Source organism: Phenylobacterium sp., assembly GCF_037189685.1.
Classification (GTDB): domain Bacteria; phylum Pseudomonadota; class Alphaproteobacteria; order Caulobacterales; family Caulobacteraceae; genus Phenylobacterium.
The window spans coordinates 110,131-152,644 of record NZ_JBBCIT010000011.1 but is presented as its reverse complement, the minus strand read 5'-3'; the positions used below and the strand labels follow the sequence as shown (position 1 = coordinate 152,644).

The 42,514-nt window shown below is 70.5% G+C and carries 60 protein-coding genes (1 of these 60 cut by a window edge); 41 read left to right on the top strand and 19 right to left on the bottom strand.

Going from position 1 to position 42,514, the window contains the following annotated elements; all coding sequences use genetic code 11:
• From WG212_RS08285 to WG212_RS08260, 6 genes are all read right to left on the bottom strand, one after another.
• Positions 1-307, bottom strand: a 307-nt coding sequence (locus tag WG212_RS08285) for a hypothetical protein (protein WP_337186610.1), incomplete at its 3' end; no start/stop codon positions are given.
• Positions 295-558 (bottom strand): hypothetical protein, encoded by a 264-nt coding sequence (locus WG212_RS08280; protein WP_337186609.1) that lies wholly within the window; start codon positions 556-558, stop codon positions 295-297. The genes WG212_RS08285 and WG212_RS08280, both read right to left, overlap by 13 nt.
• A gap of 67 nt (positions 559-625) precedes the next feature.
• Positions 626-1,123: a hypothetical protein gene (locus WG212_RS08275; RefSeq protein ID WP_337186608.1), complete on the bottom strand. Its 498-nt coding sequence runs from the start codon at positions 1,121-1,123 to the stop codon at positions 626-628.
• Complete coding sequence (locus WG212_RS08270; protein WP_337186607.1) at positions 1,120-1,719, bottom strand: 3'-5' exonuclease; 600 nt, start codon at positions 1,717-1,719, stop codon at positions 1,120-1,122. The genes WG212_RS08275 and WG212_RS08270 overlap by 4 nt, the downstream gene beginning before the upstream one ends.
• Positions 1,716-1,898 carry a hypothetical protein gene (locus WG212_RS08265; RefSeq protein ID WP_337186606.1) on the bottom strand — a complete coding sequence of 61 codons (183 nt, stop codon included), beginning with the start codon at positions 1,896-1,898 and terminating at the stop codon, positions 1,716-1,718. The genes WG212_RS08270 and WG212_RS08265 overlap by 4 nt, the downstream gene beginning before the upstream one ends.
• A 2-nt stretch (positions 1,899-1,900) precedes the next feature.
• Positions 1,901-2,272 (bottom strand): hypothetical protein, encoded by a 372-nt coding sequence (locus WG212_RS08260; RefSeq protein WP_337186605.1) that lies wholly within the window; start codon positions 2,270-2,272, stop codon positions 1,901-1,903.
• A 348-nt stretch (positions 2,273-2,620) separates the two neighbouring features.
• On the opposite strand from WG212_RS08260, the gene WG212_RS08255 reads away from it, so the two are divergent.
• Positions 2,621-2,908 carry a hypothetical protein gene (locus tag WG212_RS08255; protein WP_337186604.1) on the top strand — a complete coding sequence of 96 codons (288 nt, stop codon included), beginning with the start codon at positions 2,621-2,623 and terminating at the stop codon, positions 2,906-2,908.
• A gap of 7 nt (positions 2,909-2,915) precedes the next feature.
• Positions 2,916-3,458 (top strand): hypothetical protein, encoded by a 543-nt coding sequence (locus WG212_RS08250; protein WP_337186603.1) that lies wholly within the window; start codon positions 2,916-2,918, stop codon positions 3,456-3,458.
• Here WG212_RS08250 and WG212_RS08245 read toward each other — a convergent pair.
• Positions 3,455-4,204 (bottom strand): hypothetical protein, encoded by a 750-nt coding sequence (locus WG212_RS08245; RefSeq protein WP_337186602.1) that lies wholly within the window; start codon positions 4,202-4,204, stop codon positions 3,455-3,457. The genes WG212_RS08250 and WG212_RS08245 overlap by 4 nt on opposite strands.
• Between WG212_RS08245 and WG212_RS08240 the strand changes: the two genes are divergently transcribed.
• Positions 4,194-4,436, top strand: a complete 243-nt coding sequence (locus tag WG212_RS08240) for a hypothetical protein (protein ID WP_337186601.1) — start codon at positions 4,194-4,196, stop codon at positions 4,434-4,436. The genes WG212_RS08245 and WG212_RS08240 overlap by 11 nt on opposite strands.
• Positions 4,437-4,513: 77 nt before the next feature.
• Here the strand turns inward: WG212_RS08240 and WG212_RS08235 are convergent, their stop codons facing one another.
• Entirely contained in the window at positions 4,514-4,741 is a 228-nt protein-coding gene (locus tag WG212_RS08235) for a hypothetical protein (protein WP_337186600.1), read from the bottom strand.
• 92 nt (positions 4,742-4,833) lie between these two features.
• Here WG212_RS08235 and WG212_RS08230 point away from each other — a divergent pair, with 92 nt between their 5' ends.
• From WG212_RS08230 to WG212_RS08085, 30 genes are all read left to right on the top strand, one after another.
• The gene (locus WG212_RS08230; protein WP_337186599.1) at positions 4,834-5,184 is read left to right on the top strand and encodes a hypothetical protein; all 351 of its coding nucleotides are present in this window, start codon (positions 4,834-4,836) and stop codon (positions 5,182-5,184) included.
• Between the two features lie 4 nt (positions 5,185-5,188).
• On the top strand, positions 5,189-5,389 hold the full coding sequence (locus tag WG212_RS08225) for a hypothetical protein (RefSeq protein WP_337186598.1): 201 nt from the start codon (positions 5,189-5,191) through the stop codon (positions 5,387-5,389).
• Positions 5,386-6,255 carry a hypothetical protein gene (locus WG212_RS08220; protein ID WP_337186597.1) on the top strand — a complete coding sequence of 290 codons (870 nt, stop codon included), beginning with the start codon at positions 5,386-5,388 and terminating at the stop codon, positions 6,253-6,255. Before WG212_RS08225 ends, WG212_RS08220 begins: the two co-directional genes overlap by 4 nt.
• Positions 6,252-7,454, top strand: a complete 1,203-nt coding sequence (locus WG212_RS08215) for a CHC2 zinc finger domain-containing protein (RefSeq protein ID WP_337186596.1) — start codon at positions 6,252-6,254, stop codon at positions 7,452-7,454. Before WG212_RS08220 ends, WG212_RS08215 begins: the two co-directional genes overlap by 4 nt.
• Positions 7,451-9,349 carry a hypothetical protein gene (locus tag WG212_RS08210; RefSeq protein ID WP_337186595.1) on the top strand — a complete coding sequence of 633 codons (1,899 nt, stop codon included), beginning with the start codon at positions 7,451-7,453 and terminating at the stop codon, positions 9,347-9,349. The genes WG212_RS08215 and WG212_RS08210 overlap by 4 nt, the downstream gene beginning before the upstream one ends.
• A gap of 198 nt (positions 9,350-9,547) precedes the next feature.
• Positions 9,548-10,084 (top strand): hypothetical protein, encoded by a 537-nt coding sequence (locus tag WG212_RS08205; RefSeq protein WP_337186594.1) that lies wholly within the window; start codon positions 9,548-9,550, stop codon positions 10,082-10,084.
• Between the two features lie 83 nt (positions 10,085-10,167).
• Positions 10,168-10,554, top strand: coding sequence for a hypothetical protein (locus tag WG212_RS08200; protein ID WP_337186593.1), 387 nt, complete (start codon positions 10,168-10,170; stop codon positions 10,552-10,554).
• A 97-nt stretch (positions 10,555-10,651) separates the two neighbouring features.
• Entirely contained in the window at positions 10,652-11,188 is a 537-nt protein-coding gene (locus WG212_RS08195) for a phage terminase small subunit P27 family (protein ID WP_337186592.1), read from the top strand.
• Positions 11,189-11,191: 3 nt separating this feature from the next.
• The gene (locus WG212_RS08190) at positions 11,192-12,970 is read left to right on the top strand and encodes a terminase large subunit (protein ID WP_337186591.1); all 1,779 of its coding nucleotides are present in this window, start codon (positions 11,192-11,194) and stop codon (positions 12,968-12,970) included.
• A complete protein-coding gene (locus WG212_RS08185; protein WP_337186590.1) occupies positions 12,967-14,277 on the top strand; it encodes a phage portal protein in 1,311 nt (436 codons plus the stop codon). The genes WG212_RS08190 and WG212_RS08185 overlap by 4 nt, the downstream gene beginning before the upstream one ends.
• Position 14,278: 1 nt before the next feature.
• The gene (locus tag WG212_RS08180) at positions 14,279-15,040 is read left to right on the top strand and encodes a head maturation protease, ClpP-related (RefSeq protein WP_337186589.1); all 762 of its coding nucleotides are present in this window, start codon (positions 14,279-14,281) and stop codon (positions 15,038-15,040) included.
• 73 nt (positions 15,041-15,113) lie between these two features.
• The gene (locus tag WG212_RS08175) at positions 15,114-16,565 is read left to right on the top strand and encodes a phage major capsid protein (protein ID WP_337186588.1); all 1,452 of its coding nucleotides are present in this window, start codon (positions 15,114-15,116) and stop codon (positions 16,563-16,565) included.
• Between the two features lie 95 nt (positions 16,566-16,660).
• A complete protein-coding gene (locus WG212_RS08170) occupies positions 16,661-17,167 on the top strand; it encodes a hypothetical protein (RefSeq protein ID WP_337186587.1) in 507 nt (168 codons plus the stop codon).
• A gap of 107 nt (positions 17,168-17,274) precedes the next feature.
• Positions 17,275-17,535, top strand: a complete 261-nt coding sequence (locus tag WG212_RS08165) for a hypothetical protein (RefSeq protein ID WP_337186586.1) — start codon at positions 17,275-17,277, stop codon at positions 17,533-17,535.
• A gap of 3 nt (positions 17,536-17,538) precedes the next feature.
• Entirely contained in the window at positions 17,539-18,108 is a 570-nt protein-coding gene (locus WG212_RS08160) for a hypothetical protein (protein WP_337186585.1), read from the top strand.
• 55 nt (positions 18,109-18,163) lie between these two features.
• A complete protein-coding gene (locus WG212_RS08155; RefSeq protein ID WP_337186584.1) occupies positions 18,164-18,574 on the top strand; it encodes a hypothetical protein in 411 nt (136 codons plus the stop codon).
• An 8-nt stretch (positions 18,575-18,582) separates the two neighbouring features.
• Positions 18,583-18,939 carry a head-tail adaptor protein gene (locus tag WG212_RS08150; protein WP_337186583.1) on the top strand — a complete coding sequence of 119 codons (357 nt, stop codon included), beginning with the start codon at positions 18,583-18,585 and terminating at the stop codon, positions 18,937-18,939.
• A complete protein-coding gene (locus WG212_RS08145) occupies positions 18,936-19,421 on the top strand; it encodes an HK97-gp10 family putative phage morphogenesis protein (RefSeq protein ID WP_337186582.1) in 486 nt (161 codons plus the stop codon). Before WG212_RS08150 ends, WG212_RS08145 begins: the two co-directional genes overlap by 4 nt.
• A 2-nt stretch (positions 19,422-19,423) precedes the next feature.
• Entirely contained in the window at positions 19,424-19,825 is a 402-nt protein-coding gene (locus WG212_RS08140) for a DUF3168 domain-containing protein (protein WP_337186581.1), read from the top strand.
• A 15-nt stretch (positions 19,826-19,840) separates the two neighbouring features.
• A complete protein-coding gene (locus WG212_RS08135) occupies positions 19,841-20,266 on the top strand; it encodes a phage tail tube protein (RefSeq protein ID WP_337186580.1) in 426 nt (141 codons plus the stop codon).
• 5 nt (positions 20,267-20,271) lie between these two features.
• A complete protein-coding gene (locus WG212_RS08130) occupies positions 20,272-20,631 on the top strand; it encodes a hypothetical protein (protein ID WP_337186579.1) in 360 nt (119 codons plus the stop codon).
• A gap of 355 nt (positions 20,632-20,986) precedes the next feature.
• A complete protein-coding gene (locus WG212_RS08125; RefSeq protein ID WP_337186578.1) occupies positions 20,987-24,019 on the top strand; it encodes a hypothetical protein in 3,033 nt (1,010 codons plus the stop codon).
• Between the two features lie 2 nt (positions 24,020-24,021).
• Positions 24,022-24,930: a hypothetical protein gene (locus tag WG212_RS08120; RefSeq protein ID WP_337186577.1), complete on the top strand. Its 909-nt coding sequence runs from the start codon at positions 24,022-24,024 to the stop codon at positions 24,928-24,930.
• A 1-nt stretch (position 24,931) separates the two neighbouring features.
• Positions 24,932-25,801 (top strand): hypothetical protein, encoded by an 870-nt coding sequence (locus tag WG212_RS08115; RefSeq protein ID WP_337186576.1) that lies wholly within the window; start codon positions 24,932-24,934, stop codon positions 25,799-25,801.
• Positions 25,801-26,490 (top strand): glycine-rich domain-containing protein, encoded by a 690-nt coding sequence (locus WG212_RS08110; protein WP_337186575.1) that lies wholly within the window; start codon positions 25,801-25,803, stop codon positions 26,488-26,490. The genes WG212_RS08115 and WG212_RS08110 overlap by 1 nt, the downstream gene beginning before the upstream one ends.
• 4 nt (positions 26,491-26,494) lie before the next feature.
• Entirely contained in the window at positions 26,495-26,980 is a 486-nt protein-coding gene (locus WG212_RS08105) for a hypothetical protein (RefSeq protein ID WP_337186574.1), read from the top strand.
• A gap of 77 nt (positions 26,981-27,057) precedes the next feature.
• A complete protein-coding gene (locus WG212_RS08100; RefSeq protein WP_337186573.1) occupies positions 27,058-27,180 on the top strand; it encodes a hypothetical protein in 123 nt (40 codons plus the stop codon).
• Between the two features lies 1 nt (position 27,181).
• The gene (locus WG212_RS08095; RefSeq protein ID WP_337186572.1) at positions 27,182-27,799 is read left to right on the top strand and encodes a hypothetical protein; all 618 of its coding nucleotides are present in this window, start codon (positions 27,182-27,184) and stop codon (positions 27,797-27,799) included.
• Positions 27,796-28,983 (top strand): hypothetical protein, encoded by a 1,188-nt coding sequence (locus WG212_RS08090; protein ID WP_337186571.1) that lies wholly within the window; start codon positions 27,796-27,798, stop codon positions 28,981-28,983. The genes WG212_RS08095 and WG212_RS08090 overlap by 4 nt, the downstream gene beginning before the upstream one ends.
• Positions 28,983-31,985, top strand: a complete 3,003-nt coding sequence (locus tag WG212_RS08085) for a hypothetical protein (protein WP_337186570.1) — start codon at positions 28,983-28,985, stop codon at positions 31,983-31,985. The genes WG212_RS08090 and WG212_RS08085 overlap by 1 nt, the downstream gene beginning before the upstream one ends.
• Here the strand turns inward: WG212_RS08085 and WG212_RS08080 are convergent.
• Complete coding sequence (locus WG212_RS08080) at positions 31,982-32,644, bottom strand: PEPxxWA-CTERM sorting domain-containing protein (protein WP_337186569.1); 663 nt, start codon at positions 32,642-32,644, stop codon at positions 31,982-31,984. The two genes, WG212_RS08085 and WG212_RS08080, sit on opposite strands and share 4 nt — an antisense overlap.
• Before the next feature lie 117 nt (positions 32,645-32,761).
• Here WG212_RS08080 and WG212_RS08075 point away from each other — a divergent pair, with 117 nt between their 5' ends.
• Genes WG212_RS08075 through WG212_RS08055 form a run of 5 tightly spaced genes read left to right on the top strand, consistent with a single transcriptional unit; the run spans position 32,762 to position 34,883 of the window.
• Complete coding sequence (locus WG212_RS08075; RefSeq protein ID WP_337186568.1) at positions 32,762-33,187, top strand: hypothetical protein; 426 nt, start codon at positions 32,762-32,764, stop codon at positions 33,185-33,187.
• Positions 33,184-33,498 carry a hypothetical protein gene (locus WG212_RS08070; protein ID WP_337186567.1) on the top strand — a complete coding sequence of 105 codons (315 nt, stop codon included), beginning with the start codon at positions 33,184-33,186 and terminating at the stop codon, positions 33,496-33,498. Before WG212_RS08075 ends, WG212_RS08070 begins: the two co-directional genes overlap by 4 nt.
• A complete protein-coding gene (locus WG212_RS08065; protein ID WP_337186566.1) occupies positions 33,495-34,214 on the top strand; it encodes an N-acetylmuramidase family protein in 720 nt (239 codons plus the stop codon). Before WG212_RS08070 ends, WG212_RS08065 begins: the two co-directional genes overlap by 4 nt.
• A complete protein-coding gene (locus tag WG212_RS08060; protein ID WP_337186565.1) occupies positions 34,211-34,702 on the top strand; it encodes a hypothetical protein in 492 nt (163 codons plus the stop codon). Before WG212_RS08065 ends, WG212_RS08060 begins: the two co-directional genes overlap by 4 nt.
• A gap of 40 nt (positions 34,703-34,742) precedes the next feature.
• Positions 34,743-34,883, top strand: coding sequence for a hypothetical protein (locus WG212_RS08055; RefSeq protein WP_337186564.1), 141 nt, complete (start codon positions 34,743-34,745; stop codon positions 34,881-34,883).
• 166 nt (positions 34,884-35,049) lie between these two features.
• Here the strand turns inward: WG212_RS08055 and WG212_RS08050 are convergent, their stop codons facing one another.
• The 6 genes from WG212_RS08050 to WG212_RS08025 form a co-directional block, all read right to left on the bottom strand.
• On the bottom strand, positions 35,050-36,279 hold the full coding sequence (locus WG212_RS08050) for a MucR family transcriptional regulator (RefSeq protein WP_337186563.1): 1,230 nt from the start codon (positions 36,277-36,279) through the stop codon (positions 35,050-35,052).
• A gap of 4 nt (positions 36,280-36,283) precedes the next feature.
• Complete coding sequence (locus WG212_RS08045; protein ID WP_337186562.1) at positions 36,284-36,667, bottom strand: hypothetical protein; 384 nt, start codon at positions 36,665-36,667, stop codon at positions 36,284-36,286.
• A complete protein-coding gene (locus WG212_RS08040; RefSeq protein ID WP_337186561.1) occupies positions 36,664-36,894 on the bottom strand; it encodes a hypothetical protein in 231 nt (76 codons plus the stop codon). Before WG212_RS08040 ends, WG212_RS08045 begins: the two co-directional genes overlap by 4 nt.
• A 4-nt stretch (positions 36,895-36,898) precedes the next feature.
• Positions 36,899-37,108, bottom strand: a complete 210-nt coding sequence (locus WG212_RS08035) for a hypothetical protein (RefSeq protein WP_337186560.1) — start codon at positions 37,106-37,108, stop codon at positions 36,899-36,901.
• 126 nt (positions 37,109-37,234) lie between these two features.
• Positions 37,235-37,498, bottom strand: a complete 264-nt coding sequence (locus WG212_RS08030; protein WP_337186559.1) for a hypothetical protein — start codon at positions 37,496-37,498, stop codon at positions 37,235-37,237.
• Between the two features lie 92 nt (positions 37,499-37,590).
• The gene (locus WG212_RS08025; RefSeq protein WP_337186558.1) at positions 37,591-37,896 is read right to left on the bottom strand and encodes a hypothetical protein; all 306 of its coding nucleotides are present in this window, start codon (positions 37,894-37,896) and stop codon (positions 37,591-37,593) included.
• Between the two features lie 130 nt (positions 37,897-38,026).
• On the opposite strand from WG212_RS08025, the gene WG212_RS08020 reads away from it, so the two are divergent.
• Both WG212_RS08020 and WG212_RS08015 read left to right on the top strand, forming a co-directional pair.
• The gene (locus WG212_RS08020; RefSeq protein WP_337186557.1) at positions 38,027-38,287 is read left to right on the top strand and encodes a helix-turn-helix transcriptional regulator; all 261 of its coding nucleotides are present in this window, start codon (positions 38,027-38,029) and stop codon (positions 38,285-38,287) included.
• A gap of 243 nt (positions 38,288-38,530) precedes the next feature.
• Positions 38,531-39,142 (top strand): HD domain-containing protein, encoded by a 612-nt coding sequence (locus WG212_RS08015; protein ID WP_337186556.1) that lies wholly within the window; start codon positions 38,531-38,533, stop codon positions 39,140-39,142.
• Positions 39,143-39,160: 18 nt separating this feature from the next.
• Here WG212_RS08015 and WG212_RS08010 read toward each other — a convergent pair whose 3' ends face one another.
• From WG212_RS08010 to WG212_RS08000, 3 genes are all read right to left on the bottom strand, one after another.
• The gene (locus WG212_RS08010; protein WP_337186555.1) at positions 39,161-39,358 is read right to left on the bottom strand and encodes a helix-turn-helix transcriptional regulator; all 198 of its coding nucleotides are present in this window, start codon (positions 39,356-39,358) and stop codon (positions 39,161-39,163) included.
• Between the two features lie 88 nt (positions 39,359-39,446).
• Positions 39,447-39,860: a hypothetical protein gene (locus WG212_RS08005; protein WP_337186554.1), complete on the bottom strand. Its 414-nt coding sequence runs from the start codon at positions 39,858-39,860 to the stop codon at positions 39,447-39,449.
• A 94-nt stretch (positions 39,861-39,954) separates the two neighbouring features.
• The gene (locus tag WG212_RS08000) at positions 39,955-40,977 is read right to left on the bottom strand and encodes a 2'-deoxycytidine 5'-triphosphate deaminase (RefSeq protein ID WP_337186553.1); all 1,023 of its coding nucleotides are present in this window, start codon (positions 40,975-40,977) and stop codon (positions 39,955-39,957) included.
• Between the two features lie 285 nt (positions 40,978-41,262).
• Here WG212_RS08000 and metZ point away from each other — a divergent pair, with 285 nt between their 5' ends.
• Positions 41,263-42,447, top strand: a complete 1,185-nt coding sequence (gene metZ / locus WG212_RS07995) for an O-succinylhomoserine sulfhydrylase (RefSeq protein ID WP_337186552.1) — start codon at positions 41,263-41,265, stop codon at positions 42,445-42,447.
• A 36-nt stretch (positions 42,448-42,483) separates the two neighbouring features.
• On the opposite strand, the gene WG212_RS07990 is transcribed toward metZ, so the two are convergent.
• Positions 42,484-42,514: the final stretch of a VIT family protein gene (locus WG212_RS07990; protein WP_337186551.1), read on the bottom strand. The gene runs 665 nt beyond the window's last position; only the last 31 of its 696 coding nucleotides appear in the window; its start codon lies beyond the right edge, outside the window — the gene reads right to left on this strand; its stop codon occupies positions 42,484-42,486.

The window sequence follows — 42,514 nt, the reverse complement described above, 5'->3', positions numbered from 1 at the left end:
CGTCGCCGGCGCCGTCGCCGTAGCCGTAGCCGGCGCCGGCGCCGTCGCCGTCGCCGTCGCCGTCGCCGTCGCCGTAGCCGTCGCCGTCGCCGTCGCCGTAGCCGTCGCCGTAGCCGTAGCCGTCGCCGTCGCCGTCGCCGTAGCCGTAGCCGTAGCCGTCGCCGTAGCCGTAGCCGTCGCCGTAGCCGTAGCCGTCGCCGTCGCCGTAGCCGTAGCCGGAGCCGGAGCCGGAGCCGGAGCCGGAGCCGGAGCCGGACAGGCGTCCGGTCCCGCTCCCTTGGCCGTCAAGGGTCGTCAGGCGCTCCATGCGGCTTGCTCGCAGGGCACGATGGCGATGACGGCCCGGGCGGCGATCTTGGTGTCGGCCGCCTCGTCGAGCACGGTGTTCGGGCGCGGACCGAGCTTGGCCAGCTCGCCCAGGCCCTTGCTTGTGCCCCAGCGCCGCACGCAGCGAGCGCCTTCGATGTGGGTGTAATCGGCGTCGGAGGTGACCTTGCCGACGAACACCCAGCCCCGATCGGCGATGACGATCGAGAGGCCGTGGTCTTGGGTGATCATGAGGATCGAGTCCTTCGTGGTGGGCGCCCGGTCTCGACCCCGCCGGGCTTGGGGATCTCGTTTTTTGCTAGGCCGCGGTCGTCGGCCCTTCGGGACCTCCCGACCCGACGCGGCCCGGGGGCTCCCAGCCGGCGGCGATCAGGGCGGCCTGGGCCTCGGTCAGCTCGGCCTCGGTGAGGCCGTCCCAGACCGTGGCGAAGGGCACGAGGGCGTCGGGCCCGGCCCGGCCCATCGCCTGGACCGTCGGTTCGGCCAGGACGTCGACGTCGCCGAGGGCCGGCCCCGGCGCGAACCGCACCGCCCGGGGCGCGCGGGCCAGCCGCTTCAGGAGCGCCCGCAGCGCCCGCTCGGGCGAGACGCCGTAGAGCGTCGCCCAGCGCCTGGGGTTGTCGATGGCCAGGCCCTCGCACCGCGGCGCGAAGCCGGTCAGGTGGATGGCGACGGTGCGGATGCGCGCGCCGCGCGCATCGACGCAGACGGCCCCGGCGGCCGCCGTGGCCGCGACGGCCGCCGCCTCGGCCCGGGCGGCCTGGCGGTTGGCGGCGGTCTTCGCCGAGGGGGTCACGGCCTGCCCGCCTCCGCCGGAGCCGGGTCTGGAGCCGGAGCGGCATCGGTGGCGTCGGCCAGTCCAAGCGCGCGGTAGGCGGCGATCGCCGCGTGGGCCTGGGCCAGGGCGTCGTCCAGCGCGTTGTGGTGGGTCCCGGCCGCGCGGTCGGGCTTGACCTTCGCCATGGCGAAGAGGGTCCGCGTGCAGCGGGCGTCCCAATAGGACCACGGGATCGCGACGCCAACCGCGCGGAAGGCTGCGCTCAGGATCGGCTCGTCGAAGTTGGCGCCGTGACCCCAGATCGGCCGCCCGCGGCAATTCTGGATGTAGAACATCCGGAACCAGCCGAGGGCGTGACCAAGCTCACAGGCCTGGGCTTCCGTGAGCGCCTCCCGAGCGGCCTCGCTCTGGCGCAGCCACCAGGTGATCGTGGAGGGCTCGAAGGTGAGGCCCGCGGCGGCGCAGCTGCCCAGGTCGACAACCCGATAGAAGGTCGGCCCGATCACGCCCGTCCGGGGATCGAAGGCGACGGCGCCGATGGAAGCGATCGCGGCGCCCGGTGTCGTACCGAACGTCTCCAGATCGACCATGATGTGCAGGGGATCGTGGCTCACGCGCCCATCCCCTCGGCCAGGGCCACGACGTGGCCGGCGACCACGCCCAGGTTGGCGAGGGACACCAGGGCCGCGCCCGCGGCGGCGAGACGCCAGCCGATCCAGTCGGCGACCACCGCGGTCATGGCAGAGAGGCCGGCGAGGCCCAGGCCCATGAGAATCCAGGGAAGGTGCGCCATGCTCAGGCCCACCCGCCCGCGCCGGCGCCCAGCAGCACCGCGCTGGCCTGGCGCTCGGCCGCCTCGGCGGCGTCGTCCAGGCTGTCGGCCCAGGCGTGGAGCTGGCCCTGAACGCCCAGCGCATCCCGAAGCGCCACCGCCAGCACCCGCGCGTCGGACGGGCTGAACGCCTCGCGCGCCCCGTCCGACAGGATGCACACCACCCAGGGCGTCACCCCGCCCCGGCCGCGCACGACCCAGGTGGTGACGGCCAGCGCGGGCGCGGCATCGTCCTCCAGCCGAAGGACCAGGTCGGCGATCCGATCGGGCACGCCGCCCTCGGACCGAGCGGCGGGGCCTCGGCGCGTAAGCGGCAGGGCGATGGGTAGGGGCATGGGCGTCCTCCTCCGGTCGTGATCGACGCGATCTCCGCGAGCGGAGTTCAGCGCCTCATCAACAGAGGAAGCCGAGTGTTTGCAATTTTCGTCAAGACCGATTTTGCATTTTCTGCAAAACCGCAAGACGCCTTACACCGCACCTGAGCTTGACCGTGACCCGCATACCATTGGAACCTCACGCGAAAAGTGCGCGGCTGGGGCTCGCGTCTGGAGCGAGAGGATACGATGAGGAATGCGGTCTTGGGTCTGACCCTCTTGGGCCTACTGGGCCTCGCAGGATGCGCGACGCCAGCGCCTGGCCCGGTGGATCAGCGAAACAGTACGCTGACGAGTGGGAATGTCTCTATGAACGTCACTCCCGGGACCACCACGCAGGCGCAGATCCTGGAGACGTTCGGCGCGCCGAACATCGTGACGTTGGACGGCCAGAGAAACGAGGTTTGGTCGTACCAGCGTCACGCTACCGTTTCCCAAGCATCGGGCGGGTCGAGCTACTTCACAGTCGTGCTGTTTGGCTCCGGACAGTACGCGGAAGGGTTTCAGCAGTCCCAACGCACCATCACGCTGATCATCAAGTTCGACCCCAAGACTAAGGTGGTGTCAGACTTCCACAGCCGCACCAGCGACTTCTGAGGGCCACATGAAGAAGATCGCAGTCGTTGCCGCCGTACTGGCCGTGTTGAGTGTTCCCGATGTAGCTGCCGCCCAAAAGAAGGGGCAGCTCACACCCATGCAGTTGCAAGCAATGCAGCAGAAAGAATTCGACGCTCCGAAGCCGACGGTGTTCAGCAGCGTCATGGATGTATTTCAGGACCTCGGCTACTCGGTGGGAAGCGCAGACATGAACACCGGGTTCATCACGGCCGAGAGCGCGACAACGAATAGAACCAGTTTTTGGGAAGCTCTGGGTGATATGTCCAGCTCCGGAAACACGCGCGCCACAGCTTTCATTGAACAGATGCCAAGCGGGATGAGCCGAGTTCGGCTGAACTTCGTCTCTACAAAATCTATGTCCGGAGCCTACGGCTGGAATACTCGCCGCGATCAACCGATCCAGGACCCGGCGGTATATCAGCGCGCCTTCGAGAAGGTCGATGAAGCCCTGTTCGTCCGCCGTGCGGTCGCGGCTCCGGCCCCGGCCGCCCCATCACCGCCAGCGCCGGCTGAGGTTGAAGCGAACTAGCCGAAGCTCACACCGACCACGGCGTGGATGGCGACCACGTCCCTCAGGGCGTAGGTCAGTTCCTTCTTGGGATTAAGTTGGTCGGCAAACAGCGTGCGCTCGTCGGTGCGATTGAAGAGTTTGACGTGTGTCTCCCCGTCTCGCAGTTCAATCAGACAGGGCTGTCCTTTCCTCGGGGGCCGATTCCGGATCGCGTAACCGACGTCGCCATGATTGAGCATGGGCGCGACGCTGTCGCCGAAGACCACAAAGGCGAAAGCTGATCTTGACCCTCGCTGTGAAGGATGGATCGGAACGACGCCGATCCGAGCATCGTCGTTCAGCCTGAGCACCGAGCCGGCGGCGTTGGCGTAGCCGAACAGCGGCACATCCTCACCGCTTTCCGTAAGGGCGCTCACGTGCTGGGCCGGCGCCGGCGCATCCTCGCGGTCGACTAGGCTCCGCATGGCGTCCATCACGTCCACAGGAATCTTGGTGTAGCCGTTGGCCCATCGGCTGACCGTGTGGTTGCCGATCGCCCGGCCAACCGTCCGGGTAAGCCACGCCGCGGCATCCATCTGATTTTTCCCACTTTCCTCCAACAGGCGTTTGAACTCGGCGGCCTGTGGGGACGTGGCTTCTACGCGGCTCGACATGCGCCGGAGATTTGCAGGTCTCGCAAATGAAGGCGATTGACGCGAATCGCAAACCCGCTCAGCCATTGTTTGCATTTTCTGCAAACAGCACAGTCGAGTGATGAAGGCCATCGAAAAGATCGAGGCGCTGACCATCAAGGTCGTTCATGCCGAAGCGGAAGCACTGCGGCCGGGGCTAGCCGTCGAGACGGTCTATCGCTGGCGTGCGGCGCTGAAGGGCGGGCGTGGCGTGGCGGACGCCATCAAGCAACTGCTGATCGCGGCGACCCGCGAGACGGCCCAGCCGATCCATTGGGGCGACTTCGAGCCGCCAGCCGGCTCCGCCCGAGACGAGGCCGCCTGATGACCCGGCTCCTCACCGACAATCCGGCCGCCACCGCCCTCTCCGACCTGGTCGCCGAGGTGGGCGGGACCCTGGATTCACTTGAAGCGCTTCATCTGGCGGTTCAGGCGCTGTTGCGCCGACCGGAGGGCCTGGGCGATCTGCTGCTCAAGCTTGTCCGGTTCGGTGTCGTAGGCGTCCCCGCAGGCGAGACAGGTGACGCGCGGGTCACGCTTGAGCTGACCGAACACGGCCGACTGCTGATGTCCGCAGTGGGGGCATTGCGCCGCCACCTCGGCGCGGTCGAGGGCCTTCTTGTCCAGCATTCCCCGAGTTCCTCTGTTGGTCTGGAAGCTGCAGTAGGAACCGAGTCCCCCGGCCCGGCGAACGCCGGTCCGGGGGAGGATGGCGGCGCCGCATGATCCGCCGCCGCCCCCGCCGGGCCGACGACGGCCGCTATCTGCCCAAGGACCAGGCCGCCTGGTCGCGCCTGGTGCGGCGCGCCCGACAGGCGGCGCGCAACGCGCGGTTCGGCCCCGAGCTGGCCGCCGCGGCGCGGGCGTGCGCCCGGGCCGTGCCGCCGCCGGGCCATGCGCACCGGGGCAGCGTGTTCCTGCAGCTGGTGGCCAAGGCCGGCGTGCTGGCGACCACGCCGGCGGAGATGCGCGCGGCGCTCGCGGCCCAGGTGGAAGACCTGGCCGAGGCGGTGGCCGCCGTCCTGGCGACGCCGAACGTCCCGGCGCGCCCGCGCGCCGACCTGGACGGGTGAGGCGATGGCGGGGGGCGGCAAGCGCGGGACCGGGAGCTGGGAGACCGGCTGCGTCTGGAAGGGCGCGATCCTCTCGGCGCCCGAACGGGCGAAGGCGCTGGAGCTGCGTCGCGCCCGGTTCGGCCCGGCGGCCATCGCGCGGGCGCTGGGCCGGTCGGTGCCCGTGGTGGCGGAGTTCCTGAAGTCTCCGGAGGCGAAGCTGTGAGCGCACCGCCGTTCCAGCCGGGCGACCGCGTGCGCCTGGTCGACGCCAGCCCCGCGCCGGGCAGCAAGCGCCGGCCCGCGCACCCCATGGACCGCGACCTGATCGTGGCGCGGATCTCGGGCGACAGCGTCGAGGTTCGCGGCGTGCCCGGATTCTGGCGCGCGGCGGTTCGAGAGGGCCTGATGGCGCGCGGCGTGTCTTTCCCCCTCCTGTCGGCGCACCGGGTCTCGCCCGACGACGACGAGGACTTCTACCCGACGCCGCCCTGGGCGGCGCGGGCGGGGGGCGAGCGCATCCTGGCGCTGGATCCGCGGGCGCGATCGGCGTGGGAGCCGGCGTGCGGCGCGGGTCACATGGTCCACGGGCTGACGGACTATTTCGCCGTGGTCCACGCCAGCGACGCCTGGCCGTACGACGGGAACCGCATCCTCGACTTCACCGGCCCGGCGGATGGCGCGCCGAGGGCCGACTGGATCGTCACCAATCCGCCCTTCAACCAGGCCGAGGCGTTCATCCGGCTGGGCTGGGAACGGGCGCGGCGCGGCCTGGCGCTGCTGATGAAGATCTCGGCGCTGGAGAGCGTGGGGCGGCACGGGCTGCTGACCTGCGACTGCCCGCTGACGATGGTCATGCCGTTCGCGGAACGCGTGCCGATGCACAAGGGCCGGTGGGAGCCAGAGGGTTCGACGGCCGCCTTCTACGCCTGGTTCGTCTGGCTGAAGCCGGCGCTGCGGCCCGAGCGGTTCATGGCGCGGACGCCGGACGGCGGGCGCGTGGCCGGAACCTGGCCGATCCCGCCCAAGACACGCGACCGGCTGACCCGCCCCGACGACGCGGGGCGGTTCGGGGTGGGCTCGCGGCCATGACCAGCCATGCGCGCGGCGCGCGCACGACAGGTGGCGACAGCGTGTTCCTCAGGGCGCGGGCGAAAGTGTCGATCGCCGACTACCTGGAGCGCAACAACGTCAAGCTGACCCGGTCGGGCCGCGACCAGCGCGGGGCCTGCGTCCTCTGCGACGGCGGGACCTCGAAGTTCAGGATCATGGAGGGCGGCGAGAAGTTCCGCTGCTATGGCTGCGACGCCCGGGGCGACGTGGTCGACCTGGTGGCGCGGCATCGCCGGGTCGAGCCGTTCGACGCCGCCCGCTGGCTGCTGGGCGAGGACGTGCCGATCTCGGAGCCGCGGGCCCGGCCCGATCCCACGCCGCGCGGCGAGAGCGCGTCGGACCGGGTGCCGGCCGAGATGCTGGCCGAGGCGCAGCCCTTCGCCGGGACCCTGGGCGCGCGCTACCTGCTGGGCCGGGGCCTCGCACCCGGGATCGTGGACGCCGCGGCCGACCGGCTGCGTTACCACGCCCGCGCCAAGCACCACTGGGACGATCGGGCGCGGGCCTGGGTCTGCGCGCCGGCGATCGTGGCGCCCGTGGTGGTGGCCGGCCCGGACGGCGAGGTCGTGCCCACGGGCGGCGTCCACGCCACCTATCTGGACCGCGCCACCGCCGGGAAGGCACAGCTTTCGCCCGCCAAGCGGATGTGGGGACCGCAGTCCCTGGACGGCCGCCCCGGCGGCGCGTGGCTGGTCGGCCCGCATTCGCAGGCCGCCGCGCACCTGGTGGTGGGCGAAGGGATCGAGACATCGCTGTCGCTGGCGACCTTCCTGGCCCGGCGCGGGATCGTGGCGGACGCCTGCGCGGCGCTGTCGCTGAACCGCCTGCAGGGCGGGTGGCGGCGTGATGCGGACGGGTGCTTTGACCCCGCGCGGGCCGTCGGCGATCCCGACCAGCCCGGCTTCACTTGGCCGCCGCGGCCCGACAATCCGTGGCCCACGGTGTGGATCGCGATCGACCGCGACATGAGCGAGGTCCGCGCCCGGGGGCGGACCGGCCGCGGCAAGCCGGTGGACATCCGGCTGGGCGCCGAGGCGCGGGCGCGGATCGCGGCGCGGCTGGCGACGGGGGTGTGGCAAGCGGCCGGGTGCGCCGACGTGCGGGCGGTCCTGCCGCCGCCCGGGCTGGATTTCAATGACGAGCTGCGCCGCGTTCTGGCGCGGGAGAGTGCGGCGTGAACGACAACGACGACGGCCTCGACGGGTACGAGACGATCGCCGCCGATCCGCTGGAGGACGCGGGCGACGATGCGGACACGAAGATCGTGCCGTTCATCGACCCGGACCTGGGCCTTTGCCCGGTCGTGCCCCTGGGATTCCTCGCCGGCAAGGTGGTGTTCGCCATGCCCGAAGGCGAGATCCGCCAGGAGCCCGCCCGCCAGGTCGGGCCGATGCTGCGGGCGGACATCTTCGCCTGCGCGGCCGGACAGGCCTTCCTCGCCAACTGGCGCGACAAGGAAGGCAAGTTTCAGCGGGAGCAGGCCGCGGTGTGGTTCGTGCGGAACTGCCGAAAGGCCGGCCTGTGGGACTCGAGCCGGCCGCTGCGCGAGCTGGGCGTGTGGCCGGGCGACGAGGCGGCGGACCTTGGGCCGCACCTGGTGCTGCACCTGGGCGACCGGATCTGGCGCGTGCCGCAGAAGGGCAAGGCGGAGGACCTGTCGATCTTCGAGGCGTTGCGGGTGCGGCGCGGACCGCTCTATCGCCTACGCCCCCCCGCGCCCCGGCCGAAGAAGGCGTGCGGGTCGGTCGACGGCCAGTGGGTGCGGGACTGGCTCGATCGCTGGGCCTTCGAGCCCATCGGGCGGGAGGGGCTGACCGGCGCCGACGTGGTGGCCGGCTGGCTGATGGCGAGCCTGCTGGGCGGCTTCGCGCCGTTCCGCGGTCATCTGCTCGTCCATGCCCTCCAGGGTTCGGGGAAGACCGAGCTGATGCTGTTCGTCCAGGCGCTGTTGTCGGGGCTGGGCGTCGAGGTGATCGACAGCTTCTCGGAAGCCGGCCTGAAGAACGAGTTGGCCGGCAACGCCCGGCCGGTCCTGATCGACGAGGCCGAGAGCGGGGCCGATCCCAGGGGCGCGGCCGGCGTGGTGGAGAAGGCGCTGGAGCTGCTGCGGCGCATGGCCACCGGCGATGGGGGCCGGCGCAAGCAGGGCGACGTGGGCGGCGGGACCGTCACGCAGACCGCAGTGGGCGCCGCCATGGTGGCCGGGATCGCGCCGCCGCGCCTCGGCCCCGCCGACGCATCGCGGTTCGTGGAGATCCGGCTCCTGCCGCTTCGCGGCCGCGCGACGACACGGGCCGACCTGGACGCGGCGAAATCGAAAGCCCGGGCGCTGGCGCCGGCGCTGCTGGGCCGGGCGCTGAAGGGCGCGTGGCGATATCGCGCCGACCTAGACGCGGTGACGGCCGCCTTGTCGCAGAGCGGCGAGACGCCCCGGTCGGCCGACCTGCTGGCTATGATGATCGCCGGCCGCCGGCTGCTGCTGTTCGACGCGCCGCTGACCGAAGACGAGGCCGCGGCCGAGGTGGCCTTCTGGCGTCCACTGATCGCCGCCCGGGAGGCCACGGCCGCCGTGACCAACGCCGGAGCCCAGGCCCTGGCCCACCTGATGTCGGCGGACGCCCGCATCCACGTCCGCGACCGGCCGGAGACGGTCGGCGGGCTGCTCCAGCGCTGGTCGCGCATGGAGCGGGACTACGACGATGTCCTGAAGGCGATAGGCCTGAAGATCCTGGAGGACGCCGCCCCGGACGGGCGGCCGGGACCATGGCTGTTGGTCGCCAACGATCACCCGCGCCTGGAGTCCGTCTTCCGCGGCACGCACTGGCAGGACTGGCGCCGCGTTCTCGGCCACCTGGACGCGTTGGGCGAAGACCACGCGACCTGGTCGCCGCGCCATCCGGTGCGGTTCGGGGTGGGCGTCAAGGTCAGGGCGCTCGCGATCCCCCTCGCCCCCTGGTTGGAGATTGCGGCCCCGTCGATGGCCCCGGGCGTCGTCCCGCTACGCCCGATGGCGGCCGTCCCGCCGAACGTCCCACCTGTCGTCCCGGAGGAAGACCTTGAATGGCCTGACTAATCCGGCCCGGTGGGACGCTGGGACGCTTGGGACGCCCCGGCAGACTCAGGTGGGTGTGCGGGCGCAGGCGGGCGCGAGACGGGCGTATTGCGTCCCATGCGTCCCAACCGTCCCACCTTCTATTTTCTTTAGTGTTTTCAAAAAGAAAGACCGGGACACCAGCCGGGACGGTCTGGGACGGTCGGTTCGGAGGCTTCCATGGGCGTGATGTCCAACCGCCAGCGGCGGCAGATGCTGAAGGCGATCAAGGCCAGGCCGCAGCATCCGGCGCGGGACGAGGTGCTTGCGCGCGCCGCGCGCACGACGCCGGCCAAGACCGAGCCGGAGATGCGGGACGGCCTCCAGTGGCTGATCGACAAGGGCCGGCTGACGGCCGCCCAGCGAGTGGTGGCCGGGCGGTACAGGGACGGCTACCGCGACGCGGGCGAGGTCTCCACGCGCTCGTGCCTGGACGCGAGCGTGGGCGGGGGCGGCGTGGCCTTGAGCCCGGTCGAGGCGATGAGCGACGCCCGCCGGCAGATGTTCGTGTGGCGCTATGCCGTTCTGCGCGGGCAGGTCGACATGCTCACCGTGCTGGATGGGGTGTGCGGGGCGGGACACACGGTGCGGTATCTGGCCGGCGGGGATCAGGGCCGGGCGCGCGAGCTTGAAGCCGTGCTGAAGGTGGCGCTGGACATGCTGGTGGCGTTCGAGGCTGGACCGCCCGAGATCGCGATGGCTTGCGGAATTATTTAGAATCGCGGCAGTCATCCTTCACCGCACGAACTGCGACCGAAGCCCGCCTCACCCGGCGGGCTTCGGCGTTTCGGGGAGCGCCCATGCCCGTCATGCCGCCCCTGCATCGCGCGAAGTCGCAGCGGTCGCGGCGCGAGGCCAACCGCAGCTATGACGCGCGTCGGGGATCGGCGCGGGCGCGGGGCTACAGCGCGACGTGGGATCGGGCGTCGGCGGATCACCGGCGCGAGTTCCCCTTCTGCCAGTATTGCGAGGTCGGGGCGTTCGGCTCGGTGAGGGTCGCCGAGGTGGCGTGCGTCGATCACCTCTACCCCCACCAGGGCGACGACGATCTGTTCTGGCGCCGCGAATGGTGGGTCTCGGCCTGCACCGACTGCCACGCCGGACCCAAACAGGCGGCGGAGCGCCGCGGCGCCTCGACCCTCGACGCCCTGGCCGACCGGCTCGGCCGTCCCCGCCGAGGGGGATAGGGGGGTCGAAAGTCCACCGACCTCCGGCTTCGGACCGGCGGGGGAGTGTCGTGCGAGTTTTCGGGGAATCCTGAGGATTTTTTTGTGGGAGGCGCCCATGGGACGTCGGCCGGAACCCGCGGGCGTGAAGGCGGCGAAGGCCGCGGTGCGCAGCACGCGGAAGGCTTCGCCGGAAGTCGCGGCGGGCGAGGCGCCCGAGGCGGGGCTGAGGGCTCCGGCCTGGCTGAAGGGCAAGGGCCTGGAGATCTGGCAGAAGCGCGGCCCAATCCTGCGGGACATGCGCCTGTTGACGGCCGTCGACGAGCCGGCGTTCGCCCGATACTGCCGCAACTTCGGCAAATGGCTGGACATGCGTGAGGCCCTGGACAAGCGGGGCTACACCTATGACGCCACGACGACGCAAGGCGGAAAGCTACGCCGCGCGGACCCGGCGTTCCTGATCGCGGACCGTCTGGAGCGCCAGCTGCTGGCGGTCGAGGACCGGTTCGGCATGAACCCCTCGGAGCGCCAGCGGATCTTCGCCGCCCGCGCGGTCCCTGGCCGTGGCGAACTGCCCTTCGACTCCGACCGGCGACCGGAAGGCGCGGCGACCGCCGCCCAGCCGATCGACTCCCCGATCGGCGCCCTCAACTGACGCATGGCGGCCGCGCGGAAGTGGGCCGAACCTGAACGTCCGGCCTGCTTCGCGAAGTACCCGGGCGCGACCTGGGATTCCGAGGCGGGCGTCTGGCGCGACGGGGACTTCTGGTTCGACGCTCGCGCCGCCCAGGCCGCATCCGAGTTCTTCCCGAAGTACCTGTGCCTCACCGAGGGCGAGTGGGCCGGTCGGCCCTTCGTTCTGCAGCCCTGGCAGGAACACGACGTCGTCCGGCCGCTGTTCGGGTGGAAGCGGGCGGACGGCACGCGACGCTACCGCCGGTGCTTCATCTGGATCCCGCGGAAGAACGGCAAGACCGAGTTCGCCGCCGGGTTGATGCTGCTGATGCTGCTGGGCGACGCCGAGCCGGGCGGACAGGTGTTCTCGATCGCGGCGGAGAAGGACCAGGCCTCGATCGTGTTCAACAAGGCGACCACGATGGTCGCCTACTCCCAGGCGCTGGGCGAACTGCTGGAGACGCTGAAGACCTCGATCTACTGCCCGAAGCTGAACGCCTCGATCCGCCCGCTGTCGGGCAAACCGCACGGCAAGCATGGCCTGAACATGTCGGGCCTTGTGGGCGACGAGATCCACGAATGGAAGTCGGGGGACCTCTACACCTTCGTCCACGACAGCGCCGCCGCACGTCGCCAGCCGCTGGAGATCCTGATCTCGACGGCTGGAGTGAAAGGGACCTACGGCGAGGAAGTCTGGGACGAGTGCCAGGCCATTGTCGCCGGCGAGGTCGACGCGCCGGACACCCTGGTGGTGATCTACGCCGCCAACGACAATGACGACTGGACCGACCCGGAGGTCCACAAGCGGGCGAACCCCAACTTCGCCGTCTCGGTGAAGGTGGACGCCTTCAACACCGACCTGAAGCGGGCGCGCCAGCTCCCGCGGTACGAGAACGACTTCAAGCGCTACCGCCTCAACCTCTGGACCGAACAGGCGGTCCGTTGGCTTCCGATGGACGCGGTCGACGACGACGGCCGGCGGTTCGGCTGGGATCACTGCGTCGGCGCGACGCCCTGGCGGGAGCTGGAGCGCCGCCTGATCGGGAAGAAGTGCTACGGCGGCCTCGACCTGGCGGCGGTCAACGACCTGTCGGCGCTGGTGTGGTGGTTTCCGATCCAGGATGGCCTCGCCCGCCCTGTGATGCTTCCCCGGTTCTTCAAGCCGTCGGCGCTGATCAAGGAACATAGCCGGCGCGACAAGATCCGCTACGACCGGATGGCCGACACCGAAGGCCGGTACGCGGAGAGCGGGAGCCTTATCGCCACGCCGGGGAACGTCGCGGACTATCCGGCGATCCGGGCCCACATCCTGGCAGACGGGGCGAAGTTCAAGATCGCCTGGGCGGGGTCGGCGGAGTCCGAGGTTCCCCAGCACACAGGGTCGATCGCCATCGACCGATGGAACGCGATCGAGACGACGGTGAAGCTGCGAGAGGAAGGCCTTGCGGCCTGCCTGTTCGGCCAGGGTTTCGCGTCCATGTCGGCGCCGGCGAAGGAGCTGGAGCGCCTGGTTCTGGACAACGGGTTCGACCACGGCGGCCATCCGCTGCTGCGCGAACACGCCAAGGCTGTGGCGATCGAAACGGACGCCGCCGACAACATCAAGCCGTCGAAGTCGGCCTCGACGAGGCGCATCGACGGCATCGTCGGCGGCGTGATGGCCCTCGGCATCGCCCTGCCCGATCCCGGCGAGCCGGAAGAGAGCGTCTACGAGAAGCTGGCCCGGCAGCGTCGGGAGGCCGCCGAGCGGGAGGCTGCATGACCCAAGGCTCAGGCCCCCTGATACGCGCGGCGCGCGCATTCTCCACGGCGTGGAACCGCCTGACCCGCGCCACTTCCACGGCCGCCCGGCGGATCGTCACTGGCCGTTCGGCGGCGGGCGTCTACGTCGACGCCGACAACGCCCTGAAGAACGCCACGGTGTGGGCTTGCGTACAGTACCTTTCGCGCGCGGTGGCGCAGGTTCCCTGGCGCGTGATGGAAGAGGATCCGCGTTCCGGCCGGGTCCCTCGTCCAAGCCATCCCGTGGACTGGCTGCTGAACCGCCGCCCGAACGCGGAGATGGGCGCGTTCGTGTTCCGGCAGACCCTCATGCAGTGGGCACTTCGGTACGGCAACGGCTACGCGGAGATCGAGCGGGACAATCGCGGCGCGGTGTTCGCGCTCTGGCCGATCCACCCCGAGCGGGTCACTCCGTTCCGTCGCGACGGGGGCGAACTGGCCTACCGCGTCTCGAACGAACGCGGCGGGTACGTCGAACTGGGCGCCATGGACATGTTCCACGTCCGTGGCATGGGCGACGGCGCGGTCGGCCTGAGCGTGATCGCCTTCGCGGCGGAAAGCATCGGATGGGCCCAGGCCACGGAGCTGTTTGGCGCCACCTATTTCGGACAGGGGATGAACCCCTCGGGGATCGTGGAGACCGAGAAGCGCCTGACGCCCGAAGGCCTCGGGGCGCTGCGGGAGGAGCTGAAGCAGCTCTATCGCGGACCGAAGGGCGAGCGGACCGTCATCCTGGATGCGGGAATGAAGTTCTCCCGGCTGTCGACCCAACCCAACGACAGCCAGTTCATCGAGACCCGACAGCACCAGGTCGAGGAAATCTGCCGCTGGTTCGGTGTTCCGCCGCACAAGGTCATGCACCTGCTGCGCGCCACGTTCTCGAACATCGAACACCAGTCGATCGAAGTGGTGGTTGACAGCATCACGCCCTGGGCCCGCGTTCTGGAAGACGAGGCCGACTACAAGCTGTTCGGCGCCCGGAACCGCCAGGGCCTCTACACCAAGCTGCACCTTCAGGCGCTGATGCGCGGCGACGCCAAGAGCCGATCCGAGTTCTACTGGCGGATGTTCCAGATGGCCGGCCTTTCGCCGAACCAGATCTGCGAACTTGAGGACATGAACGGGTTCGGTCCCGAAGGCGACGTCCGCTTCGTGCCCGTGAACATGCAGACCCTGGACCGCGCCACCGCGCCGCCCACCGCGCCGGCGGCGCCGATCGGCCACAACGGCGGCCCCCAGTTCGACGAGAACGACCAAGATCCGGACGAGCCGGAACAGGAGGCCTGACATGGGCGCTGGCTACAGCATGACGGCCAAGGGCGAAGAGGCCGAGGTGTTCATCTACGAGGACGTGGGCGCGGGCTGGCTGGGGGGCGTCTCGGCGAAACAGTTCGCGGCGGACCTGAAGGCCCTGGGGTCGGTCAATACGATCAACCTGCGGATCAACAGCTATGGCGGCGAGGTCTTCGACGGCGTCGCGATCTACACTCAGCTCAAGAACCACCCGGCCCGCGTCGTGGCGCACATCGACGGCGTCGCGGCGTCGATCGCGAGCGTGATCGCCATGGCGGGCGACGAGATCCGGATGGCCGAAGCCGGCTTCCTGATGATCCACAACGCTTCGGGCGTAGTGTTCGGCGAAGCCAAGGACATGCGCAAGGTCGCCGATCTGCTGGACACGGTTACCGCGACGATCGCCGACGTCTACCATGCCCGTACCGGCCAGGACCTGGACGCGATCCGCAGCTACATGGACGACGAGACCTGGTTCACCGCCGCCGAGGCGCACGAGCTGCTGTTCGTCGACGCGATCGAGGAGAACCTCCGCGTCGCGGCATCGGGCGACCCGAAGGCGTTCTGGGCCGGGCGCGACCGGCCGAAACCCCGCGCGGCGGCCGACGTGGCGCGGTTGGCGAACGAAACCCAGGGCCTGGCTCCGCCGGTCGCGCCCGAGCAGACGGACGCGCCGAAGCCCCACCCCATCGCGGCCCGGGTCGCCCTGCAGCGGGCACAGCTCGCGACGCACCTGGCCAAGCGTTCCGCGGCCTAGCCGCCGATCCCCAAGCCGGCCGCAGGGCCGACTTCGCCCGCCGAACGGCGGTTCACACATCCTGGAGACTCCCATGCACTCGCACCGTATCCCGGTGAGCGTCGCGGCCCTGCTCGCCTGCTCGGCCGTCGCCGCCTTCCCGATCTTCAATCGCCTGGAAGACCATCTCGACGATCCCACCATCGTCGCGCATCGCGATCGCCAGGCCGAGCTGAACGAGCGCAGCTCCGCCATCCTGGCCAAGGCCGAAGAGGAGAAGCGCGAGCTGACCGAGGCCGAGCTGAAGCAGATCGAGGACAATTCGGCCGAATTCGACACGCTGGACCGTCAGATCTCGGCCCGCGTCCGCGTCCTCGACCAGGGCCAGCTGCTGAACGCACCCCGTGGCCGCCGAACCGATCCCGACGACGGCGTTGAGCAAGTCGATCGTCCGACCAACCGCGGTGAGCGGCTCGGCGCGGAGCCGCGGCCCTCGAACAGCCGCAGCAATGGCGGCTTCCGGAACTTCGGCGACTTTGCCGCTTCGGTTCGCAATGCGGCCACGCACCGCGGCGACGTCGATCCCCGTCTGCGGAACGCCGCGGCGTCTTCCGTCAGCTCGGAGTCGGTCGGCGCGGATGGCGGTTTCGCCGTACCGCCGGACTTCCGCGAAGCCATCGCCCAAAAGGTGTTCGGCGAGGATAGCTTGGTGGCGCGCACCGACCAGATGCGCAGCGCGTCCAACAGCATCACCATGCCCGTGGACATGACCACGCCGTGGGACACGACGGGCGGCATCCAGGCCTACTGGACGAACGAGGCCGCCGCGATCAATCAGTCGAAGATCCAGCTCGAAGAAGAGACGTTCAAGGCGCACAAGCTGGCGGTGCTGGTGCCGGTCACCGAGGAACTGCTGGAGGACGCCCCGGCGCTCAACGGCTACCTGGGCCGCAAGGCGCCGGAGAAGATCGACTTCAAGGTCTCGGACGCCATCGTGCGAGGTACTGGCGCCGGCCAGCCTCTCGGGTTCATGAACTCGCCGGCGCTGGTGACGGTGGCGGCCGAGGGCGGCCAGACACCCGATACGATCGTCGCCGCCAACATCTCGAAGATGTGGTCGCGCATGCCCACGTCGAGCCGCCGCAACGCCGTGTGGCTTGTCCACCCGGACGCCGAACCGCAGTTGGACTTCCTGTCGGTCGGCCAACAGCCCGTCTACATGCCGCCCGGCGGTCTCTCGGAAGCGCCCTACGGACGCCTCAAGGGCCGCCCCGTGATCCCACACCAGGTCTGCGAGACCATCGGCGACCTGGGGGACATCATGCTGGTGGACCTGGCTCAGTATCTTTCGCTGGTGAAGACCGGCGGCGGGCGGGACTCCAACGGCCTGAAGTCTGACGTCTCCATGCACCTGTGGTTCGACCAGGATCTGGTGGCGTTCAAGTTCACGCTGCGGATCGGCGGCCAGCCCTGGTGGTCGAAAGCCACTTCGCCCCGCGACGGATCGTCGACCATGTCGCCGTTCGTCACCCTGGCCAGCCGCTAGGGCGCGCCCTCTTCCTCTGAACCTCGCCGGCGGCGGCCAGACCGCCGCCGGCCCCAGCTTCCCGGCCGGCGAGGCCGCCCGGGCGGAGACCTGTCATGCAACACAACAACCTGCTGGTGGAGGCGTGCCAGATCGTCTCCGCGATCGTCCCGGTGAACCTGGCCACCGCCGCGAACAATGGCGACTGGGTCAGCCTGAAGAACTTCGACCGCGTCACCATCGTGGTGTTCAAAGGTGCGGGCACGGCCGGCGAAGACCCCGTCATCACGCTGCAGCAAGCCACGGCCGTGGCTGGCACAGGGGCCAAGGCCCTGAACTTCACCCGCATCGACAAGAAGATCGGGACGCAGACCGGCATCGGGGCGTTCACCACGGCCACCCAGGCCGCGGCCAACACGCACACCGACGCCGATAGCGCGGAGGCGGAGGGCCTGTTCGCGATCGAGGTGCAGGCCTCGGACCTCGACGTCTCCAACGGCTACGACTGCGTGCAGGTCTCGATCCCCGACGCGGGCACGAACGCCCAGATCGGCTGTGCGCTCTACATCCTCCGCAATGCCCGGTTCGCGGGTGCGGGCCTGCCGTCGGCCATCGTCGACTAGAGCGCCTGGCGTCGGGACGCCCTTCGCGGGGCGTCCCGCTTCGCTTCCCCGTCCCCACTCCGCATGCGCGCGCCGCGCGCATCGCTGCGCCCGCCAAAGGACCCGCCATGCGTATCACCTTCCTCCGAGACGAAATCTACGAGACCGAGGGGCCCGGTAAGGGCCCGGCCTTCCCCGCCGGATCGACGTGGGATTGCGCCGACGACTTCGGCGACCGCTGGCTGAGGCGCGCCGCCGCCGAGCGGATCGGTAACCAGGTCCCCAGGGATGGGGCGAGGTTCGTGGAAGTCACGCGCGGCCGAGGCGCGGGCGCCGAGGCCGCTGCGGAGAAGGCCGCTGCGGAGAAGGCCGCTGCGGAAAAGGCCTGACCCATGTGGAACCGCCTCGTCCGGGTCTCGGCGCCCATCGCCGACGCCCTGTCGCTGGAGGACGCCCGCAGCCACTTGAACCTGACGGGCGTCGCGGACCACGACGGTGTCCTGGCGGGGTTCATCGCCGACGCCATCGCCACCTTCGAGGGCCCATCCGGCATCGGCGTGTGCCTGATCGAACAGACCTGGCGGCTGTCGCTCGACCGCTGGCCAGCCCGCATCGACGTGCCGCTGGGTCCGGTCTCGGCCGTCGTCGACGTGACCTACCTGGACCCGATAGGAGCCGAACAACCCCTCGATCCCGACGACTACGTCTTCGACCTCGACCGCCGGCCGCTGCGGATCTGGCCCGCGGAGGGGGTGAGCTGGCCCGCCCACAAGGTCGGCCCCGGCGCGATCAAGGTGACGTTCAAAGCCGGGTTCGGGCCCGCGGCGGCCGACCTGCCGGCCGATATCGTCGGCGCCCTGAAGGTGATCGTGGGCCAGCGCTTCGAGAACCGTGGTTCCGACGCTCTCCCCGCCGCCGCCGAGGCGGTGATCGAACGCTATCGCCGCGGCCGCGTGGGCTGACCCCCGCGCGCCGCCCTGTCCGCATCACAACCCAAACCGAAACCTGGAGGGCCAGATGGCCGACCTGACAATCACCGCCGCCAACGTCCTGCAAGGCGCCGGCGCACGCACCGAAACGGGCCTCGCCGGCGCGGCCGTCACCGCCGGCCAGGTCGTGGCCAAGGAGGCCACCGGCAAGTACGTGCTGGCGGACTGCGACCACGCCACCTCCGCCCTGCGCTCACCGGCGGGGATCGCCCTTCACGCCGCGGCGGCGAACCAGCCGTTGACGGTGCTGGTCAAAGGCAAGGTCGCGATCGGCGCCACCGTCGCGGCCAGCGTGCCCTACTTCCTTTCGCCCACGGCGGGCGGCATCTGCCCCCTGGACGATGTGCTGGCCGGCGATTTCGCCGTGTTCCTTGGCTTCGGGATCTCCACGTCGGTCATCGACGTGAACATCGTCGAGGCCGGTGTGGTGAAGGCCTAGAGCCAATCGTGGCCGCAGGCGCGCTCGGCCCGCTCGGGTCGCTCGATCGCACGGTGGCGTTCCAGCGCCCGATCGTCCGCAAGGACGCGTTGGGCGAGGCCGTGCCCGCCGGATGGGAGACCTTCGCCACCGTCATGGGGCGACGGACGCCCGTGAGCGACGGCGAGCGCGTCGCGGCCGCCCAGGTGCAGCGCGTGATCACCGATCGCTTCGTCACGCACTGGAGCGCCGAGCTGGCCGGGCTGGACCTGACCCAGCAGGTCCTGTGCGAAGGCCTGACCTATGCCCTGGTCAGCCGCAAGGAGTTGGGTCGCCGGTCCGGCCTGGAGTGGTCGGCGATGGCGCGCCCGGTCGAACCGGCATGAAGACCCGGGTCAAGATCGAAGGGTTGTCGCAAACCCTCGCGAACCTCAACGCCCTGCCCAAGGCGCTGGGCCGTGGCACGCTGCGGCGTGTCCTCACCAAGGCGATCGAGCCGATGGCCGAGACCGCGCGCGCCCTGGCGCCCGACGACCCCCGGACCGGCCCGCCGCACGACCTGAAGTCGTCGATCCAGGTGTCGGGCGAGCAACGCAGTAGCCGCCTTTCGGTCCGCCGCGATCGGGACGCCCGAGGCCGATACGTCCGCGTCTACATGGGGCCGACGAAGGACGGCTACCCGCAAGCCATGCCGCAGGAGTTCGGCGCCGAGCATCATCCCCCGACCCCGTTCATGCGCCCGGCCTGGGATGTTCACGCGGAGTCGGCGCTGAGCCAGATCGCCACGGATTCGGCGGCCGAGGTGAAGAAGACGGCCGACCGGTTGGCGCAGCGCCAGGCGCGGGCCGCGTCCAAGGCCAAGGCCTGAGCGTGGAAGCGCTGCTCAAGGCCGCGTTCCTGGCGGATGCGGACGTGGTGGAGATGGTCGTGGACCGGGCGCACTGGGACCAGCTCCCCGATCGCAAGCGCGTCCCTGCGGTGATCTTCCACGAGATCGGCGGGGGCGGCTTCCGCCACACCATGCGCGGGCGTGTCCCGACGACGGAGTACGTGGTCCAGGTGGACTGCTGGGCCGCCAGCAAGGCCGCCGCCCTGGACCTTCGCCGCCGCGCCCTGGCCGCCCTGGATCGCCTGAAGGGCCCGGCGCTGGAGGCGTTTCCCGAACGCTCGCACGCGAGCTGGACCCCCACCCCCGGCGCCGGCGTCGACCGCGCCACCAGCCTGTTCCGCGCCAGCATCGACGTCCGCTGCTGGCATCACGAAACCGCCTAACCCCAGGAGAGCGCCATGTCCGCGTCCGAAGTGGAAGTCGCCTATGAATGCACGCTCGAAGTCGAGACCGCCGCCGGGTCCGGGATCTACTTCGAACTGGCCGAGATCAAGACGATGATGAAGCCGAACCCGCAGGTCGAGAAGCACGACGTCACCCACATGAAGTCGCCCAATCGGGCGCGGGAGAAGCGGTCGGGCCTCAAGGAGTACGGGACCGTGACCTACGGCCTGAACTGGATCCCGGACAGCCCGACCGACGACTTCATCGAAGACTGGATCGACTCCGGCGAGAGCCGTTCGACCCGCCTGACGTTCAACCCCGGCGGCGCGACCCGCACCTTCCTGTCGTCCCCCGAAGGCTATCCGGCCGAAGCGGAAGTGGGCCAGCCGTACGAAGCCACCCTCGACCTGTCGGTCGACGGTGCGGTCGCGCGGAGCTGAGGATCATGAGCAAGGGCGCGATGGCCGTGGCCCTGACCCTGGGTCGCGGCGAGGCGGAGACCACGTACTGGCTGCAGTACGACGTCGACAAGATGGCTCAGTTGGAAGAGTTGCTGGACCTCGACATCGAAGAGATCAACCGGCGCATCGCCACCAGCAAGCGGATCGGGTTCGCTCGAGCCGTGCTGTGGGCGGGCCTACAGGCGCACCATCCCGACATCGCCCTGAAACCCGCAGGGGAACTGCTGCGTCTGCCGGGGGCCGACAAGGTCGGCGAAAAGGTCCTGGCCGCACTCGAGAAGGCCTTTCCCTCCCCGGAGGCGGCCGAAGGGCTCGCGGACCCTCCGCCGACGCCGGAAGGCTAGGCTGGGACTGGCATCGCCTGCACCGCCTGTGGTGCCGGCTGGGCCTGCCTCCCGACTCCTTCTGGCGTCAGACCCCCCGAACCCTGACGAGCGCCCTGCGTGGCCGCGTTGAAGCGCTACAATCCGACCGAGACAGCCGCGTCGAACTCGCCTGGCTCACCGAGGCCTACAGCCGCAGCGGCCGGAGTTTCCCGCGCACGGCCGCCGCCGCCGTGGGCCGCCCCGACGCGGCTCAGCAAGCCACCACGCCCGTGGCGATGATGAAGCTGATGGACGAAGTCGGGCGCGCCGCCGAGCGGCGGCTCGGGCGTCAGGCCCGCAGCCAGACCCGTCCCCCTCCTTCCAAGGACACCCCATGAGCGGAAAGTCGATCATCGGCGCGCTGCACGTCGCCTTCAGCGCCGACACCGCGGAGCTGTCGAAGGGCCTGGACAGCGTCAAGGCGAAGCTGGGCGGGCTGGCCAAGGTCGCGGGCTTCACCGGGGCGGCCATCGGCGCGGGCCTGGCTGCGGCGGCCGTGGGCCTGTCGGCTGCGGTGAAGGGCTCGATCGACGCGGCCGACCAAATGGACGAGATGGCCCAGAAGGTGGGCGTGGGCGTCGAGGGCCTGAGCCGGCTGAAGTATGCCGCCGAGATCTCGGGCGTCTCCATGGACACCCTGTCGACGGGCCTGAAGCGCCTGTCGGCTGGGATGATGGAAGCGGCGACCACGGGCACGGGCAAGGCGGCCGGGGCGCTGGCGCGTCTGGGCGTCGAGGTGCGCGACGCCAGTGGCGCGCTGCGCGACAGCGACGCCGTGCTGGTGGACGTGGCCGAGCGGTTCTCGATCATGCAGGACGGGGCGAACAAGACCGCCTTGGCCATGTCGCTGTTCGGGAAGTCGGGCGCCGACATGATCCCGTTCCTGAACGAGGGCGCGGACGGCATCGCCCGGCTGAGGGCCGAAGCAGACGACCTCGGCATCACGTTGAGCGCCGAGGCCGCCGCGTCGGCCGGCAAGTTCAACGAGAACCTGGACCGCCTGAAGGCGGTCGGTGGCGGCCTGACGAACCAGCTCGCGACCGCGCTGCTGCCCGCCTTGGAGGGTATCACCAACGGACTGGTGGTGGTGGCCAAGAACGCGGACCTGGTGAAGGGCATCGGCCAGGCCCTGGGCTTCACGCTGAAACTGCTGGCGTCAGCGGCCATCGGCGTGGCGTCGCAGTTCGCGGTCATGGGCCGGAACATCGCCACCACGGGGACGATCATCACGCGGGTGCTGAAGGGGGATTTCGGCGGCGCGGCGCAAGCCTACCGCGACGGCGTCACCAAGAACATGCAGGGCCTGGCGACGGCCGCGGACAGCATCCGCGCGATCTGGACCAAGACCGCCGGGGACGTGAAGCGTGATGCCCCCGGCCTGAGCGACGACCTCGCCAAACCGGCCGTCGACGGCGCCAAGAAGGTGAAGGCCGCGCGCCAGAGCCTGGAGACCGAGGCGGAGAAGATGGCCCGCGCGATCCGCGAGTTCATCGCGGCGGAACAGTCGTCGATGACCAACGCCGGGCTTTCGGAGAACGAGCGCCGCGCGCGCCAGGCCATCGTCAAGGCGCACGAAGCCTATCTCGCCGGCCTCTATGACGAAGCGAAGGTGCTGGGAGAACTGGCAAAGGCCTATCGTGACGGAGATGTTCAGCTTCAAAAGCTGGACGATCGGCAGGTTCAGTTCATCAAGAACCTGAACGAGCATGCGCCGCAGTTCGAGCAGACCTGGGATGATTTCGTCAACAAGGTCCTCGAGGCTGAGAACGCTTTCCGCCAATCGGAGTACGCAGTCGAGGACCTGATCTCCGGAATCCGCAACGGCGACTGGTTCGGGGCCTTCTCCGGGCTGATCCGCGCGCTGGACGGGGTGAAGAGGGCGTTCGCTGAGTCCGGCAATGCCGCCAGCAGGTTCGCAGCCGTCGCCGGCTTGGCCAGCGCGGCCGGGAGCGCGATTGGCGGCAAGGTCGGCGGCGCGCTGTCAGGGGCGGCGAGCGGCGCCGCCGCAGGCGCTACGTTCGGTCCCGTCGGCGCCGTCGTCGGCGGCATCCTCGGCGGTCTCGGCGGCTTGTTCGGCGCGAGCAAGGCGAAGAAGCGGGCCAAGGCCCAGGCGAAGGCCGAAGCCGAGCGGCGGGCCGCCGAGCTGGCCGCGGCGAAGCGGGCGCTGGAAATCCAGCTCATGGAGCTGGCCGGGGACGCGACCGGCGCCCTGACGGCGCGGCGCGCCGAGGAACTGAAGGCGCTGGACGCGTCGCTGCACGGACTGCAGGAGGAAATCTGGGCGCGGCAGGATGCGGCCGACGCCGCGGCGAAGGCGGCCGAGATGGTGGCCCAGCGCACGGCGCTGGAACGCGAACTGCTGCGGCTGCACGACGCGGACGCGGCCCTGGCCGCGGACCGGGCCGACGCCCTGGCGGCGCTGGACCCGGCGCTGCGCGGCCTGCAGCAGACGATCTACGACGTGATCGACGCCACGGCGGCGGCGGAGGCCGCGCAGCAACAGCTCGCCGAGATCGAGGCGGCGGCGGCCGACCGCCGGTCCGACGCCGAGGACCGGCTGTCGCGGGCGCGGGACGACGCCGCCGAGGCCGCCGAGCGCGAGATCTCGGCGCTGGAGGACGTGCGCGACCGCTTCGCGGACATCGCCGACGAGCTCGCGGCCTTCCGCAAGGACCTGCGCGCGCAGACCCTGGCGGGCGACCCGCGGCGGGAGTTGATCGTCGCGCGGGCGGCCTTCATGCAGCTGGAGGGCCGCACCGACGCGGAGTCACTGGCGAAACTGCCCGAGCTGGGCCGCGCGCTGCTGGCCGCCGAAGCCAAGGCGGCGCCGAACGCCCGGGCGCTGGCGCAGGCCACCAGCCGGGTGATGCAGGCGGTGAACGCGGGCGAAGTCGCCGCCCGGTCGCAGGTCAGCGTCGCCGAACAGCAGATCGCCGCGCTGACCAGCACGGCGACCGCTCTGGGCCTGTTCAACCTGAACGTCATGACGTTCGCCGAAGCCCAGGAACGGCTCGGCCGGGCGATCGTGGATCAGGCCGACGTGATGCGGGAGACCGGCGCGCAGATCGAGGCGGCGTCCTCAGCGGTGGCGGCGGCGCTCGCCACGGTGGCGGCGGCCGTCAACACCAATGCCCCGCCGGCCTTGATCCCCCCGCCCATCGACGCCGCCCTGACGGCGACCCTGGCCGGCGCCGCCACGGCGCTCGGCGGCGGCCTGGAGCTGCAGGACCCCGGAGGCCTCGGCGCGGCCATCGCCGGCGGCCTCGCCCCCTACTTCGAACAGATCGTGGTCAACACCGGCGGGACATTCCGGCTGCTGGATGACGCGACACAGGGCGGGGACGCCCTGCGGACCGTGGCGGCCTAGCCATGTTCTCCATGCTGATCCCGGTGGCGGTGGATCCCGACGCCCTGGTCGCAACCAGCGTCGTCGACGTCGAGGCGGCCTGGAGCGCGCTCACAACCTATTCCGCCGGCCAGGCGGTCTATCGCGTGCTCGGCAACGTCCATCAGCGGTTCGTGTCGGCCCAGGGCTCCAACACGAACCACGTCCCCGAGGACGACGACGGGACCTGGTGGATCGACGAGGGCCCGACGAACGCGTGGGCCATGTTCGACGACACGACCACGACGGTGACGTCCGATCCGGACGCGATCGAGGTTGAGATCGAGGTCCCCGCGACGGATCGGGTCGACACGATCTGGCTGGCCGCGCTGGGCGCGGAGACCGTGCGGGTGCGGGTCGACGACCCGATCGAGGGGCCGATCTACGACGAGACGTTCAGCCTTGCCGACCCCGGCTCGGTCCTGGACTGGTTCGCCTACTTCTACGACGACGTGCAGTTCCGCCAGGAGTTGCTGGTCACCGACCTGCCCAACGGCGCCGGTTCGACCCTGACCGTCACGGTGGCCCGCCCCGGCGACGATGCGGAATGCGGCCAGCTTCTGCTGGGGCAGCGGGCGCCGATCGGCCAGACGCGGTGGGGCGTCCGCACCGAGATCCGCGACTACACCCGCTGGCTCGAGAACGACTTCGGCGACCGGGTGCTGGTCAAGGGCGCCTACCGCAAGCTCATCTCGGCCGAGTTCATCCTGGAGAACCGGCTGAAGGACGCGGTGGAACGCGAGCTGACCGCCGCCCGAGGCGAGCCGCGCCTGTACGTGGCCGACGAGGACTACACCACGCTGGCCGCCTTCGGGACCGCGAAGTGGGCGGTGGAGATGAGCCTGCCGCCAGACCTCTCCCTGTGTTCGATCCAGATCGAGAGCAACACCTGACATGCCGGTCACGCCCACCCCCTCGATCACGCCCGCGCCGGAGCCGCCCCAGCGGCTGACCGACAGCCGAGCGGCCTTCGTCTCGAAGGCGGATGCCTATGTCGCATGGCAGGCAGCGTCGGGTCCGCAGTACCAGGCCGTCGGCGAGGCGGCCGAGGCGAACGCCCAGGCGACATATGAGGCCGCGTCGGAACTCGCCGGCGTCGTGGCGGTGGCGTCGGACGGCGCGAACCTGGTCGCCCAGAGCAACAGCAGCCTGACGGCGGTGGCGGGGGTGAAGGTCGTGACCTTCCTGGAGGCGAAGCCGATCCTGGCGACGCTGCATCGACGGGTGGCGATCGTCCAACTGACGGACCCCAGCATCAGGATGTTCGGTGAGATCACGGCGGTGGCGTCGGCGTCTCAGGTCACCGTGACCGTGGACGAGAACGGCGTGTTCGGGTCGGGGAACCACGACCGCTGGCAGGTGATCGACGCGGCGTTCTACGCCAGCGGCGCGACGGCGACCGAGGTGCGGGCGGGCGTGACCGAGGCGGCGGCCGTCACGCCGAAGGCCCTGGCCGACGCGGTGCCGTTCGGGCCGCTGACCGACGCCGCGACGGTGGCTTGGGACGCGGTCGCCGACGGCGTCCATGTCCGGCTGACCCTGACCGCCAACGGCCACACCGTGGGGGCGCCGACCGGCCTGATCGATGGGATGACCTACGTCCTCAACATCAACCCGGCCACCTACACATGCAGCTGGGCGTCGATCTGGGACTTCGGCCAGGTGGGGCCGCCTGGCCTCCCGGCGTCGGCCTGGAGCAAGGTGACAGCACAGTACAACGCCGACCGGGGCAAGCTCGAAGCCGCCGTCTGGCGGGGCGCCTGATGTATCCGCAGGCGACGCAACTGCTGGGCGCCGGCGCGCTGGTCGTCGAGTACCTGATCGTCGGTGGCGGTGGCGGCGGGGACAGCGGGGCCTATGCCACCAACACGCTGAGGGGCGGCCTGGACGGACAGGTCGTCCCGGGCTCGGTGACCTTGGGCGCGGGGCAGAGCTGCGCGGTGCAGGTGGGCGCCGGCGGTGCGGCGCGCACCAACGGCGGGGCGTCGTCCTTCAATGGCGTCACGGCGAGTGGCGGCGCCCATTCGGGCCAGGTCGGCAACGGCGTCGATGGCACGACGAGTTCGATCAGCGGGACCCCGACGGTCTACGGGTCCAGCGGGGGCGCGGGCCGCTTCTACGACGGCGGGAGCGGGGCCGGAACAGGCCATCCGGGCGGAACGAACGCAGGGTCGGGCGGCGACGGCTTCTCGGACCCGACCACGGCCGGCGCGGGGAGCGGGACCAACGGCGTCGCGAACCGCGGCGGGGGCGGCGGCGGGAAATCGGAATGCCGTTCGGGAGATTCCGTTGTGGTTGGCGCGTCCAGCGGCGGCTCCGGCGGCTCCGGCGTCGTCATCGTGCGCTACCTCGGTCCGCAGCGCGCCACCGGCGGCACGATCACCAGCGCCGGCGGCTACACGATCCACGCCTTCACCGGCGTCGGCGCCGCGACCTTCTTCGTCACAGGCTGATCCCATGCGCATCTTCACCACCCCTGACGCCCAGGGCGAACCCCTGTCGATCGCGCCCGGCTTCCCGTTCCGCACCTACTGGAAGGTGGTCGAGACGCCGGCGGAGGCGGCGGCCAGCGGCCAGCCGATCGGCGGCCTGATGGCCAGCGAGATCGCGCACCCCTGGGACGCGCTGGACCGCTGGGACGAGGCGGTTCTCGCGCGGTTCGCGATCACCTTCGAGGATGTGGACGACCCGCCACCGCCGCTGCCGGCGGAGGTGCCGATGTACAAGGTGCGCAAGTTCCTGGCGGTGCAGGGCCTGACGCAGGCTGTTCAGGACGCGCTGGAGGCGCTGCCCGAACCGGGCCGCACCCTGGCGCTGATCGACTACGAATATGCGCCGAACCTGGTCGTCCAGTCGTCGCTGGCCCTGGGCGTGAAAGCCGCGCTGGATCTGACCGACACGCAGTACGCCGAGATGGTCCACGCCGCCAACGCGATGCCCTGAGCGCGCCCCTCGCCCTCCCCTGCATGCGCGCGCCGCGCGCATCGCCCCACGCTCATTCCATTCCGGAGCTTCCGAACATGCCCCTTCCCCGCTTCGGGCTGGGCCGCGGCGTGATCCCCGCGAGCTCGCGGCCGCCGCCGTCCAGCCAGACCGCCGGCCAGCCGATCGGCCTGCTCCTCATCCTGACAAAGGCGAACTGACATGGCCGACAACATCCCGATATCGCCCGGCGAGGGCGCGACCGTCTCGACGGAGGAGGTGACCAACCTCAACGGCGGCTCGGTGTCGGCGCAGCACGTACAGCGCGTCGGCCTGGCGATCCGCACGGGCGACGGCGCGGCGAGCGACCTCGCCTCGGGGCCAGGGGCGGCCGACGCCGGAACCCAGCGCGTGGTCCATGCGTCGGACGATCCGGCCGTGGCGGCGCTGGAGGCGATCCAGTCCCAGGCCGAGAGCACCGAGACCGTTTCAGTGGCGCAGGACACCTCCAAGCTGCGCGACGGTGCCGTCGACCTGACGCCGAAGTTCAAGCCGATCTCGTCGACGGGCAGCGGTGACACGCTACCGGCTGTCACGGGAAAGAAGTTCCGGGTGCTGTCGCTGTTCCTCGTCGTGGGCGGCGCGACGACGGTGACGTTTCAGACGGGGGCCGACGCCGACCTCACCGGGGCCATGCCCTTCGCGGCCAACGGCGGGATCAGCCTGCCGCACAACCCTGTCGGTTGGTTCGAGACCGACGGGGGCGAGGAGCTCAACCACGTCCTGGGCGCGTCGGTCGCCATCGCGGGCGGCATCACATACGTCGAGGTCAGCGAATGAAGACGCCCTTGTTCATCGGGCTGGTCCCGAACGCGATCGTCAACAACGCCAACCGGTTCATGGCCCCTGTGGGCTCGGCCTCGGGGTCGTCCACGGCGATTCCCCGCGTGCCGATCTGCGAGGCCGGGACGCTGTCGCGGCTGAAGGTCCGGCTGGGGACCGAGCTGAGCGGCGGGGGCCAGTATGTCTTCACGCTGATGAAGAACAACGCCGCGGAGTCGATGGCGGTCACCCTGACCTCGGGCGAACAGTCCGAGACCGACACCGTCAACACCGTCGCCGTCGGCGAGGGCGACGACATCATGATCCGCTGCACGCCCACGAGCACGCCGACCACCCAGGCGAACGTCCAACTCGGGATGGTGTTCGAGGCCACGGCGCCGGGGAAGGGGATCATCGTGGCGTTCCACGCCGCCAGCGGCGCGGCGCTGTTCATGGCGCTGGGCGGGTTGGGGTCGGACAACGCCGAGGGCGACGTCCAGGTGATCGCCCCCACGTCGGGAACGATCAGCAAGATCCGGGCGCGTCGGAACACGGCGCCGGGCGGGATAGAGGAGGTCACTTACACCCTCAGGGTCAACGGTGTGGACAGCGCACTGTCATGCACGATCTCGGGGTCAGACACCCAGGACTCCGGCGCGGCGAGCGTGGCGATCGCCGCGGGCGACCTGCTCAGCATCGGTGTCACGATCTCAGATTTGCCCGCCTCCTCGGTTGGCGGCGTGAGCCTCGACTGGGCGCCAACCGTGGATGGCGAGTCCCTGTTTTTCGGGACCGGCAACACCGGCCTGTCAAACGCCGCGGCGCGCTACATGCAGGTCGCCGGGGTCGCCGGCCGCGACACCGAGGCCGACGCCCAGGGCGTGGCGCCGATCGCGTTCACGGCGCGGGCGCTGCGCGCCCGGACCGTCACCGCGCCAGGTTCAGGGAAGTCGTGGACCTACGCCCTGCGCAAGAGCGGGGCCAGCCAGGACCTGACCTGCACGATCGCCGACGCCGCCACCTCGGCCGCCGACGCGACCCATAGCGTGGCGGTGGCCGAGGACGACCTGGTCAACATCCTGATCGCACCCACGGCGACGCCCACGGCGACCGCCAGCATGACGGTCTCGATGGTGGCGTACGTCCCTGGCGCGGCGCCTCCGAGCGGTGGTCGAAACCTGCTGCTGATGGGAGTCGGCTGATGGGCGCGCTGCGCCTGCGCCTGCGCGGCTGGCGGCCTCCGGCCACCGGCCTGATCCCCATGCCGCTGTTCCAGGACTACGAATGGCAGGGGGTGGTCTTCCATTTCAACAAGCCGATCCCGATCGGGGTTGACGCGGCGGGCTGGCCGTTCACCCGTGTCGATCCGACCGCCGCCCTCGTGGACACCACACCCTCGTGCGAGGACGTCCCGGCGCCGACGTATCAGCAGGAGTCGCCGCCCGCGACGATCAGCGGCGCGAGCTATGTCGGCGGCGGCCTGATGATCGATCCCTATCTGCCCGTCTACAACCAGCTCCTGTCGTCGCCGCACGACAAGAGCATCAGGCAGGGCTTCGAGGCGCTGCTGGAAACCAATGTGGTCGGCGGCTCCAGCGCTTCGGCCATCTTCGCCTACGACCCCGCGCTCAACGATCACCCTAGGGCGATCGATCCCGGGACCGGAGAGCCAAGAGGACCCCGCGCCCTGGACCGGGCCATGGCCCTGGTCCAGAGCGTGCGCCTGGCCGGGCTGGAAGGCCCGCCGGCCGCGCCGGCCTATGGCGGCTGGCGCCACTTCGACAGCTTCGCGGTGTTCAACGTGGTCGATGGGCCGGGCCTGCCCGTGGGGTCGTTCCTGCCTGCGACCAGCGCCACGGACAAGACCGTCCGCTTCAACGTCTCGATGATCGACAAGCGGGCGCTGCCGGGCGGGTCGCTGCCCGGCTCGATGCTCACGATGGCCGCCTGCGAGGCCCCCGGCTACTTCCCCGACGTCTGCCGGCCGTTCTACGGCCAGTTCGGCGAGTGGCTGCGCCGGATGGTGATCAACGACGCGCTGGGCGCCAACGACACCGGCTACTCGCGTGGTTACGGCATCCTCTGGTCCGACTGGATGGCGGCGCTGCTGAGCGAGGGGCCGGACGCCGACGACGCCCTGGTCTATCGCGCGGTTCGTTTCTTCATCGACCTTCTGGGTCTGTACGAGCGGGGCTACCGGGGCCTCAACGGCGCGGGCCAGGCCGCCGGCTACGCCCAGTTCATGTACCTGGGCGCGATGCTGTTCGAGCCGACCTATCCCGAGCTGCTGGGCCAGGTCATGGCGTTCCAATCGAATCCGACGCACCAGGCGGCCTGGACCAATGCCTCGCTGGTCGGCGCGCCCGTGCCGTGGAACGCCAACCACCAGCACAACCATGTCGCCTACATGGAGGAACACTGTCCTGATCCGCCGCGGCCGATATGGATCCACACCGGCAACGGCTGGCCCACCAGCCCGAGCCCGCGCCACAACGCGGACCAGGACGCCGACTACGAGACCACGTCCGCCGGCGTCGCCAACTTCCCGGAGGCGCTCAACATCGGGCGCATGAAACGGCCCTCGGACGGCCAGACGCTGGCCCGCATCCTCAACGGCGGCAGTCCGGACTGGTCCAGCCGCACCGAGCGGGGGGCGATGTTCGCCTGGCTGGACCGCTATCGGACTTATGTGACTTCGACCTCGCCGGTCTTCTCCGACAGCGGGACGTCCACGATCCTCCAGCGCCATCGGGACTACTACGGCGCGCGCCGCCCCGATCTGGGCGTGGCCAACTGGACGGGCGTCCCCGAGGCGGCGACGCCCAACGCCTCGACCAATCCCACTTTCAACCGCACGCCCAACTTCCTGTGGCCGGTCTCCGGGGGCTTCGCCTGGGACATGTCGGGCCTGGGCAACTACAGCGAGGATATCACCGACTATCACATCCAGTATTCGCTGGATCAGATGACGTGGGTGGACACCGACGTGCAGGTCGAGAGCGGGTCGCAGACCGGCCGGCCGCCGGTCAAGCACTATGTCCGCTGGCGGCGTCAGTCTTTCAGCGGCTGGGGTCCGTGGTCGGTCAACACCAAACGCTTGGAGCTGGCCAGCAGCCCCGAGCGCATGGTGCTCACGCCGCTGGGCTCGCACGCCGGGGCGACCACGAACACGGTCCTGCCGGCGATCCACGTCCCGAAGTATCCGCGCTGGTGGGGGCCGTTCTTCGTCCCGGCCGCCGACCCTATGGACCTGTCGGAGAACGTGGTGGCCTATGCCGGCCTGGGCGATTGGGAAGGCGACCTGAGCGCCGGGTTCGACATCCAGTGGTACCGCGACGACGCGCCGATCCCCGGCGAGATCAACGTGAGCCATGTGATCGGCGTCGACGACCTGGGGACCTACCTGAAGCACAGCGTCACCTGCGGGGACGTGACGGTGTTTTCCGAACCCATCCTGATCGGCGCGCGGCCCGCGCTGGCGGCCGGCGTGGTGTGCGACATCACCGGCGCGGCGTCGGACGAGCTGTACTTCGCCGAGGTGCTGGCCTCGTTCCGCGCCCACTCGACCAACGTCGACCCCGCCTTCGCGCTGTCGGGCGCGCCAGGCACGGCCTTCACTGCCGGCGAGACGGTGACCTCGTCGGGCTCTGGCGTAGGCGTGGTGCGGGTGCGCGAGGGCGCCCGGATCATCGTGCAGGTGACCTCGCCCTTCCTGGCCGGGGAGGCTGTGACGGGGGCGACGTCGGGCGCCTCGGCCGAGATCGTCCAGATCGCGTCGGGCGTCGTGGTCGACCCGGGGCAGTTCTTTCGGACGGAGGGCGAGGACCAGACCCTGGTGGCGCAGGGCGTCCTGCGGGGGAACAAGTCGAGCAACGTCCCGACGCTGCGCGGTGATGTCGCCGCCCGCGTCCCCCTGGAGGTCGGCGAGACCTATGCGGGCGTCGCCCATGTGGGGATCGGCCTCAACAAGGCGGCCAATAACAACACCCTGCTGCGGCTGGGCTCGGCGATGGACGGCCAGGACTATCTGACCGAGGTGACGATCACCAACGGGGACCAGCCCAAGGTCGTCGCCGTGCCGATCGGTCCCTTCGTAGCGGCCACGGCCGCGTGCTGGGTCCGCCTGCGCACGAACACCAGCTCGGGCGGGTCGGCCGGCGGCGATCCGCAGTTCGATCGGATCTTCCTCGAAAAGATCAGCTAGGCGGTCGCGCGGCGACGACGCAGCGCCGTCCCGGCCAGTCCGAAGCCGCCGATCATGAGCGCCCAGGTTCCGGGCTCGGGAACCGAGATGTGGCCCGGCCCGCGGAGGAACTCGCCGTCGATCAAGGCGAAGGTGATGGGGTTGGTCGCGCTGTAGCCGGTCCGGCTCCGGTCGCGACCGGAGCCGTGGATTACTGAGAAGCCACCAGTCTGAGGGGCCGACAAGAAGAACGCGGGATCGCTTGTGATCGTCAAACCATCCGGGGGCGCGAAGAACTGGATGCCAAAACCGGCCACTTCATCGCCGGCCAGACCTGGCGCGAAGTCGCGCGTGAAACCCAGCGAGAACGCGACATCCCCACCCAGCTTGCGGGCCTCAGCGAAGGTCGTCGTCTCGGTCGTGCTGTCGAACGTCAGGCCGCCGACCTGGAGCGACCAGGACGAGGCGTACCAGTAGGGGCCGCCGGGATCGTCGAAGGTCATGGTCAGGGACCAGGTGTCGGGCAGGGTGAGGCCGACGTCGTGGTAGATCGTCACCGCGTCCGGCCCGCTGAAGGACAGGAAGTCCAGCGTCCCGCCGAGGGTGATGGTGGCGGCCCCGGCCGGGGCCGAGACCGAAAGGATCGCCGCGATGGCGGCGGTGGCAAACCCTGCCCGCATTCCGAACCCCTCCCAAGGTCGAGGCCGGCAGGGGGCGCCTCTCTAGCTTGAGTGTCAAGAGTCCACACGCCGGGGGCGAGCCGTGCCGCAACCCACGATGTTCCTGGAGGATGTCCGATGTCCCTGAGCGATCAGTGGGGCGAGGTGCTGATCGCCGCCCTGTCGGGTGGCGTCGTCACCAAGGCCTTCGAGTGGTGGCGCCAGCGCGGCAAGGATCGCAAGATCGCCCGCGACGAGGTGGCGGCCGCCGCGCGCGACGTGGTCCGCACCGCGCTGGAGAGCGCCGGCGGCCAGGTCGAGCGGCTGGAGGCCGAGGTCGAGGGCCTGCGCGACGACGTCGCCCAGATGCGGGCGGCCCACGCCCAGGAGATGGCCGACATGCGCGCCCGGCATGCAGCCTGCGAGCGGCTGACGGCGGAGCTGCGGGCGGAGATCGACCGGCTGATGGCGGGCCCGGTGGCCACCTATCCCGCCGTCGTAGCGCCGAAGCGGCGGCGGCGGTCCCGCGCCAAACCCGCGTCGGGCTCGGGGGGCGCGTCGTGAGCCGCCTCGCCGTGCTGCAGACCTTTATCGGTGAGATCGCCCGCCCCCTCGCGATCATCTCCACGTCGTTCTCGGCGTCCTGGGCGGTGATCGAGGTCGCCCATCGGGTCGAGAACGGCAACGACGGGGGACTGTTCATCGGCGCGGTCTTCGCCGGCGTCGGGGCGATCTACATCGGCAAGTCCGTCGAGGTGTTCAAGAAGAGCCAAGCCGCCGCCGATGTGGAGAAGGCCCGCGCGAAGGCCGGAGCCGAGGCGCCCGCGCCAGAGCCGGCGGAGGACCCCACGCTGTACGGCGGCCCGCGGCCGTGACCCTCGTCCTGACCCCGGAGGCGGCCCAGGAGGCCCGTCGGCTGATCGCCCGGCTGGGTGAGCTGCTCCAGGCCGCCGAGGCCGTTCCTGCGCTGCCCGAGCCGCCGCCCGCCGGCGGCGGTCCGCGCGTCCTGACCGCGGCCGACTTCGAGGCCGCCGCCGCCCGGCTCGGTTGCGGCCCGGCGGAGATCCGCGCGGTCTACGAGGTGGAGAGCGCCGGCGCGCCCTTCGGCCCGGACGGCCGGGCGACGGTGCTCTACGAGGGCCACAAGTTCTCGGAGTTCACGGCGCGCCGGTACGACCGCACCCATGGCGGGGTGAGCTGGCCGACCTGGGACAAGACCCGGTATCCGCGGGGCACGGCCGCCGAGCGGCACGCCGCCAACTGGGCGAAGATCGAATATGCGGCCGGCCTGGACCGCGACGCCGCCTATCGGTCGGCCAGCTATGGCGCGCCGCAGATCATGGGCTTCAACTTCAAGGCCTGCGGCTTCGCCGACGTCCACGCCTTCGTCGGAGCGATGAACCGCAGCGCGGCCGACCAGCTGGCGGCCTTCACCGACCTGGTGCTGGCGTGGGGCCTGGACGACGAGCTGCGCGACCGGCGCTGGGCGGCCTTCGCGCGCCGCTACAACGGGCCGCGCTACGCCGAGAACGGCTACGATCGGAAGCTGGCGGCGGCCTTCGCCACCTGGACGGCGCGGCTGACGGCGTGATCGGCGCGGCGCTGGTGGTCGCGGCCACGCTCGCGGTCGCGGCCGGCCTGACGGTGCGCGCGGCGCGCCTCGTACTTCGCAACTGGCTGAATGGAGCGGACGGCATGGCCCTGTTCTCGATCCCCGCGCTTGACGCGGCGCGCGGCGTGCTGGGCGACTGGTGGAAGGCCGCCGCCGGCATCGTGGCGGGCGCGGCGCTCGCCCTGCCGGTCGGCCAGTGCCAGGGCGCACACGCCGCGCGCGCCGAGCTGAAGGCCGCCCAGGCCGAGGCGGCGGCTCGGGCCCAGGCCGCGAACGCCGCCCGGGTCGAACGCCAGGCCGCCGAGCGCGAGGCCGACACCGCCCGGAACACCGCTGCTGCGAAAGGACGATCCGATGCGATCCATGCCGGGCCGGATGGCCCCACTTCTGGCCCTGAGTGCCGCCTTAATCGTGAGCGCCTGCTCCGCGACGGCGCGCGGGCCGCAGACCTTCCCCCTTGCCGCTGACCTGGCGGTTCCGCCCAAGCCCCGGCCGACGATCGAGACGATGACGTCGGCCGCCGCCTCGGCCGAGCTGAACAGCGCGATCGAGGCGTGGGGCGACGACCTGGCCGCCCAGGTGGCGGGGCTCTGCCGCTGGCACCGGCGGGCGGGGATGCGGGTCGACTGTCCGCCAGCGCCAGACTGACCATTCTCCCGCCTTCGGCAAATTGGTGAGGCCCCTCGGAGCGATCCGGGGGGCCTTTTCGATTCCGGGCCTGGGCTACATAGTGGGGCGTCGCCTGCCTTCCCCCCCTTGGCAGCGACCGCCAGCGTCCCCGGCCGGGGGTCGGTCGGGGCGCTGGCGCAAGGGGCTACTCTTCTGGCCGCGTCGCCAGGAACGCATAGCCCCGCACATTGGCGGCCCCAATGACCCTGGCCCGGTTGACGCCGAGCCGGCGGGAAATTCCGCCAATGGTCTCCCCTGCCACGTTCGCGCGCGCAAACTCCGTATCCCAATCCACCGGGTGGGGGATTGAGCCTCTATAGGATGCCATCCTGAGGACGACAGCGCGGCGCTTGCACGCGTAGTAGACCGAGGCCCGATCGACGCCCAGGCGAAGCGCGACATCAACCTGTGACTCATCGTCGGCGGTGGCGCGTGCGAGCTCGACGTCCCAGTCAATACCCCTCGCCGTGGTATCTGCGTCGCGCTTCCTCCGCAGCCGCCTCACATGCACGCCCCGTCGGCGCTCGGCGCCTCGCAGGGTCGCCCCGGCCACGCCGAGTCTGGCGATCAGATCAGCGGAGGTTTCGCCCTCCTCGCGGGCATGATTCAGCTCGTTGTCCCAGTCGATACCTTTCCCTGCGCGCTTCAGTCGGATACCGCGATGACGGCAGGCGTCCCTCACGCTGGCGTCCTTGACGCCGAGACGCGCGACGAGATCACCAACACTATCGCCCGCAGCCAGCGCTGCGGCGAGTTCGGCGTCCCAGTCGATCCCCCTCGAGGCAGTGCTGGCGCGGCCGAGTTCGACCCCCAGTCGGTCCGCGGCATGACGCACCTGCGCCCAGGTCACGCCCAGACGGGCGGCGACATCGCCCCTGGTTTCGCCGGCCGCGCTGGCCCGGCTCAATTCCGACGCCCAGTCGACAGAGCCTGTTGCCGGCTCCGTGCCGGCGGCGGCAGTTTCGATGACGGGGTGCGCGGAGACCTTGGCGCGCCGGCGCACATACTCGCGCTGGTACTCTCTGGCTCGGTCGGCGTCGCGTCCGTCGGCGCGCTTCGCCCCAGGCGGGAGTTGCTTTCTCGGCAGCGCCGCCGCGATGGCGGCCTGCTTGGCCCGATCCTCCGGACACTTGACGCCGCGGCCGGCGGTCCTAGCCGCTTCGATGGCTCTCGGGAGGTGGTCGTAGGTCAACGCACCCTCGCTGGCGAGACGAAGGGCCAGCGAGGACTGCGCCTCCCTCAGATCGGCGGCGGCGAGCGGATGGGATTGCGGCAGGCCGTGGCGGATCTTGTAGGCGCGGGCATTGAGCTGATGGACGCGGTTGATGTGCGAGCCGAGCGAGCGGAACGACAGGCCGCACTCCAGGCAGGTCACGAGGTTAGTCATCGCCCAGCGCGGCCTCGCGCAGGGTGAACCAGATCGGCCAGTCCACGGCCTGGGCGCTGCGGGCGAGCAGATCGCGGCCGCGGTTCGGGTTCACGCCGATCGAGCGCCAGGCCGGCCCGTGCCCTAGGCCGCCAAGCCGCTGAGACAGTGTCTCGATCAGGATCGCCACCAGGTCGGTCGGCGGCGGCATGTCGGCGACCCCGAGGGACATGATCCTCCGGCGGATCAATTCAGCGTCCGCGGCGGCGGGGTGATCGTCATGGGCACCGATGAGGACATCTGCGCGGATGACTGCCAGAGCCGCCCCGTTGGCGGGAGCCGTATCGGCGCCACCCCTCAGCTCACGGACGACGAGGGCCTGGGCGAGCGGGTTCACGTGTCGTCCTCCTTGAGTTTGTATGCTGTCCAGCCCCGGTTACTGACCCACGCCTCCTCGATGGGGAGCCGCTGGGCGACGGTGTCGGGCACGAACTTGTTGCCGCCGAACTTCCATTGGCCGTTCGGGAGGCGCCACAAAACCTGCCCGCCGATCAGCCGCTTGCGAGCGCGCGCGACCTTGTCGGCCGCGGCGCCCTGCGGAGGAGGACGCTTCGGGCGCGGCATCCTTCTAGAGGTCGCCTTCGGCCCAGCCGACCACTTCGACGGCGAAGCGGCCCATCAGTTCGTCGAGGTCATCGGCGGTGATGTGGTCGGGGGCGTGGCGGCGGATGAACGCTGCGGCGCGCTCGGCTTCGTCGCCCTCGAAGCGGTCAAGCCAGCCGCTGTTGGCGAAGGCGGTTTCGGCGTCGCGGATCGTGGAAACATTGTAGCTTTGCATCTGAGCCTCCTGTGGCTGTCGGCCTGCGCTTCCGCGCCGCCATGAGTGTTATTTAGCGCGGAAATCCCGCGCTGTCAACAGGCGAAGTTGCGGGGATGCGGCCGAACGCAGGGTGACTGTGAGGGTTCACGGCTCGCGGCGCTTCGCCGGCACGCGGTCGTCGATGAACGGCTTAGGCGGCCACGCCCCGAGCAGCTCGGGCAGGCGGGCGTAGTTGACCGCCAGTCGACGCGCCTCGTCTGAACTCATGCGATAGGACCCCGCGTCGAACGCGGCGGTCTCAGGCGTGTAGGCGAACCACACCATAGTGAATCCTGTGGCGTCCTGGACCTGCCATGAGTTGTGGCCCGGGTGGACCGTCCACGGCGGCGGGAAGCGGCGGCGGAGCATGCTGCGACGCCCTACGCCGGCCAGCGGATGTTCGCAATATGTTCTCGCGCAAAGGATGCGCGCGCCGCGCGCACCCCGCTACGGCGCGTCGGCTAGGGCGGGTCGGCCAGCAGATCGCGCAGCAGCGAGCCGATCACGCGCTCGGCGCCGGTGTCGCCCAGGCCGAAATCGCTCCGGCTCGCGCAGCACCAGGCCACCGCCTCGGCCTTGATCTGGGCGCTTCCGAAGTCGGCCGCCGGCGTCGCGACGATCGCGGCCAGCAGGTCGTCGGCCAGGGCGTAGTAGGCCGCCTCCTGGGCCGGGTCGCCCAGATCGGGCGTGGCGGCCCACAGCAGCTTCACGGCGTGGCCCAGGGCCCCCAGGCGGCGTCCGGCGTGGGTCGTCTCGATCTCGGTCATGGTCTTCCCCCCTCTGGGACAGCGGCCGGGCCGCGCCGCGCCGGCCAAGCCGTCAACCCGTTTTGGGTTAACCCGGATCAGGTTCTAGTGGGAACGCCGCGCAGGGAAGCGCCACGAGGACGCGCGGCGAGTGACCTCCAATCTCAACGACCCGGCTTACCGCACCTTCGTGGCCCGGCTCGCCGCCCTGCGCACGGCGTCCGGCGTCACGCAGTCCGAGCTGGCCGCCCGGCTCGGCCGGCCGCAGTCCTACGTCTCCAAGATCGAGCGGCACGAGCGCCGGATCGACCCCGCCGAGTTCTGGCGCATCGCCCGCGCCCTGGGAGCCGATCCCGCGGCGGCGTTCGCCGAGGTCGCGGCGGGGCTGGCGGAGGGCGTCGAGGCCGGGTGAGGCCCTATACAGGCCCCTCGCAACCCTTTGATATCGTTGATGGCGGGTTTCGGGCCCTTTACGAGGAAGCCCTTGAAAAGACGGCAGAGCGCTCAGCTTGGGAAGCTGACGTTCTACCTCTGAACTACACCCGCGCGCGGCGGCCTTCATAGCGGCGCGGGCCGCGCGGGCCAAGGCTTTGAATTGACCTCCCCACCCGTTGGCCGCACCTTCGGGGAGAACCGGACAGCGGAGGAGGCGGTCATGGCCGACGGAACGGCGCATTCCCACAGCGGAGCCCAGGAGCGGGCGACCTTCACCGCCATGACCGAGGGGACCGAGGCCGACTGGGCCGCCATCGCGCGGGCCGGCCAGGCGCACCGGGGCGAACACGTCGACCGCATCCTCAGCCACATGAAGCTGCTCGACAACGACTATGGGGGCTTCAACGTCGACCGGCTCGAGCATTCGCTGCAGACGGCGACGCGGGCGTTCCGGGCGGGCCAGGACGAGGAGTATGTGGTCTGCGCCCTGCTCCACGACATCGGCGATATCCTGCTGCCGGCCAGCCACGCCGAGCTGGGGGCGGCGATCCTCAAGCCGTACATCTCGGAGCAGAACCACTGGATGCTGGAGAAGCATGGGATCTTCCAGGGCTACTACTTCTTCCAGCACCTCGGCCTGGACCGCGACATGCGCGACCAGTGGCGGGACCATCCGTGGTTCGAGTACACGGCCCAGTTCTGCCACCTGTACGACCAGAACTCGTTCGATCCGACCTACGACTCCATGCCGCTGGAGGCTTTCGAGCCCATGATGCGGCGGGTGATGGAGCGGCCGAAGCGGTCCATCTACCTGCGCGAGACCGCGGCCTGAGCCTTTCAAGGCGGCAGGTCAGACCGCCTCGTCCTGGAAGATCTCCTCGATCGGCAGGCCGAACAGCCGAGCGATCCTGAAGGCCAGCGGCAGGCTGGGATCGTACTTGCCGGTCTCCAGCGCGTTCACGCTCTGGCGGGACACGCCCAGCCGTTCGGCCAGATCGGCCTGGCTCCAGTCGCGCTCGGCGCGCAGCACCTTGAGGCGGTTCTTCATGAGGCCACCAGCAGGGCGAGTCCCCCCAGGCAGAAGAGCGCGACGACGCCGGCCGCCAGCGCCGAGGTGAGCGGAGACGCCAGCAGGCTCATCGACGGCTTCCCCACCACCAGGCCCACGCGATCAGGAAGCCCAGCAGTTGGGCCGCCATGACGACGCCCGCGCCGTAGGCCAGCAGGTCGGCGCGGCTGGCGGCGGCGGGCAGCAGGGCCGCCACGCCCAGCGGCTCGAACACGATGGCGATCGCGCCCACGCCCATGCCGATGGAGCCGCCCCAGTACCACGCCCACTTCTGGGCCTCCCGGGCCGCCTCGTCGAGGCTGCGCCAGTAGCCGGCCACCAGCCAGGCCGAGCCGACAGCCCACAGGAGGAAGAGGGCGAACAACCCTGCAGGCTCCAACTGGTAGCCGGCCCCGCGCAGCCCCGTGATCGCGCCGGCGAGAAGGAGGCCTGCGGCCATCCCCACGGCGAACCTCGCCCAAGCCGATCGAAACAACGTCATGAAAGGTCTCCTTGTCTTGAAGTCAAGGAAACACGACACATCGAAGCGTGTCAAGCTCGCTGGACAAAAAGTCAGGCAAGCCCGTCTTTCGGTCTCAGCCGCCCCAGACGCGGAAGTGCTTGGAGAGCTTCAGGCCCTGGCGCTGGTAGTGCGATCCGCTCTCGCCGTAGAGGCGGGCCGGGCGCTCGGTCAGGGGCTCGTAGACCAGGCGGGCGACGGTCTGGCCGTCCTCGAGGATGAAGGGCGTCTCGTGGCTGCGGACCTCGAGCACGCCGCGCGAGCCCTTGCCGTGGGCCTCGTCGGTGCCGAAGCCAGGATCGAAGAAGCCGGCGTAGTGGACGCGGAACTCGCCCACCGAGGGATCGATGGGCGTCATCTCGGCCGCCTCCAGCACCGGGATCTCCACCGCCTCCTTCGAGGCCAGGATGTAGAACTCGCCCGGGTCCAGCAGGAGCTGGCCGTTGCGCGGGACCAGCGGCTCCCAGAAGTCGCGCGGGTCGTGGCCGTCCTCGTGGTCGAGATCGACGACGCCGGCGTGGCGGCGGCCGCGGAAGCCGGCCACCTCGCCCGTCAGGTCGACGCCGACGCTCTCGGTCCGCAGGCGCGGCGGCGCGCCGGCCTTGAGGCGGAGCTGGTTCAGCCGGGTCCCCGAGCGCACCAGCACCGAGAAGGTCTGGGGCGCGATCTCGATGTAGAGCGGCCCGTCGTAGCCTTCGTCCACGTCGTCGAAGGCGTCGCCGAAGTCGGTGATGACGCGCACGAACACGTCCACCCGGCCGGTGGAGCTCTTGGGGTTGGCGCGGGCCGAAATCCCCTTCGGCAGTTTCAGCCGCTCCTGCAGCTCGACGATGTAGACGCAGCCGCGCTCCAGCACCGCGCCGCCGCCGGTGAGGTCCAGCTCGTGCATCGCCACCTCGGCGAGGCGCTGGCGTACGGCGCCCCGGCGGGGCAGGAAGCTGGCCCGCACCCGCCAGGCGCGGCCGGCCAGGCGCAGGTCCAGGCTGGCCGGCTGGACCTGGTCGTCGTCGAACGGCGTGGCCGACGTGATCGCGCCGGCGGCGATCAGGGCTTCGATGGACTGGCAGGGCAGGATGCCCGGGACGCTGGGATCGCTCATGGGCGGCGCACAGTTACCGCAGAACGGCGGCGTGGCAAGGCTTGAGGGCGCGGCGCGAAAGGCCGCGAAACGGCGCCTTCCAGCGTTCAAGAACCGCGAAAAACGCGGAAGGGCGCGGAAGGCGAAGCTGCAATTCCGCGCCCTTCCGCGTTTTCCGCGGTGGCATGACAGAGCCTTCGCTTGCGCGAAGGCTCGGCGAAAGTCGGGCCGTCTGCGGGAAAGCGGCCCTTGACGCCGGGTGGCGCCCGGCGTTCAAGGCGCAGTTTTTCGGATGGAGCCTCGGGAATGGCGGAAGACCCGCGCGACTGGCAGATCGAGACGCGCGCGGTGCGCGGGGGGCTCGCGCGCACGCCCTATGGCGAGATCTCGGAAGCCCTGTTCCTGAACCAGAGCTTCGCCTACGACAGCGCCGCCAGCGCCGACGCGCGGTTCGCCGGCGAGGCGCCGGGCTTCATCTACCAGCGCTTCGGCAACCCCACGACCCAGATGTTCGAGGACCGGCTGGCGCTGCTGGAGGGCGCCGAGGCCTGCCGCGCCACGGCGTCGGGGATGGCGGCGGTCCACCTCTCGCTGATGGGGCTGGTCCGGGCCGGCGACCATATCGTGGCCGGCCGGGCGCTGTTCGGCTCGTGCCGCTGGATCCTGTCGGAATGGATGCCCCGCTTCGGCGTCGAGACCACCTATGTGGACGCCACCGACCTGGAGGCGTGGAAGAACGCGGTCCGGCCCAACACCAAGGTCTTCCTGGTGGAGAGCCCCGCCAATCCGTTGCTCGAGGTGACGGCGATCGGCGCGGTGGCCGACATCGCGCACGCGGCCGGGGCGAAGCTGGTGGTGGACAACGTCTTCGCCACCCCGATCTTCCAGAAGCCGCTGGCCCTGGGGGCGGACATCGTCGTCTACTCGGCCACCAAGCACATCGACGGCCAGGGCCGCGTGCTGGGCGGCGCCATCCTGGGCCAGGCCGAGCTGATGACCGAGGCCTACAAGGACATCGCCCGCCACTGCGGCCCGGCGCTGTCGCCGTTCAACGCCTGGGTGCTGCTGAAGGGCCTGGAGACGCTGGAACTGCGGGTGGGGCGCCAGACCGAGAACGCCGGCCGGGTGGCCGACGCCATCGCCGCCCATTCCAAGGCGAAGCAGACGATCTATCCCGGGCGGCCCGACCACCCGCAGGCGGCGGTGATCGCCAACCAGATGACGGGCGGCGGCAACGTCGTGGCCTTCGACCTGGGCAGCCGCGAGGCCGCCTGGCGGTTCCTGGACGCGCTCCAGATCGTCGACATCTCGAACAACCTGGGCGACGCCAAGTCGATGGCCACCCACCCGTCGACCACCACCCACCGCTCGATGCCCGAGGAAGAGCGCCAGGCCATCGGCCTGACCCAGGGCTGGGTCCGGATGAGCGTGGGCCTGGAGGGCGCGGCCGACCTGGTCCGCGACGTCAGCCGGGCGCTCGACGCCGCCTGAGGCGGCCTCGGGACAACCTGGGGCGACCCGGGAGCCTCAACCCGCCACCCCGAAGAGGGCGCCGATC

What these genes read in the sequence shown, in the direction of transcription:
- WG212_RS08080 (WP_337186569.1), bottom strand. Translation starts at nt 32,644, where the DNA reads ATGCGGGCAGGGTTTGCCACCGCCGCCATCGCGGCGATCCTTTCGGTC.
- WG212_RS08195 (WP_337186592.1), top strand. Translation starts at nt 10,652, where the DNA reads ATGGGACGTCGGCCGGAACCCGCGGGCGTGAAGGCGGCGAAGGCCGCG.
- WG212_RS08115 (WP_337186576.1), top strand. Translation starts at nt 24,932, where the DNA reads ATGCCGGTCACGCCCACCCCCTCGATCACGCCCGCGCCGGAGCCGCCC.
- WG212_RS08125 (WP_337186578.1), top strand. Translation starts at nt 20,987, where the DNA reads ATGAGCGGAAAGTCGATCATCGGCGCGCTGCACGTCGCCTTCAGCGCC.
- WG212_RS08005 (WP_337186554.1), bottom strand. Translation starts at nt 39,860, where the DNA reads ATGACGTTGTTTCGATCGGCTTGGGCGAGGTTCGCCGTGGGGATGGCC.
- WG212_RS08090 (WP_337186571.1), top strand. Translation starts at nt 27,796, where the DNA reads ATGAAGACGCCCTTGTTCATCGGGCTGGTCCCGAACGCGATCGTCAAC.
- WG212_RS08105 (WP_337186574.1), top strand. Translation starts at nt 26,495, where the DNA reads ATGCGCATCTTCACCACCCCTGACGCCCAGGGCGAACCCCTGTCGATC.
- WG212_RS08040 (WP_337186561.1), bottom strand. Translation starts at nt 36,894, where the DNA reads ATGCCGCGCCCGAAGCGTCCTCCTCCGCAGGGCGCCGCGGCCGACAAG.
- WG212_RS08095 (WP_337186572.1), top strand. Translation starts at nt 27,182, where the DNA reads ATGGCCGACAACATCCCGATATCGCCCGGCGAGGGCGCGACCGTCTCG.
- WG212_RS08160 (WP_337186585.1), top strand. Translation starts at nt 17,539, where the DNA reads ATGTGGAACCGCCTCGTCCGGGTCTCGGCGCCCATCGCCGACGCCCTG.
- WG212_RS08205 (WP_337186594.1), top strand. Translation starts at nt 9,548, where the DNA reads ATGGGCGTGATGTCCAACCGCCAGCGGCGGCAGATGCTGAAGGCGATC.
- WG212_RS08000 (WP_337186553.1), bottom strand. Translation starts at nt 40,977, where the DNA reads ATGAGCGATCCCAGCGTCCCGGGCATCCTGCCCTGCCAGTCCATCGAA.
- WG212_RS08145 (WP_337186582.1), top strand. Translation starts at nt 18,936, where the DNA reads ATGAAGACCCGGGTCAAGATCGAAGGGTTGTCGCAAACCCTCGCGAAC.
- WG212_RS08055 (WP_337186564.1), top strand. Translation starts at nt 34,743, where the DNA reads ATGACGTCGGCCGCCGCCTCGGCCGAGCTGAACAGCGCGATCGAGGCG.
- WG212_RS08075 (WP_337186568.1), top strand. Translation starts at nt 32,762, where the DNA reads ATGTCCCTGAGCGATCAGTGGGGCGAGGTGCTGATCGCCGCCCTGTCG.
- WG212_RS08030 (WP_337186559.1), bottom strand. Translation starts at nt 37,498, where the DNA reads ATGCTCCGCCGCCGCTTCCCGCCGCCGTGGACGGTCCACCCGGGCCAC.
- WG212_RS08010 (WP_337186555.1), bottom strand. Translation starts at nt 39,358, where the DNA reads ATGAAGAACCGCCTCAAGGTGCTGCGCGCCGAGCGCGACTGGAGCCAG.
- WG212_RS08190 (WP_337186591.1), top strand. Translation starts at nt 11,192, where the DNA reads ATGGCGGCCGCGCGGAAGTGGGCCGAACCTGAACGTCCGGCCTGCTTC.
- WG212_RS08250 (WP_337186603.1), top strand. Translation starts at nt 2,916, where the DNA reads ATGAAGAAGATCGCAGTCGTTGCCGCCGTACTGGCCGTGTTGAGTGTT.
- WG212_RS08255 (WP_337186604.1), top strand. Translation starts at nt 2,621, where the DNA reads ATGAACGTCACTCCCGGGACCACCACGCAGGCGCAGATCCTGGAGACG.
- WG212_RS08155 (WP_337186584.1), top strand. Translation starts at nt 18,164, where the DNA reads ATGGCCGACCTGACAATCACCGCCGCCAACGTCCTGCAAGGCGCCGGC.
- WG212_RS08025 (WP_337186558.1), bottom strand. Translation starts at nt 37,896, where the DNA reads ATGACCGAGATCGAGACGACCCACGCCGGACGCCGCCTGGGGGCCCTG.
- WG212_RS08170 (WP_337186587.1), top strand. Translation starts at nt 16,661, where the DNA reads ATGCAACACAACAACCTGCTGGTGGAGGCGTGCCAGATCGTCTCCGCG.
- metZ (WP_337186552.1), top strand. Translation starts at nt 41,263, where the DNA reads ATGGCGGAAGACCCGCGCGACTGGCAGATCGAGACGCGCGCGGTGCGC.
- WG212_RS08235 (WP_337186600.1), bottom strand. Translation starts at nt 4,741, where the DNA reads ATGCTGGACAAGAAGGCCCTCGACCGCGCCGAGGTGGCGGCGCAATGC.
- WG212_RS08175 (WP_337186588.1), top strand. Translation starts at nt 15,114, where the DNA reads ATGCACTCGCACCGTATCCCGGTGAGCGTCGCGGCCCTGCTCGCCTGC.
- WG212_RS08135 (WP_337186580.1), top strand. Translation starts at nt 19,841, where the DNA reads ATGTCCGCGTCCGAAGTGGAAGTCGCCTATGAATGCACGCTCGAAGTC.
- WG212_RS08225 (WP_337186598.1), top strand. Translation starts at nt 5,189, where the DNA reads ATGGCGGGGGGCGGCAAGCGCGGGACCGGGAGCTGGGAGACCGGCTGC.
- WG212_RS08280 (WP_337186609.1), bottom strand. Translation starts at nt 558, where the DNA reads ATGATCACCCAAGACCACGGCCTCTCGATCGTCATCGCCGATCGGGGC.
- WG212_RS08185 (WP_337186590.1), top strand. Translation starts at nt 12,967, where the DNA reads ATGACCCAAGGCTCAGGCCCCCTGATACGCGCGGCGCGCGCATTCTCC.
- WG212_RS08240 (WP_337186601.1), top strand. Translation starts at nt 4,194, where the DNA reads ATGAAGGCCATCGAAAAGATCGAGGCGCTGACCATCAAGGTCGTTCAT.
- WG212_RS08230 (WP_337186599.1), top strand. Translation starts at nt 4,834, where the DNA reads ATGATCCGCCGCCGCCCCCGCCGGGCCGACGACGGCCGCTATCTGCCC.
- WG212_RS08180 (WP_337186589.1), top strand. Translation starts at nt 14,279, where the DNA reads ATGGGCGCTGGCTACAGCATGACGGCCAAGGGCGAAGAGGCCGAGGTG.
- WG212_RS08120 (WP_337186577.1), top strand. Translation starts at nt 24,022, where the DNA reads ATGTTCTCCATGCTGATCCCGGTGGCGGTGGATCCCGACGCCCTGGTC.
- WG212_RS08200 (WP_337186593.1), top strand. Translation starts at nt 10,168, where the DNA reads ATGCCCGTCATGCCGCCCCTGCATCGCGCGAAGTCGCAGCGGTCGCGG.
- WG212_RS08110 (WP_337186575.1), top strand. Translation starts at nt 25,801, where the DNA reads ATGTATCCGCAGGCGACGCAACTGCTGGGCGCCGGCGCGCTGGTCGTC.
- WG212_RS08165 (WP_337186586.1), top strand. Translation starts at nt 17,275, where the DNA reads ATGCGTATCACCTTCCTCCGAGACGAAATCTACGAGACCGAGGGGCCC.
- WG212_RS08015 (WP_337186556.1), top strand. Translation starts at nt 38,531, where the DNA reads ATGGCCGACGGAACGGCGCATTCCCACAGCGGAGCCCAGGAGCGGGCG.
- WG212_RS08085 (WP_337186570.1), top strand. Translation starts at nt 28,983, where the DNA reads ATGGGCGCGCTGCGCCTGCGCCTGCGCGGCTGGCGGCCTCCGGCCACC.
- WG212_RS08265 (WP_337186606.1), bottom strand. Translation starts at nt 1,898, where the DNA reads ATGGCGCACCTTCCCTGGATTCTCATGGGCCTGGGCCTCGCCGGCCTC.
- WG212_RS08260 (WP_337186605.1), bottom strand. Translation starts at nt 2,272, where the DNA reads ATGCCCCTACCCATCGCCCTGCCGCTTACGCGCCGAGGCCCCGCCGCT.
- WG212_RS08100 (WP_337186573.1), top strand. Translation starts at nt 27,058, where the DNA reads ATGCCCCTTCCCCGCTTCGGGCTGGGCCGCGGCGTGATCCCCGCGAGC.
- WG212_RS08035 (WP_337186560.1), bottom strand. Translation starts at nt 37,108, where the DNA reads ATGCAAAGCTACAATGTTTCCACGATCCGCGACGCCGAAACCGCCTTC.
- WG212_RS08130 (WP_337186579.1), top strand. Translation starts at nt 20,272, where the DNA reads ATGAGCAAGGGCGCGATGGCCGTGGCCCTGACCCTGGGTCGCGGCGAG.
- WG212_RS08215 (WP_337186596.1), top strand. Translation starts at nt 6,252, where the DNA reads ATGACCAGCCATGCGCGCGGCGCGCGCACGACAGGTGGCGACAGCGTG.
- WG212_RS08245 (WP_337186602.1), bottom strand. Translation starts at nt 4,204, where the DNA reads ATGGCCTTCATCACTCGACTGTGCTGTTTGCAGAAAATGCAAACAATG.